We start from the raw sequence: 55835 nt of genomic DNA, 5'->3' as shown, positions 1-55835 counted from the left end.
CGGGCGAGGCGATGCTCGCGCCGAGCATCACGCGCCGGCTCCTGGACAAGTACGCGGGGCACCTGCCGTCGGGTGAGGAGCGCCTCCCGGACACGCTGGGGACGCTGACCGAGCGCGAGGTGGAGGTGCTGAAGCTGGTGGCGCGGGGCCTGTCGAACGCGGAGATCGCCGCGGACCTGTTCGTGAGCGAGACGACGGTCAAGACGCACGTGGGGCACGTGCTGACGAAGCTGGGGCTGCGTGACCGGGTCCAGGCTGCGGTGTACGCGTACGAGAGCGGTCTGGTGCGGCCCGGGGCCCAGTAGCCGCGTCCGCCGCCGGTCCTGGCCGGCCCGGGAACGGGCACGGGGCCGCACGCGCGAGGGAAGGTCGCGCGTGCGGCCCCGTGGTGTGTCCGGGGGCGGTCCGGAGGATCAGCCCTTGCTGATCTCCCAGAAGCGGAAGACCGTGGAGGCGTCCAGGGACCACTGCAGGCCGTTCACGTTCTGGCGGGTGACGGCGTACTGCTTGCCCTGCCAGAGCGGGAGGAGCGGGAGCTCGTCGGCGACGATGTCCTGCAGCCGGTTGTAGTCGGTGTTGGCCGCGGTGCGGTCGGACTTCGCGGAGGTCGACGGGATGATCGTCCCGGTGATCTCCTTGTTGTCGTAGTTGTTGTTCAGGACGTTGCCCGGGCCGAAGAACGGCTGGGTGAAGTTGTCGGCGTCCGGGTAGTCGGGGACCCAGCCCTTGACGTAGATGCCGTACTTGCCCGCCTGGATGTCCTTCTCGTACTGCTCGTACTCGACGGACTTGACGTCGGCCTCGAAGAGGCCGCTGTCGTTGAGCTGCTTGGCGATGACCTCGAACTGCTGGTCGGTGGAGGGGCCGTAGCGGGACGGGGTCGAGTACAGGGTGACCTTCACCTTGCCGTTGATGTTCGCGGCCTTGAGGACGGCCTTGGCCTTCTCGGGCTGCGGGGTGCCGCCGTAGCGGTCGAAGAACGGCGTGGTGTGGCCGGCGATGCCGGTCGGCACGATGGAGTAGAGCGCGGTGGCGGTGCCGGCGTACACGTCCTTGACGAGGGCCTCGCGGTCCACGAGGTAGGCGATGGCCTTGCGCACGGGGAGCTTGCCGACGACGGGGTCGTTGACGTTGAAGACCATGTGCTCGACCTCGGCGCCCGTGCCTTGGACGACGTCGACCTTGTTGTCGCCGGTCTTGGAGGAGGCGAGGGCGGCGATGTCCTTGGCGGCGAGGCCGCGGAAGGCGAAGTCGACGTCTCCGCTTTCCAGGGTGGTCTTGAGGCCGGCCTGGTCGCCGTTGAAGAACTTCAGGGTGACGCCGGTGTTCTTGGGCTTGGCCTTGCCCGAGTAGGACTCGTTGACCGAGAAGGTGGCGCTCTTCTCGCTGAAGGAGTCGAGCTTGTAGACGCCGGAGCCGACGGCCTTGTTGTCGGTGCGGAGCTTGTCGGCCGGGTACTCGCGGTGGTCGACGATGGAGCCCGCACCCGAGGCGATCTTGCTCGGGAAGGTGGCGTCGGAGTTCTTCAGGCGGAAGACGACGGTCCGCTCGTCGGGGGCGTCGATGCCCGCGATCGAGGAGAGCATGACGGCGGGGCCGTTCTCGTCGTTGATCTTCAGGGTGCGCTCGAAGGAGTGCTTGACGTCCTTCGAGGTGAGTTCGTGGCCGTTGCTGAACTTCAGGTCGGGCTTCAGCGTGCACTTGAAGAGCTTGCTGTCGCCGCCCTCGAAGGCGCAGCTCTGCGCGGCGTCGGGCTCGGGGGTGGTGCCGCCCTTGGGGAAGCTCAGCAGCGACTGGAAGACGTTGTTGAAGAGCAGCCAGGAGCCCGGGTCGTAGCCGGACGCCGGGTCGGTGGACTTCACCTTGTCGGATATGCCCATGACCACGCCCTTGCCGCTGCCGGCATTGGAGCCATCGGTCGAACCGCAACCGCTGAGCAGCGCGGCGGCGGTGGCCGCGCCGAGCGGGGCCGCCAGCCACTGGTTACGTCGATTCACGCGAACGTCCTTCACAGTCGAACTGTTTCGTTGCTCCGGCCCGCGACACCCGCTGCCGGTCTTTGCCTTGCTCAGCCGCTTACGCCGCGGCCGAGCTCCCACAACTGGAGGTCGGAGATGGCGTTGACCGACCACTCCACTCCGGTGATCCCGTCGCGTGCGGCGACGTACTGCTTGCCCTGCCACAGGGGCAGGACGGGTACGTCCTCGGCGACGATGTCCTGTATCTCCGTGATCGCGGGGACGGCGACGTTACGGTCGACCGCGCGCCGGGATTCGGGGAGGAGCCTGGTGCGCACCGCGTTGTTGGCGTACGGCGTGCCCAGGAAGTTGTCCTGCTCCAGGAACGGGGCGAGGAAGTTGTCGGCGTCCGGGTAGTCGGGGAACCAGCCGAGCCCGTAGGCGGCGTGGTCGCCCTTCTTCTGCGCGGGGCGGAAGTCGCCCCATTCGCTGCCCTGGACGGTGATGTCGAAGAGCTGGGTGGAGTTGAGCTGGGCCTTGAGGGCCTCGAACTCCGCCGCCGTGCCGTCGCCGTAGTGGTCGCTGGTGTAGTGCAGCGTCAGCTTGACCGGGGTCTTGATCCCGGCCTCCTTCAGGAGCGCGGCGGCCTTGGGCGTGTTGCCGTCGCCGTACTTGTTGTAGAAGGAGTTGACGTGACCGGTCACGGAGGTGGGGACCAGCGAGTAGAGCGGCTGGGCGGACTTGCCGTAGACCTTGGAGATCAGCGCGCTGCGGTCGACGGCGGCGGCGAGCGCCTGGCGCACGGCCTTGTCCTTGACGACGGGTGCGTCGGTGTTGAAGCCGAGGTAGCGGATCTCCAGGCCGGGCATCGGGACCAGCTTGACGCCCTTGGGCGGGTTGGCGCTGAGCTCGGTGATCTGGGCGGGCGACAGGGTGCGGGAGACCATGTGGATCTTCCCGTCGGTGAGGGCCTTGCCCATGGCGGTGGAGTCGGCGTAGGTGCGCAGCTCGACCTTGTCGTTCTGCAGCTTGATGTCGCCCTTGTAGTGGGGGTTCTTGCTGAAGACGGCGCGGACGAGGCGGTTCTCCTTGACCTCGGCCTTCATGGTGTACGGCCCGGAGCCGTCCACTTCGAAGCCCTCGCGGAGCTTCTTGGCGTCGTAGCTCTTCTCGCTGACGATGCCGGCGGCGGGGGTGGAGAGCTTGAAGGGGAAGGTCGCGTCCGGGGTCTTCAGGTGGAAGACGACGGTGTCCTCGCCCTTGATCTCGACGTTGTCGAGGGTGGAGAGCAGCGAGGAGGGGCCGTTCTCGTCCTTGATGGCGAGGACCCGGTCGATGGAGAACTTGACGTCCTTGGCGGTGAGCGGGTCGCCGCTGGCGAACTTGAGCCCGGGGCGCAGGGTGCAGCGGTAGCTCTCGTTGCCGGAGTCGGTGAAGCGGCAGGCGGAGGCCGCCTCGGGGACGGGCTGGCCGCCGCCCCGCGGGGTGTGCATCAGCGTCTGGACGGTCTGGCGCAGGATGTTCCAGGCGCCGGCGTCGTAGGCGTACGCGGGGTCGAAGGGGGCGGGAGCGAAGTCTGCGGCCTCGAACCGGTCGGTGGTCCCGACGACGATCGCCGCGGATCCTGCGCCTCCCCCGCTCGCGGTGCCGCATGCGGCCAGCGCGGGGGTGAGCAGTCCGGCCGCGGCCGTCAGCACCATGGTCTTGCGGTTCATGCTGGAAGTACTCCCTGTAACCGGCACTTGCTCAAAGCGGTGTGAAGGGCACTTCGCGGCGGTCGCCCGTTCGGGGCGGAACGATCGGGCCGGTGTTGTGACGATCGGTCCACGCGGTTCCGGAACAGGGGTGTGTGTCCGGGACGCGGCTGGGTGCGGCGCAGTGCCCGGATCGACACTAGTGCTCCGGGGAGGGGTGGCCGGAACGCACCGGACTTGGGGCGTAATCGCACCGTGATCGGAGCGAACTGCCTGTTCACAGGCAGGGCTCCGCAGATTCGGGCAGGGGCTGATCAATGCGGACACATGGGAAGCCGGACGGGCCCCCGGACAGGGCCGTCGGGGGTGTGGCGCGTGACCAAGGTCACCCTGCGCAACGGCCCCGAAGGGGATGGAATTTCAGCCTCCGGGGCCTGCGACGGAAGATCCTTCCGTCGCAGCGCACCCTGACCGGGTTCCGTTCGGCACGGAGCGTATCCGAGGCAATCCGGTGCGTGGCAATGCATACCGATGTAGGTCAGTGCATGCCGATGTGTCCGCTTGCGCTGCGTGCACGCCGGCCGGGAGCGCGCCGGGCGGTGGGGCAGGCCGGATCGTCACTCTCGGTAGGCGTTCTCAGTTCATCGGGGCGATGAGGGAGCGCAGGAACGCGAGGTCCACGTCCTCCAGGGACCGGACGACCGTGCGCCCCGGAGCCGGTTCGATGACACCGACGGAGGGGATCGCCACGACCCGGCAGCCGGCGGCCTCGGCGGCCGCCACACCGGTGCGGGTGTCCTCGATGACGGCGCACCGCGAGGGGTGGGCGCCCAGCGACCGCGCGGCGAACAGGTACGGGTCGGGGTGCGGCTTGGTGCGGGGCACCTCGTCGCCGGCGACCGTCATCGTGAAGCGGTCGCGGCCGAGGGTGAGCAGGACCTGGTCGATGACCCGGCGGTGGGAGGCGGAGACGAGGGCGGTGGGCACGTTGTGCCGGGCCAGCTCGGTCAGCAGCCGCTCTGCGCCGGGCATCAGGGGGACCCGGTCGGCGATGCGCGCCTCGAAGCGCTCGTTGAGCAGGACGCTCAGCTCGGCGATGCCGATGGCGGCGCCGGTGGCCTGGATCAGGAAGCCCGCGCTGCGGCTCATCGGGCCGCCGACGACGATGTCGCGCCAGGCGTCCTCCAGCCGGTGCCCGAGCTCCTGGAAGATCTCCGCCTCGATCTCCCACCAGAAGCCCTCGGTGTCCACCAGGGTGCCGTCCATGTCGAGCAGCACCGCCTGCAGGGCCGAACCGTCGGCCGTACGGGCGACCGGGGCGGGAACGGTGCTCGTCATGCGCATGCCTCTCCGAAGGGACGAGAAGGCCGGTCACCTCTTCCTCGGGGCACACCACCCCTCGGAACAGGCGACCGGCCTGTATGGGACCGACAAGTGTACGTCGGCGGAGCTCAGCGTGCGTTGAAATACTTCGCTTCGGGGTGGTGGATCACGATCGCGTCCGTCGACTGCTCCGGGTGGAGCTGGAACTCCTCCGAGAGGTGGACGCCGATCCGCTCCGGCTGGAGGAGGTCGGCGATCTTCGCGCGGTCCTCCAGGTCGGGGCAGGCACCGTAGCCGAGGGAGAAGCGGGCACCCCGGTACTTGAGGTCGAACATGTCCTCGACCTTCGCCGGGTCCTCGCCGCCGAATCCGAGCTCGGCGCGGACCCGGGCGTGCCAGTACTCGGCCATGGCCTCGGCGAGCTGGACGGACAGGCCGTGCAGCTCCAGGTACTCGCGGTAGGAGTCGGACTCGAACAGCCGGGCCGTGGCCTCGCCGATCTTCGAGCCGACGGTGACCACCTGGAGGCCGACGACGTCGGTCTCGCCGGAGTCCTCCGGGCGGAAGAAGTCCGCGAGGCACAGGCGGCGGCCGCGGCGCTGGCGCGGGAAGGTGAAGCGGGTCCGCTCGTTGCCGGCGTCGTCGAGGATGATCAGGTCCTCGCCCTTGGAGACGCAGGGGAAGTAGCCGTAGACCACGGCCGCCTCCAGCAGGTTCTCGGTGTGCAGCTTCTCCAGCAGGCCGCGCAGGCGCGGCCGGCCCTCGTTCTCGACGAGCTCCTCGTAGGTGGCCCCGCCGGCGCGGGCCTGCTTCAGGCCCCACTGGCCCTTGAAGAGGGCGCCCTCGTCCAGCCAGGAGGCGTAGTCCTTGAGCGGGATGCCCTTGACCACCCGGGTGCCCCAGAACGGCGGGGTGGGCACCGGGTTGTCGACGGCCACGTCGGAGCGGCCGCCGGCCTCCTCCGGCTCCTCCACCTGGAGGGCGGGGGTGGCCCGCTTGGCGACGCGGCGCTGCTTGAGCTCGGGCAGGGCGGCCCCCGGCACGCCGCGCTTGACGGCGATGAGGGCGTCCATGAGGCGCAGGCCCTCGAAGGCGTCGCGGGCGTAGCGGACCTCGCCCTCGTAGATCTCGTGGAGGTCCTGCTCGACGTAGGCGCGGGTGAGGGCGGCGCCGCCGAGGATCACCGGGTAGTCGGCGGCCAGCTTGCGCTGGTTCAGCTCCTCCAGGTTCTCCTTCATGATCACGGTCGACTTCACGAGCAGGCCGGACATGCCGATGACGTCGGCCTTGTGCTCCTGGGCGGCCTCGAGGATCGCGGAGACGGGCTGCTTGATGCCGATGTTGACGACGTTGTAGCCGTTGTTGGTCAGGATGATGTCGACGAGGTTCTTGCCGATGTCGTGGACGTCGCCGCGGACGGTGGCCAGCACGATGGTGCCCTTGCCCTCGTCGTCCGTCTTCTCCATGTGGGGTTCGAGGTAGGCCACGGCCGACTTCATGACCTCGGCGGACTGCAGGACGAAGGGGAGCTGCATCTGGCCGGAGCCGAAGAGCTCGCCGACGACCTTCATGCCCTCCAGGAGGGTGTCGTTGACGATGTCGAGGGCGGGACGGGTCCGGAGGGCCTCGTCGAGGTCTGCCTCCAGGCCGTTCTTCTCGCCGTCGATGATGCGGCGCTGCAGGCGCTCCTCCAGGGGCAGCGCGAGGAGCTCCTCGGCGCGGCCGGCCTTCAGGGACTTGGTGTTGACGCCCTCGAAGAGGGCCATCAGCTTCTGCAGCGGGTCGTAGTCCTCGGTGCGCCGGTCGTAGATCAGGTCGAGGGCGGTGGAGACCTGCTCCTCGTCGAACCGGGCGATCGGCAGGATCTTGGAGGCGTGGACGATGGCCGAGTCGAGGCCGGCCTTGACGCACTCGTCGAGGAAGACGGAGTTCAGCAGGACGCGGGCGGCCGGGTTGAGTCCGAAGGAGATGTTCGACAGGCCCAGGGTGGTCTGGACGTCGGGGTGGCGGCGCTTGAGCTCGCGGATGGACTCGATCGTGGCGATGCCGTCGCCGCGGGACTCCTCCTGGCCGGTGCAGATGGTGAAGGTCAGGGTGTCGATGAGGATGTCCGACTCGCGGATGCCCCAGTTGGCCGTGAGGTCCTCGATGAGGCGTTCGGCGATGGCGACCTTGTGCTCGACGGTGCGGGCCTGGCCCTCCTCGTCGATGGTCAGCGCGATGAGCGCGGCGCCGTGCTCCTGGGCCAGCCGGGTGACCTTGGCGAAGCGGGACTCGGGGCCGTCGCCGTCCTCGTAGTTCACCGAGTTGATGACCGCGCGGCCGCCGAGCTTCTCCAGGCCCGCCTTGATGACGGGGACCTCGGTGGAGTCCAGGACGATCGGCAGGGTGGAGGCGGTGGCGAAGCGGCCGGCGAGCTCCTCCATGTCGGCGACGCCGTCGCGGCCGACGTAGTCCACGCAGAGGTCGAGCATGTGCGCGCCCTCGCGGATCTGGTCGCGGGCCATCTCGACGCAGTCGTCCCAGCGGCCCTCCAGCATGGCCTCGCGGAACTTCTTGGAGCCGTTGGCGTTGGTGCGCTCGCCGATCGCCATGTACGAGGTGTCCTGGCGGAAGGGCACGGTCTGGTAGAGCGAGGCGGCGCCGGGCTCGGGCCGGGGGTCCCGCTGGACGACGGCCGTGCCGCGGACCCGCTCGACGACCTGGCGCAGGTGCTCGGGCGTGGTGCCGCAGCATCCGCCGACCAGGGAGAGGCCGTACTCGCGGACGAAGGTCTCCTGGGCGTCGGCGAGCTCGGCGGCGGTCAGCGGGTAGTGCGCGCCCTCCTTGGTCAGGACGGGCAGGCCGGCGTTGGGCATGCAGGAGAGTGGGACGCGGGCGTTGCGCGCGAGGTAGCGCAGGTGCTCGCTCATCTCGGCGGGGCCGGTGGCGCAGTTCAGGCCGATCATGTCGATGCCGAGGGGCTCCAGCGCGGTCAGGGCCGCGCCGATCTCGGAGCCGAGGAGCATGGTGCCGGTGGTCTCGACGGTGACCGAGCAGATCAGCGGGACGTTGACGCCGAGGGCCTCCATGGCGCGGCGGGCGCCGATGATGGAGGACTTGGTCTGCAGGAGGTCCTGGGTGGTCTCGACGAGCAGCGCGTCGGCGCCGCCGGCGAGCAGGCCCTCGGCGTTGGTCTGGTAGGCGTCGCGGATCTGCGCGTAGGTGATGTGGCCGAGGGTGGGCAGCTTGGTGCCGGGGCCCATGGAGCCGAGGACCCAGCGCTGCTGTCCGGTGGAGGAGGTGAACTCGTCGGCGACCTGGCGGGCGATGCGCGCGCCGGCCTCCGACAGCTCGAAGTTCCGTTCGGCGATGTCGTACTCGGCGAGGGCCGCGTAGTTCGTACCGAAGGTGTTGGTCTCGACGCAGTCCACGCCCACAGAGAAGTACGCCTCGTGAACGGAGCGCACGATGTCGGGGCGGGTGATGTTGAGGACCTCGTTGCAGCCTTCGAGCTGCTGGAAGTCCTCCATGGTGGGGTCCTGCGCCTGGAGCATCGTTCCCATGGCTCCGTCGGCGACGACCACGCGGGTCGCGAGCGCCTCCCGGAGGGCATCGGCCCGGGTCTGGGTGTCGGCGGGCGGGTTCGGCAACGAGGCCATGGAGTGCTCCCTGGGATGCGACGGCTGTCGGCTTTGCACCCCCGCTGTGTCAGGGGTGCACGCGGCCAGGGTAACCGCGGGGCACCGGCCCCGGTGTGGGTGTCCCACGTGGCGGACTGCATTCTGTGGCGGGAAGTTGTCAGGGGTGTCCCGTGGGCCGTGCGTCGAACAGATCGTCCGACGGTGCGCGAGGTCGGCATCGACCGATACTGTTCAGCATTGTCGAACCGCGTCAAGATGTCAGTAGTAACGAAGGTCAGCAGGAGGCTGCGCGATGGCACGGAACATCCAGTCGCTCGAACGAGCCGCTGCGATGCTGCGACTCCTGGCGGGCGGCGAGCGCCGGCTGGGGCTCTCCGACGTGGCCTCGTCACTGGGCCTGGCCAAGGGCACGGCCCACGGCATCCTGCGCACCCTGCAGGCCGAGGGCTTCGTCGAGCAGGACCCGGCCTCCGGGCGCTACCAGCTGGGCGCGGAGCTGCTGCGCCTGGGCAACAGCTACCTCGACGTGCACGAGCTGCGGGCCCGCGCCCTGGTGTGGACCGACGACCTGGCCCGGGCGAGCGGCGAGAGCGTGTACGTGGGCGTCCTGCACCAGAGCGGGGTGCTGATCATGCACCACGTGTTCCGGCCCGACGACAGCCGCCAAGTGCTGGAAGTCGGGGCCATGCAGCCGCTGCACTCGACGGCGCTGGGCAAGGTGCTGTCGGCGTACGACCCGGTCGCGCACACCCAGGCGCTGGAGGTCGAGCGCGACGCGTTCACCCCCCGTACGGTCACGGACGCCGTCGGCTTCGAAGAGGTCCTGGGTCTGACCCGGGCGCGCGGCTGGGCCGCGGACGTCGAGGAGACGTGGGAGGGCGTCGCCTCGGTGGCGGCGCCGATCCACGACCGGCGCCGGATGCCGGTGGGCGCCGTGGCGGTCGCGGGTGCCGTGGAGCGGGTCTGCGGAGAGTCCGGGGAGCCCCGTGCGGCCCTCGTGGCCTCGGTGCGCGACTGTGCGCGCGCGGTTTCACGCGACCTCGGCGCAGGCCGGTTCTGACCTCCCTTTAACAGGCTTCGGCCATCACCTGGCACCCTTCTGCCCATTTTTCGCCATATCTCGACCTTGAGATGGCCGGATTTGGCTGATCACACCTACGGGTAACGATCCGACACATTGGCCTGGCCGACCCTTGACGCATTCTTCACCTGGGCGGAAAACTGCCGTTCACCGGTCGACATTGTCGAACACCTACCGGCAATACGCGCTAGGATGCGACAAGGCCAAGGACCGGTGCAGCACTCACCGAGTGCGCGGAACCACCGGAGGGACCCGGTTTCCGCCCACCCCTGGACGTACGTAAGGAGTCGCGGGTGTCCAGCTCCGACATCTTCATCGGCGAGACCATCGGTACCGCCCTGCTCACTCTGCTCGGCGGTGGCGTCTGCGCCGCAGTGACGCTCAAGAGCTCCAAGGCCCGCAATGCGGGCTGGCTCGCGATCACCTTCGGCTGGGGCTTCGCCGTTCTGATCGCGGCCTACGTCTCCGCGCCGCTCTCCGGTGCGCACCTCAACCCGGCGGTCACCGTCGGCCTCGCCGTCAAGACCGGCGAGTGGGGCGACACCCCCGTCTACTTCGCGGGCCAGCTCCTGGGTGCGATGCTCGGCGCGGTCATCATGTGGGTCACCTACTACGGCCAGTTCCGCGCCCACCTGGCGGACCCGGAGCACATCCGCGACGCCAAGCTCGGTCCGGAGGACCCGCACCCGCACGACGTGGCCGGCCCCGTGCTCGGCATCTTCTCCACGGGTCCCGAGATCCGTAACGTCGTGCAGAACCTCGCGACCGAGATCATCGGCACCGCCGTCCTGATCCTGGCGATCCTGACCCAGGGCCTCCAGGACGGCGGCAAGGGCCTCGGTGTCATAGGTGTCCTGATCACGTCCTTCGTGGTCGTCGGCATCGGCCTCTCGCTCGGTGGTCCCACCGGTTACGCCATCAACCCGGTCCGCGACCTCGGTCCGCGCATCGTCCACGCCCTGCTGCCGCTTCCCAACAAGGGCGGCTCCGACTGGGGATACTCCTGGATCCCGGTGGTCGGCCCGCTCGTCGGTGCCGTGCTCGCCGGCGGTCTTTACAACATCGCGTTCGCCTGATCAGCATCTGCAGCGCTCGTAAGATCCGCACCGCACTCCTGATTCCGCCTACTCACCAGACCTGCCAGGAGCAGCCATCATGACCAGCAGCACCGGCCCCTTCATCGCCGCGATCGACCAGGGCACCACCTCCTCCCGCTGCATCGTCTTCGACCGCGACGGCCGCATCGTCGCCGTCGACCAGAAGGAGCACGAGCAGATCTTCCCGAAGCCGGGCTGGGTCGAGCACGACGCCACCGAGATCTGGACCAACGTCCAGGAGGTCGTCGCCGGCGCCATCGCCAAGGCCGAGATCACCGCCGCCGACGTCAAGGCGATCGGCATCACCAACCAGCGCGAGACCACCCTGCTGTGGGACCGCCACACCGGCGAGCCGGTCCACAACGCGCTGGTCTGGCAGGACACCCGCACCGACGCCCTGTGCAGGGAGCTCGGCCGCAACGTCGGGCAGGACCGCTTCCGCCGCGAGACCGGCCTGCCGCTGGCGAGCTACTTCGCCGGCCCGAAGGTCCGCTGGCTGCTCGACAACGTCGAGGGCCTGCGCGAGCGCGCCGAGGCCGGCGACATCCTCTTCGGCACCATGGACTCGTGGGTCATCTGGAACCTCACGGGCGGCGCCCAGGGCGGTGCGCACGTCACCGACGTCACCAACGCCTCGCGCACCATGCTGATGAACCTGCACACCCTGGCCTGGGACGAGAAGATCGCGGAGTCGATGGGCGTCCCGCTCAACGTGCTCCCCGAGATCAAGTCCTCCGCCGAGGTCTACGGCCACGTCAAGGAGGGCGTCCTCGCCGGTGTCCCGGTCGCCTCGGCGCTCGGTGACCAGCAGGCCGCGCTCTTCGGCCAGACCTGTTTCGCCGAGGGCGAGGCCAAGTCCACGTACGGCACCGGAACGTTCATGCTGATGAACACCGGCGACAAGATCATCAACTCCTACAGCGGCCTGCTGACCACGGTCGGCTACCAGATCGGCGACCAGAAGCCGGTCTACGCCCTGGAGGGCTCCATCGCCGTCACCGGCTCGCTCGTCCAGTGGATGCGCGACCAGATGGGGCTGATCAAGTCCGCGGCCGAGATCGAAACCCTGGCCCTCTCCGTCGAGGACAACGGCGGCGCCTACTTCGTGCCGGCCTTCTCCGGCCTGTTCGCCCCGTACTGGCGCTCCGACGCCCGCGGTGTGATCGCCGGCCTCACCCGGTACGTCACCAAGGCGCACATCGCCCGTGCCGTCCTGGAGGCCACCGCCTGGCAGACCCGCGAGATCACCGACGCCATGACCAAGGACTCGGGCGTCGAGCTCGCCGCCCTCAAGGTCGACGGCGGCATGACCTCCAACAACCTGCTGATGCAGACGCTCTCGGACTTCCTGGACGCCCCCGTGGTCCGTCCCATGGTCGCCGAGACCACCTGCCTCGGCGCCGCCTACGCCGCCGGCCTGGCCGTCGGCTTCTGGCCCGACACCGACGCCCTGCGCGCCAACTGGCGCCGCGCGGCGGAGTGGACCCCGCGGATGCCCGCCGAGCAGCGGGAGCGCGAGTACAAGAGCTGGCTCAAGGCCGTCGAGCGGTCCATGGGCTGGGTCGACGACGAAGACGCCAGCTGACCGCACCAGCTGAGTCAATCGACGAGGAGCTGAAAGAGATATGAGCACCCTGCAGAGCGTCCCCGCCCTGGGTACGCACCCGACCGCCGGCGCGAACGCGAGCCGTGCCGAGACCCGCGAGCAGCTGGCGAAGGCCACGTACGACCTGCTGGTCATCGGTGGTGGAATCCTGGGCACCTCGGTGGCCTGGCACGCCGCGCAGTCGGGCCTGCGGGTTGCCATGGTGGACGCCGGCGACTTCGCCGGCGCCACCTCCTCGGCCTCCTCCAAGCTCGTCCACGGCGGCCTGCGCTACCTGCAGACCGGCGCGGTCAAGCTGGTCGCGGAGAACCACCACGAGCGGCGGGTGCTGGCCAAGGACGTGGCCCCGCACCTGGTCAACCCGCTCACCTTCTACCTGCCGGTCTACAAGGGCGGTCCGGTGGGTGCGGCCAAGCTGGGCGCGGGCGTCTTCGCCTACTCCGCCCTCTCGGCCTTCGGCGACGGCATGGGCAAGGTCATATCCCCCGCCCGTGCCGTCGCCGACAACCCCGGTCTGAAGACCGACAACCTCAAGGCCGTCGCGGTCTACTACGACCACCAGATGAACGACTCCCGCGTCGCCGTCATGACGGTCCGCGCGGCCGTCGAGTCGGGCGCCGTCGTGCTCAACCACGCCGAGGTCACCGGCCTGCGCAAGACCGGCGGCCGGGTCACCGGCGCCGAGCTCAAGGACCGCCTGGACGGCACCGAGTTCGGGATCGACGCCCGCGTCGTGCTCAACGCCACCGGCCCGTGGGTGGACCACCTGCGGCGCATGGAGGACAAGCACTCCCCGCCGTCGATCCGCCTCTCCAAGGGCGCGCACATCGTCATGAAGCGCAAGTCGCCGTGGAAGGCCGCCATGGCCACCCCGATCGACAAGTACCGCATCACCTTCGCCCTCCCGTGGGAGGACCAGCTGCTGCTCGGCACCACCGACGAGGTGTACGAGGGCGACCCGGCGGACGTGCGCGCCACCGAGTCCGACATCCAGCAGATCCTGGACGAGGCGGCCTTCTCGGTGAAGGACGCCGACCTCGACCGCTCGCTGATGACGTACGCCTTCGCCGGCCTGCGCGTGCTGCCCGGCGGCCCCGGCGGCGTGGAGAAGGCCAAGCGCGAGACCGTCGTCTCCGAGGGCGCGGGCGGCATGCTGTCCGTCGCCGGCGGCAAGTGGACGACGTACCGCCACATCGGCCGCGTCGTCATGGACAAGCTCGCCAAGCTCCCGGGCAGCCCGCTGACCGAGGACATGGAGCCGGTGAAGTCCCTCGTACGCCGGATCGCGCTGCCGGGTGTCGCCAACCCGAACGCGGTCGCGCACCGGCTGCTGGTCGACCGTGAGCCCGGCACCCGGATGGACCCGCTGACCGCGCGCCACCTGGCCTCGCACTACGGCTCCCTGGCCTTCGACATCGCCCGCCTGGCGAACGAGGACCCGGCGCTGGCCGAGCGCATCCACCCGGACGGTCCGGAGATCTGGGCCCAGGTCGCCTACGCCCGTGACCACGAGTGGGCCGAGACGGTCGACGACGTGCTGCGCCGCCGCACGACGGTGACGATCCGCGGTCTGGACGACGAGTCCGTCAAGGCCCGGGTCGAGGAGATGCTGGCCCGCAAGGCATAGCTCTCACGCAGGTGGGGAAGAGGGGCGGTTCCGAGGGGAACCGCCCCTCTGTCGTGGGCTGTGGCCGGTGTCCCTCCAAGGCTTAGGCTGACCCACGTACGCAAGGAACTTCGGAAGGAGACCTGGGTGATCGAGCTTGAGGGCGTGCCCGAGCTGATCGACCCGGTCATGGTGGCCGCGTTCGAGGGCTGGAACGACGCGGGTGACGCGGCCTCCGGTGCGGTCGCACACCTGGACCGGGAGTGGAAGGGCGAGGTCTTCGCGGCTCTGGACGCCGAGGACTACTACGACTTCCAGGTCAACCGGCCGACGGTGTGGCTGGACAACGGGGTACGGAAGATCACGTGGCCGACGACACGGCTGTCGGTGGTCCGGATCGGCGGGGCCAAACCGCGCGACCTGGTGCTGGTGCGCGGAATCGAACCGTCCATGCGGTGGCGGTCGTTCTGCAACGAGATCCTGGGCTTCGCGCACGAGCTCGGCGTGGAGATGGTCGTCATCCTAGGGGCGCTCCTCGGGGACACGCCGCACACCCGGCCGGTGCCGGTGAGCGGGGTCACCTCGGACGCGGACCTGGCGCGGACGATGGACCTGGAGGAGACCAAGTACGAGGGCCCGACGGGCATCGTGGGCATCCTCCAGGAGGCCTGTACGCATGCGGGGGTGCCGGCGGTGTCGCTGTGGGCGGCGGTGCCGCACTACGTGTCGCAGCCGCCGAACCCGAAGGCGACGCTGGCCCTGCTGAACCGGCTGGAGGACCTGATCGACATCAGGATCCCGCTGGGCGAGCTTCCGGAGGACGCCCGGGCCTGGCAGCTGGGCGTGGACCAACTGGCCGCCGAGGACAGCGAGGTGGCGGAGTACGTCCAGACGCTGGAGGAGGCCCGGGACACCGCGGACCTGCCGGAGGCCTCGGGCGACGCGATCGCGCGCGAGTTCGAACGCTACCTCCGCCGGCGCGATCCGGCGGCGGGCCCCGCGGCCGATCCGGGCGACGGCTCGTACCTGCGGGACACGTCGAGCGGTCTGACACGTCCGCCGAAGCGGAAGCCCGACCCCTCGGGGGACGAGCCGCCGGAGGCCCCGCCCGAGGAGGAGGGCCCCCCGAAGGCGTGAACCGCGCGGCGCCGCGGCGGGGCCCGCGGCTGCGCCCGGACAGGTGGTGCTCGCGCGCAGAACGCCGGCGGGGCTGATCATTCAGCCCCGCCGGCGTTCGATGCGCGGGGTCCGGGGGCGGCGCCCCCGGAACACGGCCCGCGGGCGGCTACAGCGCCACGCCGAGCAGGGCGTCGACCGTGCGGGAGATCAGGCCCGGGGCCGACTCGTCGTCGCCGTCGGTGGCGTTCTGGAGGTCCACCCAGCGGTCCACGGCGGCCAGTGCCGCGGGGGCGTCCAGGTCGTTCGCCAAGGCCTCGCGGACCTCTTCGAGGACCGCGTCCGCCGGGATGCCGTCCGGCCGGGACACCGCCGCGCGCCACCGGTCCAGCCGGGCCACGGCCTCGTCGAGAACGGCGTCCGTCCACTCCCAGTCCGCCCGGTAGTGGTGCGAGAGCAGCGCCAGGCGGATCGCCGCCGGATCCACCCCGGCACGGCGCAGCGCCGACACGAAGACGAGGTTGCCCTTCGACTTCGACATCTTCTCGCCGTGCAGGGCGACCATGCCGGCGTGGACGTACGCCTTGGCCATCGGGAACTCGCCCGTCAGTGCCTGCGCGTGCGACGCGCCCATCTCGTGGTGCGGGAAGGCGAGGTCGGAGCCACCGCCCTGGATGTCGAAGCCCATGCCCAGGTGGTCCAGGGCGATCGCGACGCACTCGATGTGCCAGCCGGGCCGGCCGCGGCCCAGCGAGCCGCCGTCCCAGCTCGGCTCGCCCGGACGCGCCGCCATCCACAGCATCGGGTCCAGGGGGTTCTTCTTCCCCGGCCGGTCGGGGTCGCCGCCCCGCTCCGCCGAGAGCAGCCGCATCGCCTCGGCGTCGAGGTGGGAGACGCCGCCGAAGTGCGGGTCGGCCTCGACCGAGAAGTAGATGTCGCCCTCGAGTTCGTACGCGGCGCCCGCGTCCCGCAGCCGCTCGACCAGCGGCACGATGCCGGGTATGGCCTCGACGGCTCCGATGTAGTGCTGCGGCGGCAGCATCCGCAGGGCCGTCATGTCCTCGCGGAAGAGCGCGGTCTCGCGCTCGGCCAGCTCGGTCCAGTCGTGGCCGTCGCGCAGCGCCCGCTCCAGGAGCGGATCGTCCACGTCCGTGACGTTCTGGACGTAGTGGACCTGCCGCTTGGTGTCGAGCCACACGCGCTGCACGAGGTCGAACGCGTTGTAGGTCGCCGCGTGACCGATGTGGGTCGCGTCGTACGGGGTGATGCCGCAGACGTAGATGCGGGCGACGGGACCGGGGGCGAGGGTGATCGTCCCCTGGGTCGCGGTGTCGTGGATCTGGAGGTCGCGGCCCTTGCCGGGCAGGGCGGGGACCTCAGAAGCGGGCCAGGCATGCATGTGTCGAGCCTAACCGGACGGATGTTCCGGAAACGAACTGGACCTGCACTGTTGTCTTGATCGGCGCTCTTGCGGTCTGGCCGGTTCTGTGCGTACCGCCGATGGCCGGTTCAGACCGGTGGCCACGGGATCGACGGCCACTGCCCCGACGGCTGCGGGTGCTTTCCGGTGCGCAGCATGTGCGCCACCCGCTCCCGTACGGCGGCCAGCTCGGCCGCCGTGATCAGTTCGGCCAGCCGGGTGGCGAGGGGGGCTCCCTCGGCCAGTTCCCCGGCCAGCGCCGTGAGCGCCCCGCGGGCCTCGTCCGTCAGCGGCTCCCCCGCCCAGCCCCACAGCAGGGTGCGCAGCTTGTCCTCGGTGTGGAAGGTCACTCCGTGGTCGATGCCGTAGATCCGTCCGTCGGGCGCGGGCAGCAGGTGGCCGCCCTTGCGGTCGCCGTTGTTGATCACGGCGTCGAGGACGGAGAGCCGGCGCAGCCTCGGGTCGTCGGCGTGGACCAGCAGGGCGGTGCGGCCCTCGCCGACCTCCGCGAAGGCCACCGGCTTCCAGCCCTCACCGGCCTCCTCGCCCTCGACCAGTGCGAGGAGCCCGTCCTCCGGGGAGTCGTCCTGCGGCTGCCGGGACTCGATCCACTGCTGGACCATGCCCTCGCCGTAGGGCCCGTCGCGCAGCACGGTGGCGGGCACCAGGCCCCATCCGGTGGCCTCGGAGACCAGGTAGGCGGCGACCTCGCGCTGGGCGAGGCTGCCGTCGGGGAAGTCCCACAGCGGCCGCTCCCCCTTGACCGGCTTGTAGACGCAGTCGGCGCTCGTCCCGTCGTACGTGACGGTGCACAGCAGGACCGCGTTGGACGCCTCGCGGATCCGGCCGACGACGGTCAGCTCGCCCTTGGCGAGCAGTTCCTCCATGCGTCCCTGCGGGGGCCCCTGCGCGTGTCCCCGCGTGTGTCCCCGCATGTCCCCCTGGCCCGTCACGCCTGGCGCCGGTAGCCGTTCTGGCGCGGGCACACGTGGCCCTCCGGGTCCAGCGGCAGACTGCACAGCGGACACGGCGGGCGGCCGGCGTTGACCACGTCCAGGGCGCGCTTGGCGAAGGCGCGGGCCTGGGCGCCGGTGAGGCGGACCCGCAGCATCGGCGGGCCGTTCTCCTCGTCCTGGAGCAGCCGCTCCTCCGCCTCGGCGAGGTCCTCGTCGGACTCGGCGTCGAGCTCCACCAGGGCCTGGGCCTCGACGATCATCCGCTGTTCCTCGCCGTCCCAGGCCAGGGCCATGGTGCCGACGCGGAACTCCTCCTCGACGGGGACGTCCAGCGGGGCGGTGTCGGCGGCCTCCGTGGGTGCCATGGCCGGGACCGGGGCGTTTCCGCCGGTGCGCCGCACGACCTCGTCCAGCAGCTCGTCCATCCGCTCGGCCAGTGCGGCGACCTGGGTCTTCTCCAGGGAGACGCTGGTGACGCGGGGGCCGGAGGAGGCCTGCAGGAAGAACGTACGGCGTCCCGGCAAGCCGACCGTGCCGGCCACGAAGCGGTCCGGCGGGTCGTAGAGGAACACCTGACGGGGCACGTCCAGTCTCCAAGTCTCGGTGGCGGGGGCGGATCTGCGCCCTTGTGTGGGCCCGTCCACCCTACTGCGCCGTGCGATCACACCGCGCCCGCGCCGCCCCCCACGACGGCGTTCCCGGCGTCCTCGGAATCCTTGTCGGAGGCGACGGGCTCCGGTGCGGCCGGTCGCTTCACGAGGGAGCCGAAGTCCCCGGTGTCGCCCAGCCGGAACACGAACGGGCGGGTCGGCGTGTAGCGGATCGCCGTCACTGAGCAGGGGTCGACGTGGATGCGCTGGAAGAGGTCCAGGTGCATGCCCAGGGCGTCCGCGACAAGCGACTTGATGATGTCGCCGTGCGAGCACATCAGGAAGACGGCGTCGCTGCCGTCGCTCTCCTCGATCCGCGCGTTCCAGTCCCGTACCGCGTCCACGGCGCGCGCCTGCATGGCCCGCATGGACTCGCCGCCGGGGAAGGCGGCCGCCGACGGGTGCTGTTGCACGATCTTCATCAGCGGTTCTTCGGAGAGTTCGGAGAGTTTGCGTCCGGACCAGTCGCCGTAGTGGCATTCGCCGATCCGCTCGTCCGTGTGGAGTTCCAGCTCGGGCCGCGCGGCCAGCAGGGGTGCCAGGGTCTCGCGGCAGCGCTGGAGCGGGCTGGTGACGGCGGCGGCGAGCGGCACGCCGGCCAGCCGTCCGGGGAGCGCGGCGGCCTGCTCGGCGCCGCGCTCGTCGAGGCCCACGCCGGGGGTCCACCCGGCGAGCAGCCCTGCGGTGTTGGCGGTGGACCGCCCGTGTCGTACGAGGATCAGCGTGGCCATGAGGGCCAGCGTAGGCGGTGCCGGACGGGTGCGGGCCCGTCGGCGGAGGGGGAGAATGTTCGGCGTGATTGTCGACTGCGCGCTCTACCGGGACGGACGTCGCGCCGAGGGTCCGAAGGACTTCTCGGACGCCCTGGACGAGGCCCGGGCGAGCGGTGACGCCTTCCTCTGGATCGGCACGTACGAGCCGACCGAGGCGGAGTTCGATCACGTCCGCCGGGAGTTCGGCCTGCATCCGCTGGCGGTGGAGGACGCGCTCAACGCCCACCAGCGCCCCAAGCTGGAGGTGTACGACGACTCGCTGTTCGTCGTGCTGAAGCCGGTGCTCTACGACGAGGCCACGGACACGGTGTCCGCGGGCGAACTGATGCTGTTCATCGGCGACTCCTTCGTCGTCACGGTCCGGCACGGCGAAGGGGCCCCGCTGACCGCCGTGCGCCACCGGCTGGAGCAGGAGCCGGACGTACTGCGGCACGGCCCGACGGCGGTGCTGTACGCGGTGTCCGACGCGGTGGTGGACCACTACATCGAGGTGGCGGCCGAACTGCAGTCGGACCTGGAGGAGCTGGAGGCGGAGGTCTTCGCCCCGAACGCCTCGGACACCAAGAACACCGCCGCCCGGATCTACGGCTTCAAGCGGCAGGTGCTGGAGTTCCGCAGGGCGACGAACCCGCTGCTGGCGCCGATGGAACGGCTCGCCTTCGGCGAGGTGCCGTTCGTCCATGAGCACGCCCGGCCCTTCTTCCGCGACGTCGCCGACCACCTGACCAGGGCGAGCGAGTACATCGAGGGCCTGGACCGTCTGCTGTCGGACGCGCTGGCCGCGCATCTCGCGCAGACGGGCCTGCGGCAGAACGACGACGTGCGGAAGATCTCGGCCTGGGCTGCGATCGCGGCCGTCCCCACGATGGTCGCGGGGATCTACGGGATGAACTTCGACCACATGCCGGAACTGCACCGGTGGTGGGGCTATCCGGGGGTGCTGGTGCTGATGGCGGGCGTCTGTCTGGGCCTGCACCGCCTCTTCAAGCGCCGGGGCTGGCTCTAGGGGTGTTCTGGCTCCAGGGGTCCTGGCTCCAGGGGTGTCCCGGCTCCAGGTGTCCTGGCCCGCCCCGGGCGGTCAGGCGTATTCGGGCGTGGTGAGGGGTGCGCCGCCCAGGGCGTTGCGCCGTTCGGGCATCCGCAGGTCGACCATCCGGTGCCAGCCGCTGAAGCGCTCGTACGCGTACATCCCGCGGATGCCGGCGGCCAGCAGGGCCGCCTTCGGCGCGGGCCAGTGCAGCAGCCGGCCCATGTGGTCCATGACGGCGAGGCTCACGTCGCGGTAGACGGCGATCTCGGCGAGCGCGCTCTCGCGCAGCACCCGCTGGATGGTCCTGCCGTGCCCGGCGCGGGCCAGCCTCAGCAGTTCCTCGTGGCAGTAGGCGAGGTGGTTGTCCTCGTCGTTGCTGATCATGTGGATGGCCTTGCCCACCAGGGGGTGGTCGCCGAAGTACTTGACCAGCATGTCCATCTGGTCGGCGGCGCGCTGTTCGGTGACCCGGCTGTGCGCGAGGTAGACGACGATGTCCTCCTCGCTGAGCGCCTCCTGCCGGCGCAGCTTGTCGTGGGCCAGTCCGATGCCGCGGCGTTCGAGCAGCATCGTGTAGTCGGTCTCGGGCGGTACGGGGACGGCCTGCAGGCCGCGTTTGCGCAGCAGGGCGTGGAAGATCCGGCCGTGCTTGTCCTCGTCGGCGCCGTGCCGGGTGATCTTGGGCGCGAGGTCGCGCATCGCGTCCGGGACCAGGGCCGCGATGCGGGCGTTCTCCCAGCCGCCCTGGGCTTCCCCGCTGGCGGCGATGGAGCAGAACAGCTGGAAGGAGTCGTCGTTGTCGACGATCTCCTGGAACAGGCTGCGGGCAGAGAGCATGCAACGAGTCAAACGCCGCTCCGCGCGGCGGGCAACCGCGAGGTGGCACCACTCGTCCGAATGAACGAACCCCCGGGCCGGGCGCCGTGCGTAACCCCGCGGGCGTCCGGGGCGTTGTTCGCTGTGTCGGCCGTGGCGGGGAAGACCCCCCGAGCCCCCACCACGGCCGCAGAGCCTTCCCGCGGCAGCCGGCTCAGGCGAGGCCCGCGAGCTCCATGGCCTCGGTGCCGGCGCGCAGCGCGGCGATCCGCTCGTCCAGGGTGAAGCCGGCCGGGGCCAGCGTGAGGGTGGTGACGCCGGCCTCCGCGTAGGCCCGCATCCCGTCGGCGATCCGCGCGACCGGGCCGAGCAGCGTCGTCGAGTCGATCAGCGAATGCGGGACGGCCTCGGCCGCACCGGCCTTGTCACCGGCCAGGTACTTGTCCTGGATCTCGGCGGCTTCCTTCTCGTAGCCCATGCGCTGGGCCAGCTGGTTGTAGAAGTTCTGCTTCCGGCTGCCCATGCCGCCCACGTAGAGGGCGGTGTACGGGCGGAACATGTCGGCGAGGGCGGTCACGTCGTCGCCGAGGGCCAGCGGCACGGTCGGGCAGACGTCGAAGCCGTCCATCGTGAGACCGGCCTTCTCCCGGCCCGCCCGGATGTGGGTGAGCGCGGTGGCCTCCAGGTGCTCGGCGGCCGGGAAGATCAGCAGGGCGCCGTCGGCGATCTCGCCGGTCTGCTCCAGGTTCCTGGGCCCGATGGCGGCGATGTAGAGCGGGATGTGCTCGCGCTCGGGGTGCACGGTCAGCTTGATCGGCTTGCCCGGGCCGCCCGGCAGCGGCAGGGTCCAGTGCTCGCCCTCGTAGCTCAGCCGCTCGCGGGACATGGCCTTGCGGACGATCTCCACGTACTCGCGGGTGCGGGCGAGCGGCTTGTCGAACGTGACGCCGTACCAGCCCTCGGAGACCTGCGGGCCCGAGACGCCGAGGCCGAGGCGGAAGCGGCCCTTGGTGAGGGAGTCCAGGGTGGCCGCCGTCATGGCGGTCATGGCGGGCTGGCGGGCCGGGATCTGCATGATCGCGGAGCCGACGTCGATGCGCTCGGTCTGGGCGGCGACCCAGGAGAGCACGGTCGGCGCGTCGGATCCGTACGCCTCGGCGGCCCAGCAGACGTCGTATCCCAGGCGGTCGGCCTCCTGGGCGACGGCGAGGTTGTCGGAGTCCATGCCCGCGCCCCAGTAACCGAGATTGATGCCGAGCCGCATGTGTCGTCCCCTTACCGGTGTACCGATCAGTAACGTTGGTGTGCGGGGACTGTAGCGCGCCCGGGCGCTCCACGTCAGCGCCCCAGTAGTCTCAGCGCTCATGGAGCAGAGGCATCTCGGCCGCACCGGACTGCGCGTCTCCCGGATCGGCCTCGGCACCCTCACCTGGGGCCGCGACACCGGCGAGGAAGCCGCCGCCGAACAGGTGAAGACGTTCTGGGAGGCGGGCGGCACCCTCGTCGACACCGCCGACGTGTACGGCGGCGGGGAGGCGGAGTACCTCCTGGGGCGGCTGGTGGGCGGCCTCGTGCCGCGCCGGGACCTGGTCATCGCGACCAAGGCGGGCAGCGTCCGGGACCCGGACCGGCGCTTCGACGGCTCGCGCGGCCATCTCCTCGCGGCCCTCGACGACTCGCTGGACCGGCTCGGCACCGACTACGTCGACCTCTGGCAGGTGCACGCCTTCGATCCGGTGACCCCGGTGGAGGAGACCCTGCAGGCCCTCGACCTGGCGGTGAGCAGCGGCCGGGCCCGGTACGCCGGAGTGGCCGGCTTCTGCGGCTGGCAGCTGGCGAAAGCGGCGACCTGGCAGCTCGCGGCTCCCGGGGTACGGAGCCGGATCGCCTCGACGCAGATGGAGTACTCCCTGCTGCAGCGCGGCGTCGAGCGGGAGGTGCTGCCGGCCGCGCTGGACCTGGGGGTCGGCCTGCTGCCCTCGTCCCCGCTGGGGCGCGGAGTGCTGACGGGCAAGTACCGGGAGGGCACTCCGGCGGATTCCCGAGGCGCCTCGCCGGCCCTGTCCGCGCTGGTGGAGCCGTACCTGGACGACGCGGCGGCCGGGATCGTGGACGCGGTGGTGACGGCGGCGCAGGGCCTGGCCGTGACCCCGCTCCAGGTGGCGCTGGCGTGGGTCCGGGACCGGCCGGGGGTGGTCGCGCCGATCGTCGGCGCGCGGACGTCGGCGCAGCTCGCGGCGGCGTTGTCGGTGGAGGCGCTTAGTCTTCCCGAGGAGATCTGCCGGGCGCTGGACGACGTCTCGGCGCCGGAGCACCGCTATCCCGATCAGGACTGGAGCACGCTGTGAGCACGGACCGTCAGGCCGAAGCCGAAACCGCTGACGCGGAAGACCCGGCGGGGTCGCAGGCCGACCCGGACGGACCCGAAACCGATCCCGCCGGCGCGGAAGGCCTGGAGGGGGCGCAACCCGCTTCGGGCGAACCCGAGGCCGATGCCGCCGACGAGGCAGACCTGGAGGGGTCGCAGGCCGACCCGGACGGACCCGAAACCGATCCCGCCGGCGCGGAAGGCCTGGAGGGGGCGCAGCCCGCTTCGGGCGAACCCGAGGCCGATGCCGCCGACGAGGCAGACCTGGAGGGGGCGCAGCCCTCTTCGGGCGAGCCCGAGGCCGATGCCGCCGACGCGGAAGGCCTGGACGGGGCGCAGGGCGGGCCGGAGGCCGAGGGCGCAGCAGACGGGGGTGCCGAGCCCGCCGCAGGCGGCGGGCTCAGTGAGGCTCAGGCCGAGCTGGCCGCGCAGAAGGTCGAGCGGGAGCGGATCGCCCGCCGCAAGGCCGAACGGGAGCATCCCGTCGACGCCGGCGCCAAGCTCAGCGGGAAGGCCGCCGACCTGCTGGCCGCCGTACGGGCCGTGGAGAGCGGCGCGAAGCCCTCCGCCGTGTACTTCGACGACGCCCCGGCCGCGCCCCGCAAGGCGGCCCCCGCTCCCCCGGCACCCCGCCCGGCCGCTCCGGCGCCGAAGGCGGCCCCCGTACCCTCCGCCGACGCCGTCGACGGCGTACGGGCCGTCCTGGCCCGCGGTGGTGCTCCCGAGTCGCTGGCCGGTCCCGTGGCCGCGGCTCTGGGCGACGGCGCCGCCGAGGAGCTCGCGGAGAACCCGTGGCGGCTGCTGGCCGTACCCGCCGTACGGCCGACGCAGGCGGACGGCTTCGCCCGCGCGTTGCTGGGCGCCGGGGCCGGTCCCGGGGACGAGCGCCGTACGGCCGTCCTGGTGGGCTGGCTGCTGGACCAGGCCGGCCTGAAGGGCCACACCGCGCTGGAGGCCCCGGTCCTGGAGAAGGCCCTGGCCCAGTACGGCGTGCCCGATCCGGCCGAGGCGCTGCAACAGGCCATCGCGGAGGCGTCGGTACTGGTCTTCCACGAGCCCCTGGGCCCGCCGGTGGAGGAGGGCGAGGAGCAGCCGGTACGGATCCTCGTGGGCCTGGAGGGCGCCGCGATGGCCGAGGAGAGCCTGGCCGACGGCCTGGCCCGGCTGTCCGGCACCTTCGACGGGCCGGCGGACTGGGAGCAGGCCGCCTCGGCCGCGCCGGACCGGTCCTCGGGCGAGCTGATCCGCGCGGTCGCGGGCCACGGTCTGGTCACCCACACCGGTGGTGAGGCCGCCCGGGCCGAACCGCTCGCTCTGGCCGCGGCGGCCCGTGAGCTGGGCCTGCGCGTCTGCGTGGCCGCGCACGCGCCCGGCGCCGGCCCGGACGCGGTGACGGTGGCGGGCCTGCTCTCCGGCCTCGAGGGGCCCGGACGGGACGAGGACGGGCAGTTCGCGCTGGACCTGCTGGTCGTGCTGGACGCGCCGCAGCTGGACGTGGAGAGCGCGGCCGCGCTGGTCGAGGGCGTCCCGGACGGCGCCCGGCTGGTCCTGTCCGGCGACCCGGGAGTGCTCGGTTCCGCGGGGGCGGGGCGGGTCTTCGCCGATGTGCTGGCGGCGCGTACCTGCCCGCAGCTGGTCTCCCGTACCCCGGACCCGGGTCCCCTCGGCGAGCTGGTCGCGGGCGTGGGGATCGGGGAGCTGAACCAGGTCGACGCCCCCGGCAAGGAGGTCGTCATCGTCCCGGTGCAGGACGCGGGCGAGGCCGTGCACCGCGCCGTGCAGCTGGTGGCCGAGTCGGTGCCGCGGGCCTTCGGGGTCCCGGCGGACGGCGTTCAGGTGATCACCCCCGGGCACGGCGGCCCCGCGGGGACGCGGGCGTTGAACGCCGCGCTCAAGGAGCGGCTCAATCCCGGTCCCGGCCGGTTCGGCGGCTTCGACCCCGGCGACCGGGTGGTCCACGTGCCGTCCCCGGGGCGGGCCGTACCGGCCCGTGTGGTGTCGGCGGACGCGCAGGGGCTGCACCTGGAGCAGGCGGGCGCGCGGATCGTCGTACCGAAGGAACTCGTCGAGTCCCAGGTGCGGCACGGCTGGGCAGTGACGGCGCATCAGGCGGTGGGCTCGCGCTGGCCGGCGGTGGTCGTGGTCCTGCCGGGTGACGCGGCGCAGGCCCTGTCCCGGGACTGGGTCTACACGGCGTTCGGGCGGGCCGCTCGGCACCTGTCGGTGGTGCACGGCGTCGACCAGGCGCTGCCGCGCGCGGTCGCCGAGGTGCTGCCGAAGCCGCGGACGACGCGGCTGACGGGTCTGCTGAAGGCCCTCGCGGCGGCGGGCGGGCAGCCGGAGCAGTAGGCGGCCGTGGCCTCCCGCCCCGAGGGGCGGGAGGCCACGGATGCCGGGCCGCGCCGGTGCGCGGTCACGGTGTCAGGCGGGGGTCAGTCCCGGCCGGGCGGTCCGGCCCCCGTCCCGGTCCTCGTCCTGCGCCTGTTCCTCGGTGTCGTCGAACTCGTCCGTCTCCTCGTCGAAGACGGAACTGACGTCGAAGCGGTGCAGCACGTCCTGCGGGTCGATGTGCCCGAAGGGCGAGCCCAGCCACTCCCCCGGTTCCGCCATCTCCTCCGAGGCGGAGATCCAGAGCGTGGAGTCGCCCTCCTCCAGCCCGAAGTCCTTGGAGCGGGCGGCGATCTCGTCGGGTTCGTACTCCCCGAAGAGCACGCCGAGGGCGTCCGCGGTGCCGCCGTCGTGGGCGAAGTCGGCGTCCAGGTCGTGCGCGGCGACCCGCTCGGCCTGCGCGATCAGCCGCGCCGGTTCGACGACGGCGTAGTCGCGCCGGATGAGCACGCTGAAGGCTGCGGGTTCGGCGGGGCCGGTGTACGGGACGCCGTCCTCGGGCGTCGGGATCTCGAAGGGCGTGACCTCGTCGTAGCGGTCGTAGAGGAGTTCGTCGTACTCCTCGGCGGCGGCGGCGAGTTCGTTGAAGGCGGCGTAGACGTCCGGATCCTCGTCCCCGATCCTGCGCTCGACCGCGGCGAGGTGGCGGTCGATCGCGTCCTTGACCGCCTCGGCGGCGGCGCGGACCTCGGCAACAGTGGGCAGAGCGGCATCAGACATAGAGCAGACGCTATCCGTAGCAGGGCTGTGCCCGCACAATAGATGCGATGCCGGAATACGAATTTGTCGACGTGTACGTGCCCCGCGGGGTTCCTCGCAAGGAGGCCACCCGCCTGCTGACCGACCATGCCGAGTACGGGAACTGGGAGATCGACCGGCTGAGCCTGCACCGGGACGGCAGCCGCCGCGTGCGGCTGCGCCGCCGGATCATCCGTCAGGTCCGCGCCACCTGGTGAACGCGGGCCCCGGGGGCGGGGCCCGCGTGGTGAGCGTCCGTCAGGCGGCGTTCCTGGAGCGCCGGTAGAGCACGGTGCCGGCGAGCAGCAGGCCACCCGCGATGGGGAGGCCGGCGGTCAGGACGTCGCCGGACCCGGTCGCGGCGAGACCGGGGTTCACCCCGATGCCGGTGCCGGTGCCGGTTCCCGTACCGGGAGTACCCGTACCCGGGTTGGCCGGGGTGCCGGGGTTACCCGGGGTGCCAGGCGTACCGGGGTTGCCCGGGGTGCCGGGGTTACCCGGATTCCCAGGGTTGCCGGGGTTGCCCGGGGTGCCGGGGTTCCCCGGGTTGCCGGGGTTGCCGGGGTTCCCCGGATTCCCGGGGTTACCCGGGTTGCCAGGGTTGCCCGGGTTCCCGGGGTTACCCGGGGTGCCAGGATTCCCCGGATTTCCGGGGTTCCCGGGGTTCCCGGGGTTCCCGGGGTTGCCGGGGTTCCCGGGGTTGCCCGGGTGGTCGTCGCACGGTTCATCGTCGCCCGGGTTACCCGGGTTACCCGGGTTCCCGGGGTGGCCGGGATTCCCGGGGTGACCCGGGTTGCTCGGGTGACCGGGGTGGCCCGGCTTGCCGTGGCCCGAGCCGTTGGCGCAGTGGTTCCCGAAGGCCGGGTTGAGGCCCCCCACCACCGTCACCGTGTTCCCGCAGGCGTTCACGGGCGCGTCCACGGGCGCCTGCACGGTGTTCCCGGACAGCAGGCCCGGGGAGTTCTTCGCATGCCCCGAAGCGCCGGAATCCGCGTGTGCGTGGCCCCCGGCCAGCGCGAGGACACCCCCCGCGGCAGCCATGGTGATCAGGGTCTTCCTGGTGACCTGTGCCGGTCGTCGCATCTGTACTCGTCCCCTGGTGTGTACGTGTCGGGCGGGCGCTCGGAGGCCCGGCCGTCCAGGCTCCCCCGCCTGGTACTCCGAAAAGTGGTTCCGGGCCGTAAAAGCCCGGTGGCCCCGGAGCGCTGGATTGCGCTCCGGGGCCGAAGACTTCAGACGCGTCAGGCGTTGACGCAGGTGTTGCCGAAGGCCGGGTTCAGCAGGCCGATGACGGACACGGTGTTGCCGCAGACGTTCACCGGGATGTGGACCGGGACCTGGACGACGTTGCCGGACAGGACACCCGGGGAGCCGATGGCCGCACCCTGGGCACCCGCGTCGGCGACGGCCAGACCCGCACCCGCGAGAACCAGACCACCGGTGGCAGCCGCAGCGGCGACAACCTTCTTGAGCATTGTTCCTCCTAGTAGGCAAAGTGCGGTCCCAGCCGCGGACCGCACCACCTGTAACGAGGAGGGATCACCAGGGCTACGAGCGTATGAGTGCATTCACTCTTCTCAGTGGAATGCGCACACCTTCTCGAATCTCAGGCGTTGTCGATGAACCGGTCGAGCACGCGCACCCCGAACTTCAGCCCTTCCACCGGCACCCGCTCGTCCACGCCGTGGAACATCCCCGCGAAGTCCAGCTCCGGCGGCAGCTGCAGCGGCGCGAAGCCGAAGCAGCGGATGCCGAGGTCGTCGAAGGACTTCGCGTCCGTACCGCCCGAGAGCATGTACGGGACCGCCCGCGCGATCGGGTCCTCCGCCTTCAGGGCGCCCTGCATCGCCTCGACCAGCCGGCCGTCGAAGTCCGTCTCCAGCGCCTTGTCGCCGTGCACGTCCTCCCGCTTCACGCGGGGGCCGAGGATGCGGTCGAGGTCGGCGAAGAACTCGTCCTCGTAACCCGGCAGGAAACGACCGTCGACGTGGGCCGTCGCCTGGCCCGGGATGACGTTGACCTTGTAGCCGGCGCCGAGCATCGTCGGGGCCGCCGAGTTCCGCAGGGTCGCGCCGACCATCTTGGCGATGCCGCCGAGCTTGGCGAGCGTGGCGTCCATGTTGTCCGGGTCCAGGGGGGTGCCGAGCGCGTCCGACAGCTCGTCCAGGAAGGACCGTACGGTCTTGGTCACGCGCACCGGCCACTGGTGGCGGCCGAGCCGGCCCACGGCCTCGCACAGCTCCGTGATGGCGTTGTCGTTGTTGGTCATGGAGCCGTGGCCCGCGGTGCCCTCCACCGTGAGCCGCATCCAGTGCATGCCCTTCTGGGCGGTCTCCACGAGGTAGAGCCGGAGGTTCTCGTTCACGGTGAAGGAGAACCCGCCGACCTCGCCGATCGCCTCCGTGACGCCCTCGAACAGCCCCGGGTGCTTGTCGACGAGGTGGCGGGCCCCGTAGATGCCGCCCGCCTCCTCGTCGGCGAGGAAGGCCAGCACGATGTCCCGCGGGGGCTTGCGGCCGCTGCGCATCCGGTCGCGGACGACGGCCAGCGTCATCGCGTCCATGTCTTTCATGTCGACGGCGCCGCGGCCCCACACGCAGCCGTCGGCGATCTCGCCCGCGAACGGGTCGTACGTCCAGTCCGCCGCATTGGCCGGAACCACGTCGGTGTGCCCGTGGATCAGCAGCGCGGGCCGCGAGGGGTCCTCCCCCTCGATCCGCGCCACCGTCGAGGCGCGGCCCTTGTGCGATTCGAAGATCTGCGGCTCCAGCCCGACCTCGGCGAGCTTCTCGGCGACCCACTCCGCCGCCTTGCGCTCCCCGGGGCCCGAGTGGTCTCCGTAGTTGCTGGTGTCGATCCGGATGAGGTCCCGGCAGAGGTCGACGACCTCGTCCTCGCCGGAGACGGTCTTGCCCGCGCTCGCCTGGCTCACGCTGCTTCCTCCCACTGATCCACTCAGTACCGGCACACACCCGGTCCGGGTGGCGGAATGGCAGACGCGCTAGCTTGAGGTGCTAGTGCCCTTTATCGGGCGTGGGGGTTCAAGTCCCCCCTCGGACACCAACAGGAGGACCCCGCTTCGGCGGGGTCCTCCTTCGCACACACCCGGTCCGGGTGGCGGAATGGCAGACGCGCTAGCTTGAGGTGCTAGTGCCCTTTATCGGGCGTGGGGGTTCAAGTCCCCCCTCGGACACCACGGCGAGAGGCCGGTCAGGAGAAATCCCGACCGGCCTCTCGTGCGTTCGGCCGCGTTGCCGCACGTACCCCCACCCACACTCAGGGTGAGGGTTGGGCGGGCCGGGGCGACTCGTCCCGGGCGCCCGGGGCGTCCGCGCTTCGTGATCGCGGAACCGTGGGGGGCCGACCGTCGAGGAGCGCCGTACCCAGCTCAGCGGCCAGCAGCCTGTGTGTCCCGTGCCAGGTGGGAGCGGGTGCCGCGAACCGGCGCAGGGCCGCCCGGTCGACGGCGTGCAGGACGCTGTACACCAGGAAGCCCAGCACGAGCACGGTGGCGATGAGTCCGTAGATCGGCACGTAAGCCGGGTCGAACATGGAGCGCCCTTCATCGACTTCCCTTGCGTTGATGCCGAAGAAGGCGAAGAGCAGACCCAGTGTCGCCGTGATGGTCGTGATGAATGTGACGGCTACGACGGTCCGCACCCGCCGTCGGTCCGCGGCGCGGAGTTCCGTCGATTCGACCGACGTGAGTTCGGCTGCCGTGGCGTTGCCGAGGCGCTGGAGCGTCTGGCTGACGGCTTCCGCGCGCGCGATGAGCCCCATGGCCTCGTAGAGGGCCGAGTGATAGGCGGTGGGGCGCAGAGAAGGGATGAGGGTGGCGAGGTCGGCGGGTATTTCGACGCTGTAGCCGAGTTCCAGTTCCAGGTGCCCCTGGGCCGTGGTGATCCTCTCCAGGAGGGTCCGCCGATCGAGCGGAGAGGCATCCCCGTCGGGGCGTGCGCGGAATCGGCGTGCGTACGATTCCGCCAGCACGCGGATCTCGCGGAGACGGGCGGCAGAGGCGACGGCCTGGACGGCCGAGAGGAATGCGGCGTTCTCCACGTAGTCCTGGTGGCCGGTCAGCAGACTCACGTAGGGGCCCAGGACTCCCGAGGTGGTCGGGCGCCGGTTGAGCTCGTCGGGCGCGCACAGCGGGTCCAGTCCCGGCCGGACGGGGAGGTCGGCCCGGTAGATGATCCGTTGCGCGGTGTCGGACGTCGGGACGTCGCTCGCCGAGGGGGACGCCTGGAAGACGAGCTGATGCCTTTCGGGCAGAAGTCCCGAGGGGACCGTTCCGATCCGGGCGGCCGCCAGCTGCTCGACGTCCTCACCCCCGAAGGTGACCTCGGCGTAGTACAGGTCCTCGAGGAGCGGAATGCACCCCAGGAGCGGCGCGGCGACGTCGAGGGTCAGGGCCAGCACGATCTGGCCGGACGGCGCCGCGAACTGCCAGAGGGTGGCTGCCGCCGGCGGACCCTGCCCGGCGGCCCGCCACCGGCGCGCGTCGAAGAGGGCCGGGTCCAGGCGCCCGCTCTGCAGGACGCGCGGCAGCTGGTCGGCATGACGGTCGTAGGCCGCGGCGAGACGCCCCAGGTTCAGCAGCGCGGACGGGCGCAGGGACGCGACCTCACCGTCGCCCCCGTCACCCATGTCGGGGGCGTAGGTCCAGGAGGTGGCGTACACCGTGGTCAGCCTGGTGCCGAGGCGCGAGACGTACGGGTCGAACGGCGCCATGACCTCCGGGGAAGCCGCCGGTTCCGGTCCGCGCTCAGAGGGCGTGCCAGCGGGCGACATGGTCCCCCTCTCGCAACGAGGTCATCCGGATGGCGAACTCCTCCGCGGCCGCGGCCGAGTGGGGGACGTTCTGCATGAGCCAGGTCGTCATGCCGAGTTCGCGCACCGTGCGCAGCAGCCGGTACTCGTCCCGTCGGGTGACGTCCGCCCCGTACAGGGCGCAGAACTCGTCGTACTCGGAAGGCGCCAGGCCGAACCGGTCCACGGCTGTCGCAGTGGGGAGCAGGTCCCAGCTGCGCGGGCCGAGCGCCACGGCCTCGTAGTCGATCAGCAGCACCCGGCCACCGTCGCGCAGGAGGTTGCCCCTGTGCGCATCGCCGTGGACGAGTCCGACGTCGGGATCGGAGGCGACCAGGTCACGGAAGGCGGCGTCGTTCGCGTCGCAGGCCGCTGTGAGGAAAGCGAGGTCCTTCTCGGACACCGTCGTATCCGATCCGCCGGCGCCTGGCGCTCCGGCGGTACGGAGCCGCTCGCGCATGACCGGAAAGGGGTCAAGGGCCGGAAGTGGGAAGTCGGGGGCGGGCAGCGCGTGCAGATCGCGCAGGAGCGCGGCGAGATCCGCCAGCCCGGGTTCGGGATCCGTGGGTGCCACGTACTCCCAAAAGGTGACCAACCGGCCGTCCGCCGGTAACGGCTGGGGGATTTCGTCGCGGGGCGGCAGGCCGGGGAAGCCCTGTTCGAGCAGCCATCGGGCGGTGGCGAGCTCCTTCTGGACCTTGTCCCGCGCGGTGTCGGAACGAGCGACCCGGTAGACGAGGCCCTGCGCGGGGCTGGCGAAGAGGGCGTTCTCCCCCAGCCGGAGCAAGCGCAGATCGTGGGGGTGTGGGGCGCCGGCGTCGCGGACGGCCTCCAGTACGGCGCGCGCGGCCGCTGATTCGGTGAACGGGCTTTTACCTGCGGGAAGTTGAGATCGGCTCATAGCCGCATCAGCTTCACGAGCCCGCGAAGGGGTGTCAAGGGCGCCACTCCCCCGCCGAGCGGAGCCGGGGCGGATGCACTGGACCCCGCGCCGATACGGTGCGGGGTCCAGGGGACTGCGGGGGTGCCGGGGTCAGTCTCGGGTGGCGGCCAGTTCGGCCACTCGGCCGCGGACCAGGAACCAGCCGCCCACCAGCGCGGCGGCGATGACGGGGACGAGCATGACCGTGGTGCGGCCGACGCCGCCGTCGCTCCACATGAGGACCAGGACCGTGGCGAGGAAGACCAGGGTCACGATCTGGGTGTAGGGGGCCCAGGGCAGGCGGTAGGACGGGCGGGAGACCAGGCCCTTCTTCGAGCGGTGCCAGAAGAACAGCGAGCAGAGCATGACCATGCCCCAGGTGCCGAGGATGCCGATGGAGGCGAGGTTGAGGACGATCTCGAAGGCCTCGCCGGGCATCCAGTAGTTCAGGCCGACGCCGGCGACGCCGAACGCGGCGGTGAACAGGACGCCGCCGTAGGGGACCTTGCCCTTGTTCATGACGCCGGTGAACTTCGGGGCGGAGCCGGACAGGGCCATCGAGCGCAGGATGCGGCCGGTGGAGTACAGGCCGGAGTTCAGCGAGGAGAGGGCGGCGGTCAGGACGACCAGGTTCATGATGCCCGCGGTGCCGGGGATGCCCAGCTTGTCGAAGACGGTCACGAACGGGGACTGGTCGGCGGAGTAGGCGGTGTACGGGAGCAGCAGGGCCAGCAGGACGACCGAGCCGACGTAGAAGACGCCGACGCGCCACATGATGGAGTTGATCGCCTTCGGCATGATCTTCTCCGGGTTCTCGGTCTCGCCCGCGGCGACGCCGCACAGCTCGACGGAGGCGTACGCGAAGACGACGCCCTGGACGACCAGGAGCATCGGGAGGACGCCGGAGGGGAACAGGCCGCCGTTGTCGGTGATGGTGGCGAGGCCCGGGGTGTGGCCGTCGATCGGGTGGCTGGTGGCGACCAGGTAGATGGCGACCAGCATGAAGATCACCAGGGCGCTGACCTTGACGATGGAGAACCAGAACTCCATCTCGCCGAAGTACTTCACCGAGATCAGGTTGGCGGTGAGGACGATGGCGAGGGCGATGAACGCGAGGACCCACTGGGGTACGTCGGTGAACGCGGACCAGTAGTGGGCGAACACGGCGGCGGCCGTGATGTCGGCCACGGTGGTGGTGGACCAGTTCAGGAAGTACAGCCAGCCGGCGGTGTACGCGCCCTTCTCGCCCATGAACTCGCGGGCGTAGGAGACGAAGGCGCCGGAGGAGGGCCGGTAGAGGACGAGCTCGCCGAGGGCCCGGACCACGAAGAAGGCGAAGACGCCGCACACGGCGTAGGCGATCGCGAGGGAGGGGCCGGCGCCGGCGAGGCGGCCGCCCGCGCCGAGGAACAGGCCGGTGCCTATCGCTCCGCCGATCGCGATCATGTTGATGTGGCGGGACTTGAGGTCCTTGCTGTAACCCTCGTCACCGGCGTCGACATGGCGGGAGGACGCCGGGGCGGGTGCCTCGGTCAAGGTGCGGTCACTCATCTACGACTTCGCCTTCGTGGGTGGGACAGGCAGCCCGGACGGCCTCGCAGGGGAGCTGGGTGATGTCCCCTGTGACGCGTTCCGGGTGTTTTGATCGCCATAGGAGACCACGAGGCTCTGCCAGCCGCCAAAATCGCCCCCTGCACGCCGAAGCCCCCGACGACCTTGGAAACGGGCGTCGGGGGCTTCGTAGAGCCTCGAAAGCGAGGTCAGTCGGCGGGTGTGACATCGGCCGCCTGATCGAGGCGGAAGGCCTCGTTGCCGAGTCCGATGCGGGCGTGGACCTCGGGGCGGCTGCGGCGCAGGAGCACCCCGTACAGCAGCCCGCCGACGACGGCGGCGCCGATGATGCCGGGCAGGACCCAGCTGAGGGCGGAGCCCTTACCGGCTCCGACGAGGACGCCGAAGTCCTTGACGGTGTAGCCGGCGATGGCGAGCAGGGCGAGGCCCGCGGCGCCGGCCGCGACGAGCCGCCAGACCTGGGCCCCGGCGGTGCCGCGCCGGACGAAGAAGGCGATCACGGCGAAGGAGGCGGCGGCCATGAGGAGTGTCACACCGAGGGCGCCGACGCTGCCCATCCAGGTGAACAGGTGCAGGACGGGGGCGGTGGGGTCGCCGGCCGGGAGGTCGTCGGTGACCGCGAAGGCGAGGACGACGAGGGTCGCGATGCCGGTCTGGAGCAGCGAGCCGGTGGCGGGGGCGCCGGTGCCGGCGTTGGTGCGGCCGAAGGCGGCCGGGAGCAGGCCCTCGCGGCCCATGGCGAAGGCGTAGCGGGCGACGACGTTGTGGAAGCTGAGCATGGCGGCGAACATGCCGGTCACGAACAGGACGTGCAGGACGTCGGTGAAGGCGGTGCCGAGGCGGGCCTCGGTCAGCTGGAAGAGCAGGCCGGGACCGGCCTCTCCGGCCGTCTTGACGACCTCGCCGGGACCGGTGGCGACGGTGAGGGCCCACGCGCTGAAGGCGAAGAAGAGGGCGACGAAGCCGACCGCGAGGAACATCACGCGGGAGACGACGATGTGCGGCCTGCTGGTCTCCTCGGCGTACACCGGGGACTGCTCGAAGCCGACGAAGGCGGCGATGCAGAAGCACAGGGCGGTGCCGAGGCCGGCTCCGCCGAGGGTCTCGGGGTTGAAGGCGTGGAGCGAGAGGCCTTCGGGGCCGGGCTCGGTGAGGGCCGCGGCGTCGAAGACGACGACCAGGGCGCACTCGATCAGGAGGAGGACGCCGAGGACCTTGGCGTTGAGGTCGATCTTGAGCCAGCCGAGCGCGCCGGTGACGGCGACGGCGAGCAGGGCGGGGATCCACCAGGCGAGCTCGATGTCCAGGTAGGTGGCGAAGAGGCCGGAGATCTCGAAGCCGAGGATGCCGTAGACGCCGACCTGCATGGCGCTGTACGCGACGAGGGCGACGAGTGAGGCGGCGGCGCCCGCGGTGGGGCCGAGGCCGCGGGCGATGTAGGCGTAGAAGGCGCCGGCGTTGTGGACGTGGCGGCTCATCTCGGCGTAGCCGACGCTGAACAGCGCGAGGACGAGGCCCAGGATGACGAAGAGCAGGGGCTGTCCGACGACGCCCATCAGGCCGAAGGTCGTGGGCATGACACCCGCGACCACCATGAGGGGTGCGCTCGCGGCGAGTACGGAGAGCAGCAGGCCCGCGGTGCCGAGGCGGTCGGCGCGCAGTGCGCGGTCCTGGCCCTTGTAGGTGCGTATCTCGGCCGGCTCCTGGAGCGTGGTGGATCTGCCCGTCGGCATGGCGGCGTCCTTTCGGGGGCGCGGTTCTTTCGGGGGCGGATGGGGGTGAGAGGGGTTGTGCGGGGGGTCAGGCGGTCCCGAGTGCGACGTTGCGCGCTGCGAGGAAGGCCTTCTGCGGGTCCCGGTCGGGATAGGACCAGGGGGCGCGGGTGGCGTGGCTGCCGATGCGGTGGAAGAGCGCGGCGGCCTCGGCGGGGCGGCCCTCGCAGAGTTTGGCGTGGGCGAGGAAGTTGAGGTCGACCCGGTTGCGGGGGTGGTCGTCGCGCTCCCACTCCAGCCACCAGTCGAAGGCGGAGCGCAGGACCTGGCGGGCGCGGCGGCCCTCCCAGTGCACGGCGGCCGCCTCGGGGGTGTGGCCCTGCGTGGCGGCGAGCACCCGGTAGCGCTCGGCGTGCGCGACGACGGGGAGCACCGCCAGCGGTGAGTCGGCCGGGGACTCCTCGGCGGCCCAGGCCGCGAAGTCGTAGACCTCGTGGAGCGGGCCCTGGCCGGGGCTGAGGGTACGTTCGGCCAGCCTGGCCACCATGAGGTGGTGGGCGTGGTGGTGCTCGCGGTGGCGGGCCCGGACCTGGTCGAAGTGGCGGCTGAACTCCTCCTCGGTACCGAAGGCGCGGGAGAGCAGGAGCAGTCCGAGCCAGGGCGTGGGGTCGTCGGGGAGCAGGGCGGCGGCCCGGCGGCAGGCCTCCTCGGCCGCGGCCGGGGTGCCCTTGTGGCGCAGGGCGCCGAAGACGGCGGCGCAGGCGAGGAGGGTGGCGGCGTCGGCGCTGTCCGGTTCGGCGAGCAGCCACTCGCGGGCCCAGGCGGTGGCCGCCGGGGTCTGGGCGAGGACGACGACGCGGTGGCCCCGGCGGTCCCAGTCGTCGCCGGTGCCGACGAGGAGGGAACGGACCCTGGCCCAGCGTCCCTGGGTGAACTGGGTGCGTACGTCGATGAGTTCGGCGTCGCAGAGGGCCGGGTCGAAGAGCTGGGCGTCCCGCTTGCGGGCGCGGCCGAGGGGCGGCGGAGGCGGGGACATCCGCGGGTTTCCCTCCAGGACGCGGGCGGACGGGGGATCGGGGTCGGTGGCGGCCGTGGCGCGCGCAGGGCGCACGCGCGCGGCCGGTGGGGCGGGCGGTCGGGCCGGGTTCCGGGGATCGTGCCGGTGGAGTTCGTGAGGAGCTCGGCGGAAGCCCCTGTGGAACTCCGGAGGAACTCCGGTGGAAGTGCGGTGGAACGCGAGGGGTCGCCGGGGACACGGGCGGAATTCGGTCGGAACTCCGGTACGCACTCCGGTGATCACGCACAGCAAAGCGGTACGCGCAGCTCCGAGTCAAGGTCCAGTCCACTGCGTGGCGGGTTTCAACTGCTCTGAGGGCCGTGCCAGTTGGCCCGCGATATCCGTTCCGCGCCGTCGCGGGCCGCGCCCTGGGGTGGCCGTATGACCGAATATGACGATCTTCCCCCGTACCTCCTGGGGTTCCCCGGCCCGTTGCGCGACCAGTTGGTCGCGGCCGTGCTGAGCGGGGCGAAGACCAGCACCACCGGCCTGCTCGCCGAGTACGAGGCGGAGCGGGAACCGCTGCCGGAGCCCGGCTCCCGGTCCCTGCTGGTCGACTCCGACGAGCGCGGGGTGGCGGTGGTGGAGGTGACGGCCGTGGAGGTGCTGCGGCTCGCCGATGTCACGCTGGAGCACGCGCTCGACGAGGGGGAGGGGTACGCGTCGGTGGCCGAATGGCGTACGGCACATGAGGAGTTCTGGCACAGCGGGCCGGTGCGGACGGTGATCGGCGACCCGGGGTTCACGGTCGACGACGACACCCTCGTCATCGCGGAACGGTTCCGGATCACCGAGCGCCTGGCCTGACGCGGCGGCCCGCCCTGCCGGGCAGGGCAGGGCCAGGGGCAGGGGCAGGGGCGGGCCGGGCAGGGGCAGGCCGGGCAGGGCCGGGAAAGGCACGGCCGTGCGGCCGGCTGCACGCCGCGGCCCGCGCGTGCCCGGCGACCACAGGGCCGCGCGTCGGGGCCCGCCCGACGGCGGGCGCGCCGGAGCCGGTCCCCGGCCGACCGGCGCCGGGCACCCCCGGGCCGGGCACCCCGGGGCCTGGCACCCCGGGGCCGGGCACCCCCGGGCCGGGCACCCCCGGGCCGGGCACCCCGGGCCGCGGACGCCGCATTCCGCCCGGCCCGCGCGTACCTCGTACCTCGTACCGCGCGCCGGGCTCAGGTCACCGCCTGGGCTGCGGCTCGGCCGGCCGCGCGGCCCGAGAAGATGCAGCCGCCGAGGAAGGTGCCCTCCAGGGCGCGGTAGCCGTGGACCCCGCCGCCGCCGAACCCGGCCGCCTCGCCCGCGGCGTAGACGCCCGGCAGCGGTTCGCCCGTCCCCGTCAGGACCCGGGAGGAGAGGTCGGTCTCCAGCCCGCCCAGCGACTTGCGGGTCAGGATGGAGAGCCGTACCGCGATCAGCGGGCCGGCCCCGGGGTCGAGGATCCGGTGCGGGGCGGCGGTGCGGATCAGCTTGTCGCCGAGGTACCGGCGGGCTCCGTGGATGGCCGTCACCTGGAGGTCCTTGGTGAAGGGGTTGGCGATCTCCCGGTCGCGGGCCACGATCTCGCGCCGGACGGCGGCCTCGTCGAGGAGGTCCTCCTTGGTCACCGCGTTCATGCCGCGCACCAGGGCGGACAGGTCGCGCTCGACGACGAAGTCCGCGCCGTTGTCCATGAAGGCCCTGACCGGGCCGGGTACGGCCTGGCGCGCCCGGTTGATGACGTCGCGCACCGAACGGCCGGTGAGGTCCGGGTTCTGCTCGGAGCCCGAGAGGGCGAACTCCTTGCCGATGATGCGCTGGTTGAGCACGAACCAGGTGTGGTCGTGGCCCGTCCTCATGATGTGGTCGAGCGTGCCGAGGGTGTCGAAGCCGGGGAAGAGCGGTACGGGCAGCCGCTTGCCGGTGGCGTCCAGCCAGAGCGGGGACGGGCCGGGGAGGATGCGGATCCCGTGCTTGGCCCAGATCGGGTCCCAGTTCTGGATGCCCTCGGTGTAGTGCCACATCCGGTCCTTGTTGATGTGGCTGGCGCCCGCGGCCTCCGCGATGCCCAGCATCAGGCCGTCGACGTGCGCGGGGACTCCGGAGAGCATCCGCTCGGGCGGGGTGCCGAGCCGGGCGGGCCACTGGGCGCGTACCAGGTCGTGGTTGCCGCCGATGCCTCCGCTGGTCACGATCACGGCTTGGGCCCGCAGGGAGAACGACCCGGTGACCTCGCGGCTGCTGGCGGTGCCCCGTACGGCGTCGGACGGCTCCAGGATCTCGCCGGTGACGGTGTCCACGGCGCCGGCGGTGGTGGCCAGCCCGGTGACCCGGTGCCGGAACGCCAGCCGGACCAGGCCGCGGGCAACGCCGTCCCGGACCCGCCGCTCGAACGGCTCCACCAGTCCGGGGCCGGTGCCCCAGGTGATGTGGAAGCGGGGGACGGAGTTGCCGTGGCCGTTCGCGTCGTAGCCGCCGCGCTCGGCCCAGCCGACGACGGGGAAGAAGCGGACGCCGCGGGCGCGCAGCCAGGGGCGCTTCTCCCCGGCCGCGAAGTCGACGTAGGCCTCGGCCCAGCGGCGCGGCCAGGCGTCCTCCTCGCGGTCGAACCCGGCGGTGCCCAGCCAGTCCTGGAGGGCGAGGTCCCGGCTGTCCTTGATCCGCATCCGGCGCTGCTCGGGCGAGTCCACGAGGAACAGCCCGCCGAAGGACCAGTGCGCCTGGCCTCCGACGGATCGTTCCGGCTCCTGGTCGAGCAGGATGACCTTGCGGCCCGCGTCGACGAGCTCGGCGGTGGCCACGAGGCCCGCGAGCCCGGCTCCGATCACGATCACGTCTGCGTCGTACGTCATGCGGATACCCGTCCTCCGTCGCTGGTGGGGCAGATCCTTGGCTACGGAGCGGTAACCAGTCAACAGCGGTGCTTGGATGGAACCTGTGAGTGCCGCTGATGAAGTACTGGACGTGGTGGACCGGGACGACCGGGTCACCGGGCGGGCCCCGCGGGGCGAGGTGTACGCCCGCGGGCTGATCCACCGCTGTGTGTTCGTGCTGGCCAGGGACGCGGAGGACCGGATCTTCGTACACCGGCGGACCGCTTCGAAGCTCGTCTTCCCCTCGCACTACGACATGTTCGTGGGTGGGGTGGTGGGCGCCGGCGAGAGCTACGAGCGGGCCGCACTGCGGGAGGCCGAGGAGGAACTGGGCGTACGGGGGCTCCCCCGGCCGCAACCGCTGTTCAAGTTCCTCTACGAGGGTCCGGGCGGGGCCTGGTGGTCCTACGTGCACGAGGTGCGGTGCGAGCTGCCGGTGGCCCCGCAGGTCTCCGAGGTGGACTGGCACGCGTTCCTCACGCGGGAGGAGCTGGACCGGCGGATCGGGGGCGCGGAGTGGCCCTGGGTGCCGGACGGGCTGGAGGCCTACCGGCGGCTGCGCGCGCGTCCGGACTCCCGCCAGTAGATTGATCGGGTGATCGACTTCGTCAAGGACGTACGCCTGTGGTTCGCGCCGTCGCGGCTGAAGGACGAGGGCGACACCCCCGACTACCGCTTCTCGCTGGCGAACGAGCGCACGTTCCTCGCCTGGATCCGGACCGCACTGGCCCTGGTCGGCGGGGGTTTCGCGGTCGACCAGTTCCTGCCCGACCTGCGGTGGGGGGTGCGGGTGGGCATGGCCTTCGCGCTGCTCGCGGTCGGCGCTGCCTGCGCGCTGCGCGCGGTGAACCACTGGGTGCGCTGCGAGCGGGCGATGCGGCGGCACGAGGACCTGCCGCTGTCGCGGTTCCCGGTGGTGCTGAGCCTGGGCGTGGGACTGGTCGCGGTGGCGATGGTGGTGGTCGTGCTGCTGGGCTGGACGTCGGGGCGGTGAGCGTTCCGGGGACGGCGCGCGATGCCGGGCTGCAGCCCGAGCGGACGCGGCTCGCGTGGCGGCGTACGACGCTCGCGTCCTCGGTGGTGGCGGTGCTGGCGCTGCGGCAGGCGCTGCGCGGGTCCGGCTCGTCGACGGAGGTGGCCGGGGCGGCGGTGACCGGGCTGATCTGGCTGGTGTTCCTGTGGGTGGCGCACCGCAGGATCCGGGCGCTGGCGGCCGTCCGGCCGCGGGTGCTGGCGCCCCGCTCGGCCCTGGCGGTGGTCGTGTGCACGGTGGCGCTGGCGGTGTTCGCGGTGGCGGTCATCCTCTGAGCCGCCTGCCGGATTGTCCCACTTCCCCTCGACGACCGTGACATAACGGGCGATAGCCGACTATTCGCACTAGTCTCGGCGCCATGACGACCCTCCACCACGAACACCCCACGCACGAGCACACCCACGGCGCGGACTGCGGCCACCAGGCGGTACCGCACGGCGACCACGTCGACTACGCGCACGACGGCCATCTGCACCGGGAGCACTCGGGGCACTGGGACGAGTGCGAACCGACCGGCCACACCGCCCACGAGGGGCACGCCCACGCGCACGGCGCGGACTGCGGGCACGACACGGTCCGGCACGGCGACCACGTCGACTACCTGCACGACGGACACCGGCACGCCGCGCACGACGGGCACTACGACGACCACTGACCGTCGCTCCCACCCCTGACTGGCGCCGCACCCCCCTGACCGGCGCCCCCACCCCTGGCCGGCTCCCCGGGTCCCTCTCCCCGGCCGACGGGCGGGTACCGCCGCGGGCGACACCCGCTCGCCCCCGCGCGGCGACGGCTGACAGGATGGCCGACCGCCTGTCAAAGCGACCCGGGGAGAGCGCAGATGCCCGTCGATGACCCGTACCTCGTCCAGCCCGCGCCGGGGGTGCACGCCTACGTGCAGCCCGACGGCGGCTGGTGCCTCAACAACGCCGGCTTCGTGAGCGACGGCGGCCGCACCCTGCTCGTCGACACCGCCGCCACCGAGCGGCGGGCCCTGGCGCTGCGCGACGCGGTCGTGGCGGCCGGGGTGCCGCTCCCGCGGACCGTGGTGAACACCCACCACCACGGCGACCACACCTACGGCAACTCGGTCTTCACTCCGGAGGCGCTGGTCCTCGGGCACGACAACGCACGGGCCGAGCAGCTCGCCGCCGGCCACCAGCTGGAGATGATCTGGCCCGCGACGGACTTCGGGGCGATAAAGATCACCGCACCCGACCTCACCTACAGCGACCGGGCGACGGTGCACGTGGGCGGCACCGAGGTGCAGGTCGTCCACCCGGGCGTCGCGCACACCACCGGGGACTCGGTCGTGTGGCTGCCCCGGCAGCGGGTGGTCTTCACCGGCGACCTGGTCTTCGCCGGGGGCACGCCGTTCCTGGCCATGGGCTCGCTCGCCGGCTCCCTGCGGGCGCTGGAGCTGCTGCGGTCGCTGGACGCGGAGACCGTCGTACCGGGCCACGGACCGCTGACCGACCCGTCGGCCTACGACTCCACCGAGCGCTACCTGCGGTACGTGGCCGAGCTGGCGCGGGAGGGACGGGCCGGGGGGCTGACCCCGCTGGAGGTCGCCCGGCGGGCCGACCTCGGCGAGTTCGCCGCGTGGCGGGAGAGCGAGCGGCTGGTGGCGAACGTGCACCGGGCCTACGCGGAGCTGGCCGGGGAGCCGGAGGGCGCACCGCTGGACATACTGGCGGTCCTGCGGGACATGACCGTGATGAACGGCGGTACGCCGATCCTCTGCCACGCGTGAGACCGGCGGGCCGGAAGTGTCTTTTCGGCCCACCCTCTGGACGACATACCGACTGGTCGGCATCATGGCATGCGGAGGTGCGCCGACGCACCTCCGCCCTTCCTCCTCGTCCACTCCACGCACGGAGGTGCGCGCATGACCTCAGCCCCGGCAGACCCCCGAGGCCTGGATCTGGAGCGGCTGCGCGGTCATCTCGACCGGGTCCGGCCGGGACTCGTGGCCGGTGCGCTGCGCGGCCGGCTGATCGAGGGCGGCCGGTCGAACCTCACGTACGAGATCACCGACGGGACCGCCCGCTGGGTGGTGCGCAGGCCTCCGCTGGGCCACGTACTGGCCACCGCCCATGACATGCGCCGCGAGCACCGGGTCATCGCGGCGCTGCACGGGACGGCCGTGCCGGTGCCGGAGCCGGTGCTGCTGTGCGAGGACGAGGAGGTGCTCGGGGCACCGTTCTACGTCATGGAGTACGTGGACGGGGTGCCGTACCGTACGGCCGGCGAGCTGGCGGCGATCGGCCCGGACCGCACCCGGCGGGCCGTGCTCGGCCTGGTGGACACGCTGGTCGAGCTGCACGCGGTGGATCCGGAGGCGGTGGGCCTGGGTGACTTCGGCCGTCCGGAGGGCTTCCTCGACCGGCAGCTGCGCCGCTGGGGCAAGCAGCTCGCGGCCTCCCGGGGGCGCGAGCTCGCCGGGATCGACGAGCTGCACGGCACCCTGGGCCGCCGGCTGCCCCGCTCCCCCGCCCCCACCGTGGTGCACGGCGACTACCGGCTCGACAACGTGCTGATCGGCGGGTCCCCGTCCGGCACCGACGAGATCCGGGCGGTGCTGGACTGGGAGATGTCCACGCTCGGGGATCCGTTGACGGACCTGGGGCTGCTGGTGATGTACAGCTCCGACCTGGGCCTGACCGCGTCCCCGGTGAGTACGACGAGCGGGGCTCCGGGGCATCCGGCGCCCGCCGAACTGGTCGAGCGGTACGCGGCCCGGTCGGGGCGGGACACCGGGGCCATCGCCTGGTACACGGCCTTCGCCTGGTTCAAACTCGCGGTGATCCTCGAGGGCATCCACTACCGCTACACGCTCGGGCAGACCGTCGGCGCGGGCTTCGACCGGATCGGCGAGCTGGTCCCGGTCTTCATCGAGCACGGACTGACCACCCTCCAGGAACTGCAGGAAGGCTGAGGCACGCAGCATGGACTTCGCATTCGACGCCCGGACCGAGGAACTCCGCGAGCGGCTGCTCGCGTTCATGGAGGAGTACGTCTACCCGGCGGAGCCCGTCGCCGCCGAGCAGCGCGCACGGCTGGCCTCGCCCTGGGACACCCCGGCCGTCTTCGGTGAACTGAAGGCCGAGGCGCGCCGCCAGGGCCTGTGGAACCTCTTCTTCGTGGACCAGCACGGCCTGCCGGGCGGGGAGTACGGCGCGGGGCTGACCAACCTCCAGTACGCGCCGCTGGCGGAGATCACCGGCCGCAGCCCGCACCTGGCCCCCACGGCGACCAACTGCGCGGCCCCGGACACCGGGAACATGGAGCTGCTGGCCCAGTTCGGGAGCGAGGAGCAGAAGAAGCAGTGGCTGGAGCCGCTGCTGGAGGGCGAGATCCGCTCCGCGTTCGCGATGACGGAGCCCGAGGTGGCTTCCTCGGACGCGACGAACGTCGAGACCCGGATCGAGCGGGTGGGTGACGAGTACGTGGTCACGGGCCGCAAGTGGTTCATCTCCGGTGCCATGAACCCGGACTGCAAGGTCTTCATCGTGATGGGCAAGACCGACCCGGAGGGCGCCGATCCGCGCCGCCAGCAGTCGATGGTCCTGGTCCCGCGGGACACGCCGGGTGTCGAGGTGCGCCGGGCCATGACGGTGTACGGGTACGAGGACCACGACCACGGCGGCCACGCCGAGGTGGTGTTCGACGGGGTACGGGTCCCGGCGGCGAACCTGATCGGCGAGGAGGGCGGGGGCTTCGCCATCGCCCAGGCGCGGCTCGGTCCGGGCCGCATCCACCACTGCATGCGGCTGATCGGCATGGCGGAGCGGGCCATCGAGCTGATGTGCCGACGGGCGGTGGAGCGTACGGCCTTCGGCAAGCCGCTGGCCGCGCAGGGCGTCGTACAGAACTGGATCGCCGACGCCCGGGTGACGGTGGAGCAGTTGCGGCTGCTGGTGCTCAAGACGGCCTGGCTGATGGACACGGTCGGGAACCGGGGCGCGCACACCGAGATCCAGGCCATCAAGATCGCGACGCCGCGGGCGGTGGTGCGGATCCTGGACGACGCGGTGCAGTTGCACGGCGCGGGCGGGGTGAGCCAGGACTTCCCGCTGGCCGAACTGTGGGCGGCGGCGCGCACCCTGCGCCTGGCCGACGGCCCGGACGAGGTCCACCAGCGCTCCCTGGCCCGGCGGGAACTGCGGCAGTACATGTAGCCGGGGGCCGGTCCTCGGTCCCGCTCAGGAAGTGGGGGTGGGGCGGGCCGCCGCCGTGATGACCTCGTCCAGGACCTCGCGGGAGCGGAGCAGATCGCCGATCATCCGGTCGATCCGCTCCCGCTCCGCGGACAGTTCGGCCACCAGCGCCGGGGTGGCGCGCACGGACGGGCCGCCGTCCTCGTCCCGCATGCACGGCAGGATCTGCCCGATCTTGGCGCTGTTCAGGCCGGCCGCGTAGAGCTCCTGGATGCGGATGACCCGGTCGACGGCCCGCTCGGGGAAGTCCCGGTGGCCGCCGGGCGTACGGTCGGCGGCCAGCAGGCCCTGTGCCTCGTAGTAGCGCAGCGAACGCTCGGCCACGCCGGTGCGCGCCGCCAGTTCCCCGATCCGCACGGTCGCCCCCCAGGAGTTGAATCTGACACCAGTGTCAGGTTCTACGGTACCCGGCATGACGCAGACGACACTCTTCGACCCCGCCCGGCTCGGCGGCCTGGAACTCCCCAGCCGCCTGGTGATGGCCCCGCTCACCCGCAACCGTGCCGACGCGGACGGCGTCCCCGGCGCACTCATGGCCACCTACTACGCCCAGCGCGCCTCGGCCGGTCTGATCATCGCCGAGGCCGCCACGCCGAACGCCGTCGGACAGACCTACCCCCACATCCCCGGCATCCACACCCCGGCGCAGATCGCCGGCTGGCGGCGGGTCACCGACGCGGTGCACGCGGCCGGCGGCCGGATGTTCCTCCAGCTCCAGCACGGCGGCCGGGTCGGCCACCCCGACACGAGCGGGCACGTCCCGCTCGCCCCGTCGTCCGTACGGTTCCCCGAGCCGCTGCACACCCCCGGCGGGCTGCGCGACGCGGTGGCGCCCCGGGAGATGACGGACGCGGAGATCCGGTCCACCATCGCCGACTTCGCGAACGCCGCGCGGAACGCCGTCGAAGCCGGGTTCGCCGGTGTGGAGGTGCACTCGGCCAACGGCCACCTGCTCCACCAGTTCCTCGCGCGGAACACCAACCGCCGCACCGACGGGTGGGGCGGCTTCGTCGAGGGCCGCATCCGCTTCACCGTGGAGGTGGTGCGGGCGGTGATCGAGGCAGTCGGCGCGGAGCGGACCGGCGTCCGCATCTCGCCCGGACTGGATGTCAACGCCATCGAGGAGGGCGACACCGGGGCGATCTACCCGGCGCTCATCGAGGCACTGGCGCAGCTCGGGCCGGTCTACCTGCACCAGGTGTACGCGGACCCGGACCTGCCCCTGTTCGGCGAGATCCGCAGGGCCTGGCCCGGCACGCTGATCGCCAACCCGGCGCTCTCCCGCGAGGAGGTGGCGGCCGACGGCGGCGCACGGCGCGGCGAGCGGCTGCTGGCCGCGGGCGCCGACCTGATCGCGCTGGGCCGGGGCTTCCTCGCCAACCCCGACCTCGTGGAGCGGCTGCGCACGGGTGCGCCGCTCAACGCGGTCCGGCCGGAGTTCCTGATGTACGTCCAGGGGCCGGAGGGCTACACCGACTACCCCTCGCTGGAGGCCGCGGGGGTCAGGGCCGCAGCGCCCGCAGCAGCAGGTCCGCGAGGTGGTCGGCGACCTGCTGCGGCGTGAGCGGGCCGTCCGCCCGGTACCAGGTGGACAGGTGGTGGACGGACCCGAAGTGGTAGTCCACCACCAGGTCGGCGGGGGTGGCGGTGGAGAACACGCCGGCCCGCTGGCCCTCCTCGATCAGGGCCCGGAAGCGCTCGTGGTAGCGCCGGCGCTCCGCTCGTACCTGCTTGAACTTCTCCGGGCTGAGCTGGTGCATCGACCGGAAGAAGATCATGGCGTCGTCGAGGTTCTCGATGGTGGTGACGACCACGTCGGCGGCTGCGGCCCGCAGCCGCTCCTCGACGGGGGCGTCGGACTCGGCCACCGCGTCCAGGCGCTGCTGCTGCAGGCGCAGCATCCGCGCGTACACCTCGTGCAGCAGGTCGTCCTTGGACCCGAAGTAGTGGTAGAGCGCGCCCTTGGTGACTCCGGCCGCCTCGACGATCTCCTGGACGGACGTGCGGTCGTAGCCGCGCTCGGCGAACAGCCGGGTGGCGACGGCCAGCAGCCGCTGCGGTACCGGGGCTTCGTGCGTCCCTGCGGGTTCCGTGGTCCTGGCCGCCATGGTGCTGACCTTCCCTTTCTCGTTCGTGCCTGGTCGGTGCGACCAGCTGTACGACCGTCCGACTGTTTTCAGCCGCGGTCGCGCAGTTCCCGTCGCAGGATCTTGCCACTGGTCGTCTTCGGAAGGACAGGCAGGATCTCGACCTGACGGGGGTATTTGTACGCGGCGATGCGCTCGGCGCAGTGGGCGGCGAGCTCCTCCGGCCCGGCCGAGGAGCCGGGGCGCAGGCTCACGTACGCCTTCACGCTCTCCCCGCGGTACGGATCGGGGACGCCGACCACCGCCGCCTCGCGGACGGCGGGGTGGGTGTAGAGCACGTCCTCGACCTCGCGCGGCCAGACCTTGAAGCCGGACGCGTTGATCATGTCCTTCTTGCGGTCGACGACGTAGAGCCAGCCGTCCGCGTCCATGAAGCCGACGTCCCCGGTGCGCAGTTCGCCGTCCGGGAAGGCCTCGGCGGTCTCGGCGGGCAGGCCCCAGTAGCCGGGTACGACCTGGGGGCCGCGGACGGCGATCTCGCCGGTCCGGCCGAAGGGGAGCTCGGACCCGTGCTCGTCGAGGATGCGGACGACCGTGTCGGTACCGGGCAGGCCCACGGAAAGGGTGCCGGAGGCCGGGTCGACGGGGGCTTCGAGGTGCACGGGCACGCTGGCGCACGGGGCGGTGCACTCGGTGAGGCCGTAGCCGTTGCGGAGGTAGAAGCCGAAGGCCGTGCGCAGTCGTTCGACGAGCGCGGGAGGGAGCGGGGCGCCGCCGGAGGAGAGCACCTGGAAGGAGGCGAAGTGGTCCGGGGTGGCGGCGGGGTGGGCGGCCAGGGCCATGAAGGCGGTGGCCGGGCCGACGGCGTAGGCGGGGCGGTGTTCCAGGAAGGCGTCGAGGACGGCGCCGGCGTCGAAGCGGTGGGCGAGGACGAGGGTGCCGGCGTTGACGAAGCAGGCCGTGAGCTCGCAGACCATGCCGGTGATGTGGAAGAGGGGCGCGAGGGCGAAGTAGCCGGCGCCCTCGGCGATGGGGTGGGAGGTCACCTGGCGTACGGCGTTGTAGGTGAGGGCGCCGTGCGGGTTCATCGCGCCCTTGGGGGTGCCGCTGGTGCCGGAGGTGTAGCTGATGAGGGCGGTGTCGGCGGCGGTGAGTCCGGGGCCGTCCGGGGCGGGCCGCCGGGCACGGGCCACGGTGAGGAGGTCGGCGGTGTGCGGGCCCGGGGGCCCAGCGGCGGCGTCCGCGGGACCGGTCGGCTGATGCGGTATGGAGGGGCCCGCCGGGTCGGGCGCCGGGCCGAAGACGCGCGGGTCGTTGCGGGTCTGGACGTCCCGGTCCGATGCGGTCAGCACGGTCCGTACGGCAGTGCCCCGCACGGATTCGCGCAGGTACGCCGTCCAGGCGCGGCCGTCGCACACGAGCGCGGCGGCCCCGGAGTCGTGCAGGGCATGGCCGACCTCGCCGGACTTGTACATGGGGTTGAGGGGGACGACGACCGCCCCGGCCTTCCAGGCGCCGAGGACGGCGAGCACGAAGTGCGGGGTGTTCTGGAGCATGACCGCGACCCGGTCGCCGTGGCGGACGCCGCGCGCCGCGAGGTGTCCGGCGACGGAGTCGGAGTACGCGTCGGCCTCGGCATAGCCGATCCGGCCGTCGAAGTAGGCGAGCGCGGTGCGTTCGGGGGCACGGGCGACGGCCGCGCGGAAGGCGTGCAGAACGGTCGGCGGCGGCGCAACGGGCGCCAGCTGGGCCGGGGAGAGCAGTCCGCGCCACGGCCGGGCGGCGTAGGGGGAGCCGTCGGCGGAGGCGGCAGCGGAGCCGTCGGCGGAGGCGGGAGCGGAGCCGTCGGCCGAGGCCGCAGCGGAGCCGGAACCGTCGGCCGAGGCCGCAGCGGAGCCGGAGGCGTCCGCCGAGGCCGCAGCGGAGCCCGAGCCCGGGCCGTCGGCGGAGGTCACCTGGTCTCCCATGCCTGCTGGAGGTGGTTCATACCGCTCAGCCAGCGGTCCGGCTCGGTGGCGCGGACCGCGTAGTAGTCGGCGACCTCGGGGTGCGGGAGGATCAAGAAGCGGCCCTTCTCCATGCCGTCGAACAGCGCGTCCGCGACCGCTTCCGGCTCGATCGCGGACGGCGCGAGGACGAGTTCGCCCGCCGAGCCCGCGGCGGTCAGCATGTCGGTGCGCACTCCCTGCGGGCAGATGGCGTGGACCTGGACACCGCGGTGCCGGTAGGTCAGCGAGAGCCATTCCGCGAAGGCGAGCGCACCGTGCTTGGTGACACTGTACGGGGCGGCCCCGATCATGCTGAGCAGTCCCGCGGCGGAGACGGTGGAGACGAAGCGGCCCGTCCCCCGCTCCAGCCAGTCCGGCAGCAGCAGCCGGGCGGCCCGGACGTGGGCCATGACGTTGACGCTCCAGGCCGCTTCCCAGACGGCCTCGTCGGCGTCGGCGTCGCCGCCCGAGGCGAGTCCGGCGTTGGCGCAGTAGACGTCGACGGTCCCGCCGAGGGCCTCGCGGGCCTCGGCCACGATCTGCGAGGCGTCGCCCGGCAGCGGGATCGCCCGGTCGCCGATGGCGCCCGCGACCTCGGCGGCCCTGGCCGGGTCGAGGTCGTTGACGACCACCGTGGCGCCCTCCGCCGCGAAGCGGTGGGCGAGCGCGGCGCCGATGCCGCCGCCCGCGCCGGTGACGACGACTCGCTGGTCCTGGTACGCGCTCACGGGATCACACCTCTCGTACGGGCCGGGACGGCCGGGGCGGCCGGGTTCCGGATCCCGGCAGACTAACCAGTCGGTATGTCGGGGCGGAAGGGGCACGGCCCTTAGCGTGTCGGGATGACGCTGTCGCGACGCGGGGTGCTGGGTCTGGCGGGGGCCGTGGGATCGGCGGGCGCGATGGGCGCCCTGGGCGCGGCCGCTCCGGCCGGGACGGGCCGGACGGTCGGGGCTGCAGAGGCGGTCGGGACCGCAGGAGCCGCCGGGGCCCCGGGAAGCGCCGGAGCCGCCGGGACTTCCGCGCTGCGGGCGGCCGGCCGGGTGCGCACCGGCTTCGAGCGGCTCGCAGCGGACGGGTACGCCGTCCTGGCCGGACAGAAGGTCGGGGTGGTCACCAACCCCACCGGGATCACCCCCGACGCCCGGCACCTGGTCGACGTGCTGCACGCGGACGAACGCGTCGACCTCGTCGCGGTGTTCGGGCCCGAGCACGGCTTCCGCGGGACGGCGCAGGCCGGGGATTCCGAGGGCGCCTCGCGGGACCCGGCGACCGGTCTGCCCGTGTACGACACGTACGACAAGAGCGGGCAGCGGCTCGCCGACGTGTTCACGGCGGCCGGGATCGACACCGTCGTCTTCGACATCCAGGACGTCGGGGCGCGCTTCTACACGTACATCTGGACCCTCTACGACTGCATGCGCGCGGCCGCCCTCGCCGGCAAGGCGGTGGTCGTCCTGGACCGGCCCAATCCGGTGGGCGGCCGGCGGGCGGCGGGCCCGGTGCTGGAACGGCCGTACGCCAGCTTCGTGGGCCGGGAGCCGATCGCGCTCGCGCACGGGATGACCGCGGCCGAGCTGGCGCGGCTGTTCAACGGCGAGTTCCTGGGCGCCGCCCCCGTCAGGCTGACCACGGTGGCGATGTCCGGGTGGCGGCGCGGGGCGTTCTTCGGGGAGACCGGACTGCCCTGGGTGCCGCCGAGCCCGAACATGCCGACCCCGGACACGGCCCTCGCGTACGCCGGCACCTGCCTGTTCGAGGGGACGAACCTCTCCGAGGGGCGCGGCACGACCACGCCCTTCGAGGTGCTCGGGGCGGAGGGGATCGACCGGCGGTGGGCGGAGGCGGCGAACGCGCTGGGGCTGCCCGGGGTGTGGTTCCGGGAGGCCTACTTCACTCCGACCTTCTCCAAGCACGTGGGGAAGGTCTGCGGCGGGGTCCGGCTGATCGTGCACGACCGGGAGGCCTTCGACCCGGTACGTGCGGGCGTCGGGCTGCTGGTGACCGCGCGCCGGGTGTGGAGCGGCTTCGGCTGGCGCCCGGACCACTGGATCGACCGGCTGACCGGCTCGGACCGGGTACGGAAGCTGATCGACGCGGGCGCCGGGGTGGAGGAGGTCGCGGGCGACTGGGCGGCGGGGCTGGCCCGCTTCGAGGCGGTGCGCGCGCGGTACCTGCTCTACCCCTGAGCCGACCGCGCCGGGGGGCTGGCCGGGCGGGCGCCGCAGCAGGATGCTGACTGCACCGGAGGCACGGCGTGAAGGGGGGCGTCATGGCGGACGTCGGTGGCGGACTTGGGTCCGGGACAGGGGCCGGAGCCCGGACCGGGATCGGGACCGGGACCCGGACCGGGATCGGGACCGGAATCGGGGTGGGGCCGTACGCGGAGCTGACCTTCGACTCCGAAGGGGACGTGGACCGCGCCTCGCAGGGAGCGGTGGCCCGGATGGAGGCGACGGACGTGCTCGTCTTCGCGCACGGCTGGAACAGCGACCGGTCCACGTCGACCCGGCTCTACGACCGGTTCTTCGCGCCTTTCCCCGCGTTGGTGGGGCCGGGGGTGCGGTTGGGGTACGTGGGTGTCGTGTGGCCGTCGATGCGGTTCTCCGACGAGCCGATACCCGACTTCGAGGTGGCCGGCGCCCTCGCGGAACCGGGCCACGGCTGCGCGCTCGACCCCCTCACCCGGCAGGCGCTCGGGGAGTTCTGGCCGGGGCGGGGGGCGGAGCTGGACCGGCTGGCGGAACTGCTGGCGGAGCGGCCGGAGTCGGCGGCCGCCTTCATCGAGTTCGGCGCGCTCGTGCGGGAGCTGGCCGGGGTGGACGTCGTGCACGCGGTGGTCGCGCCGGCGGTCCCCGCGATCTTCGCCGACGACGTGCTCGAAGTCTGCCGGGCCCTCACGCTGGCCCTGGCCAGGGCCCGTGCCGGGGCGGATGCGGAAGCCGGGGCCGGCACCGGGGCAGAGGCGGGGGCCGCCCCCGAGGAGCCGGGGCTCACGGCCGGCGGCGGCCTGCGCGGCCTGTGGGGCGGCGCCAAGGAACTGCTGCGCCAGGCGGCGTACTACAAGATGAAGAAGCGGGCGGGTGTGGTCGGCGAGCGGGGGCTCGGCCCGGTACTGGCGGAGCTGGCGGCAGGCCGTCCGGCCCTGCGCTTCCACCTGATCGGGCACAGCTTCGGGGCACGGGTGGTGTCCTTCTCGCTGCGCGCGGTGCCGGACGGGGCCCGGTACGTGAGGTCGGTGACCCTGCTCCAGGGCGCCTTCTCCCACTACGCCTTCGCCGACCGGCTGCCGCACGACAAGGGCCGCGGCGGGGCCCTGCGCGGCCTGCACCGGAAGGTCGACGGACCGGTGGTGGCCTGCCATTCCCCGCACGACTCGGCCCTCAGGGTCTTCTACCCGTTGGCGTCCCGGATGGCGGGTGATTCGGCCGGTCTGCTCGGATTCGACCAGCGGTGGGGCGCGATCGGGCACGACGGGGTCCAGGCGGTGCAGGGGGCGCCCCGACTGAGCCTCGACACGGCCCTGCGCGAGGGGGTGCCCCCGGCCGGTTGCGTCAGCGTGGACGCGGGCTCCGTGGTGCGGCGCGGCGGCGCCCCCTCGGGGGCGCACAGCGACATCTGCCACGAGGAACTGGCCCGGGTGGTGGTGTCCGCGGGACGCATGGGGCGCTGACTTCCGGCCATGTGCCACCCGCACGCCTCGTCCGCCCCCGCATGCGCCCGCTCCCGACCGGGCATGTTGGGCACATCGGCGGAGGTGATGGCGTGATGGCGGGATTCCGGAGTCTGGCCTACCAGGTGCGCGACGCGCGCAATGACCGGGCCCTGCGGCGCCACTCGCTGCGCCGCTGCCTGGAGCGGTTCGCGCCCTACGGGCACCGGGCCACCTGGTGGCACCTGTGCGACCGGCACGGGATCGCCCCCGAGGACCGGGGGGCCGACCCGCTGCGGCTGGTCGCCGCGCTGGAGGAGCTGGAGGACGCGCGGAGGGTCTGGCTGGAGTACGAGCGGCAGTTCGCGGAACGGCGTCGGCGGGAGAAGCACCACGGGCTGCGGCGGCCGGAGTGGGCGTGGGGCGGGAGCGGGGACGCCGTGGTGCGCTGCGCGGACCCGGGGGTACGGCCGGAGGGGGCGCTGGGCGAGGTGCTGCGGCGGCTGGTCCGGGCGCTGGAGTCGGAGCCGGGGACGGCGTGCCCGGTGTGCGGGGACACCGAGCTGCGGTGGCCGGAGGTGGCTCCGGTGGGCCCCTGGGAGGGGGCACCGGCCTGGGACGGACCGGTGTGCGCGGGCTGCGGGATCGTGGTGCCGAGACCGGCCCTGGCGGACTTCCCCGCGGCGGGCGCGGCGTGAGAACGGCGGCCCGCCCGGCCGTGTCGCTCAACGGTTCGCGCGGTGCCTCCGACGGGCCCGCCGTGCCGATGTCGCCGCAGGACCTGGCCGAGTCGGCGGTACGGGCGGTCGCCGCCGGGGCCGGCGAGGTGCTGGTGCACCCGCGGACGCCGTGCGGGCGGGAGAGCCTTTCGCCGCGGGTGGTCGGGCCGGTGCTGGAGGTACTGCGGGCCGCGGGGGTGGGGGTGCCGCTGACGGTCCCGGCGAGCATCGGGGCCGAGCCGGAGCCGGCGGAGCGCCAGGCGCGGGTCCGGGCGTGGACGGTACTGCCGGACCGCGCGGTGGTGCACTTCGCGGAGCCGGGGGCGGCCGCACTGGCTCTGGCCCTGCTGGAGCGGGGGGTCGCGGTGGACGCGGTGGTGCCGCCGGCCGGCCCGGCCGGCCCTGAGCCGCTGGAGCGGCTCCGGTCCTGGCTGACGCGGATCCCGAGCGGCAGCGCCGGCCGCGTCCGCGTGGCCGCGGAGATCACCGGAGGCGTGCCGGACACCCTCTTCACGGGGCCCGAGCCGACCACCGCGCCCGGCCGGCCGGGCGGGGCGGCGGGCGGGGCCGCGGCGGCGGGCGGGGCGGGGCTGCCGGTCGGGTGGTGCGGGCCGGCGCCGGGAGGGGTGCTGCTGTTCGGACGGGACGGGGCCTCCTGGCCGGCGCTGCGGCTGGCCGCCCGGTGCGGCGCGGCCGCACGCACCGGCGTAGGAGACGTGCTGCACCTGCCGGACGGGCGGCCGGCGCGGTCCAACGCCGAACTGGTCGCGGCGGCCCGGGAACTGCTGCCGCGGGAAGCGTGAACCGGCCGGCTACCGCACCCCCTAGAGCCGCGAGCCGGTGAGGCGTTCGCCGAAGACGTCGTCCGGGTTGGACAGGGCGCAGGTCTCCATGGAGAGGCAGCCGCAGCCGATGCAGTCCGTCAGGTGGTCGCGCAGACGGGCGAGCCTGCCGATGCGCTCGTCGAGTTCGGTGCGCCAGGCCTCGGAGAGGCGGGCCCAGTCCTCACGGTTGGGGGTGCGCTCCTCCGGGAGCTGGGCCAGTGCCTCACGAATGCTGGCGAGCGGGATGCCCACCCGCTGGGCCGCGCGGACGAAGGCCACCCGGCGCAGGGCGTCACGGGTGTAGCGGCGCTGGTTGCCGCTCGTACGGCGGCTGCTGATCAGGCCCTTGGACTCGTAGAAGTGGAGCGCTGAGACGGCCGCGCCGCTGCGTGCGGACAGCTGGCCGACGGTGAGTTCGTGGATTTTCTCGGGAATCTGCGGCACCCGGCCGAGGGTAGTCGGAGGTCCGTTGACATACACATACGGTCCCAGCATGCTGAGCAAGCGCTTATTCGTCCGTCAGTGCTCCGCGAGAGACAGGAACAGGCATGGCCGAGCCGAGGGTCTTCACGTCCGCCGAGGAACTGCACGCCGGGATCGGCGAACCGCTCGGTCCCAGCGGGTGGCTGGAGGTGGACCAGAAGCGGATCGACCTCTTCGCGGACGCGACCGGCGACCACCAGTGGATCCACGTGGACCCGGAGCGCGCCGCGACCGGACCCTTCGGCTCCACCATCGCGCACGGCTATCTGACGCTGTCGCTGCTGCCCAGTCTGGTGCCGCAGGTCATGCGGGTCGAGGGCATGCGGATGGGCCTCAACTACGGTACGAACAAGGTCCGTTTCCCGGCGACGGTGCCGGTCGGCTCGCGGCTGCGCGCCACCGCCGTGATCACGGAGGTGGCGGAGGCGGGTGGTGGCGTACAGGTCACGGCGACCGTCACCGTGGAACGCGAGGGCGGCGAGAAGCCGGTGTGCGTGGCGGAGTCGGTGTCCCGCTACTACTTCTGAGGGCGCGGCCGCGCGCCCACCATGCGGAGCACGAGGTCGGCGTAGAGCGCGCCGACCTCGTCGGGCGTGCGCTGTCCGGCCGTGCTGAACCAGCGGGCCACGTCGATGCACAGCGACAGCACGGCGAGGGTGGTGCCCGGCACGTCGGGGACGTCGAACTCCCCCGCCGCGACCCCGTCGGCGAGGATGCGGCGCACGGCGGCGTCGCTCCGCCGGCGCAGTGCCACGATCTCGGTGCGGTGCTCCGGGGCGAGGGCGTCGAGCTCGTACTGGACCACGCGCGCGGTGGTGTGGTGCGCGGCGTGCCACCGTACGAAGGACCGCACGGCGGCGTCGAGGCGCTCGGCGGCGCAGCCCGGGCCGTCGGCGGCGATCGTGAGGATCTCCAGCGCCTTGTCGTGCCCGATCCGGCTGATCCGGTGGAGCAGTTCTTCCTTGGTCTTGTAGTGGATGTAGAGCGCGGCCGGGCTCATGCCGGCGCGGCCCGCGATGTCGCGGGTGGTGGTGGCGTGGTAGCCGCGCTCGGCGAAGGCGTCGACGGCGGCGACGAGCAGCCGCCGTGCGGCGTCCGGGGTGACCTCGGACCACGGCCGGTAGCCGTCGGCCGTGTCCTCCGCGCTGTCCATCGCTCACTCACCTCTTCACCGTTCGGGAGTGAACACCCTACACGGGGGGGTGAGCAAGCGCTTAGCGTTCTCGGCCGGGCCCGACCGGCCGCGCGGACTACTTCGGCGCGAACGGGTCGTACTCGGCCATGAGCTTCTCCATTCTGGCCTGATCCACCCGGCTGACGATCTGCGTGACCTCCTGCCGGTCGCGGATCACCTTGGCGAGGGTGAAGGCCGAGGTGGTGAGGTAGAGGACCGCGATGCCGAGGAAGGCACGGACCCAGCCGTCCGCCTCCAGTCGGTAGATCCCCACGGCCACGGCGATGAGGGCGATGGCGAAGGAGGCGACGGCCTGTCCGTAGTACGCCCCCGTGCTCTGCTGCTTGACCGGTGTCTCGTTCATGCGTCGAGCATCGGGGCGCCGCGCGGCGGTGCACATCCGCACGCGTACTCACACCGGCGACTCCGGTACTCACCTGCGCGGGCGACGGGCGGGGGCCGGGGGCTGTCTCTTATACACATCTGACGCTGCCGACGAA

51 protein-coding genes and 2 tRNA genes (1 of these 53 running past the window's edge) are annotated in these 55835 nt (G+C 72.2%); 26 read left to right on the top strand and 27 right to left on the bottom strand.

The window, feature by feature from the left end; all coding sequences use genetic code 11:
* Nucleotides 1–305, top strand: the 3' end of a protein-coding gene (locus tag IH80_RS0126215; protein ID WP_030963767.1) for a response regulator. Its footprint begins 367 nt before the window's first position; only the last 305 of its 672 coding nucleotides appear in the window; its start codon lies beyond the left edge, outside the window; its stop codon occupies nt 303–305.
* A gap of 108 nt (nt 306–413) precedes the next feature.
* Here IH80_RS0126215 and IH80_RS0126210 read toward each other — a convergent pair whose 3' ends face one another.
* The 4 genes from IH80_RS0126210 to metH all read right to left on the bottom strand — a co-directional run bounded on the left by IH80_RS0126210 (nt 414) and on the right by metH (nt 8616).
* Complete coding sequence (locus IH80_RS0126210) at nt 414–1997, bottom strand: ABC transporter substrate-binding protein (RefSeq protein WP_030963765.1); 1584 nt, start codon at nt 1995–1997, stop codon at nt 414–416.
* A 71-nt stretch (nt 1998–2068) separates the two neighbouring features.
* Nucleotides 2069–3673: an ABC transporter substrate-binding protein gene (locus tag IH80_RS0126205; RefSeq protein ID WP_030963763.1), complete on the bottom strand. Its 1605-nt coding sequence runs from the start codon at nt 3671–3673 to the stop codon at nt 2069–2071.
* Between the two features lie 615 nt (nt 3674–4288).
* Nucleotides 4289–4990 carry an HAD family hydrolase gene (locus tag IH80_RS0126200; RefSeq protein ID WP_030963762.1) on the bottom strand — a complete coding sequence of 234 codons (702 nt, stop codon included), beginning with the start codon at nt 4988–4990 and terminating at the stop codon, nt 4289–4291.
* A 113-nt stretch (nt 4991–5103) separates the two neighbouring features.
* Complete coding sequence (metH, locus tag IH80_RS0126195) at nt 5104–8616, bottom strand: methionine synthase (RefSeq protein WP_030963761.1); 3513 nt, start codon at nt 8614–8616, stop codon at nt 5104–5106.
* Between the two features lie 274 nt (nt 8617–8890).
* Between metH and IH80_RS0126190 the strand changes: the two genes are divergently transcribed.
* From IH80_RS0126190 to IH80_RS0126170, 5 genes are all read left to right on the top strand, one after another.
* Nucleotides 8891–9658: an IclR family transcriptional regulator gene (locus IH80_RS0126190; RefSeq protein ID WP_030963760.1), complete on the top strand. Its 768-nt coding sequence runs from the start codon at nt 8891–8893 to the stop codon at nt 9656–9658.
* Nucleotides 9659–9972: 314 nt separating this feature from the next.
* Nucleotides 9973–10755 (top strand): MIP/aquaporin family protein, encoded by a 783-nt coding sequence (locus IH80_RS0126185; RefSeq protein WP_030963758.1) that lies wholly within the window; start codon nt 9973–9975, stop codon nt 10753–10755.
* A gap of 79 nt (nt 10756–10834) precedes the next feature.
* Nucleotides 10835–12361 (top strand): glycerol kinase GlpK, encoded by a 1527-nt coding sequence (glpK, locus tag IH80_RS0126180; RefSeq protein WP_030963756.1) that lies wholly within the window; start codon nt 10835–10837, stop codon nt 12359–12361.
* Nucleotides 12362–12401: 40 nt separating this feature from the next.
* A complete protein-coding gene (locus tag IH80_RS0126175; RefSeq protein ID WP_030963755.1) occupies nt 12402–14009 on the top strand; it encodes a glycerol-3-phosphate dehydrogenase/oxidase in 1608 nt (535 codons plus the stop codon).
* A gap of 126 nt (nt 14010–14135) precedes the next feature.
* Nucleotides 14136–15125, top strand: a complete 990-nt coding sequence (locus IH80_RS0126170; protein WP_030963754.1) for a PAC2 family protein — start codon at nt 14136–14138, stop codon at nt 15123–15125.
* 148 nt (nt 15126–15273) lie between these two features.
* On the opposite strand, the gene mshC is transcribed toward IH80_RS0126170, so the two are convergent.
* The 4 genes from mshC to IH80_RS0126150 form a co-directional block, all read right to left on the bottom strand.
* Nucleotides 15274–16503 carry a cysteine--1-D-myo-inosityl 2-amino-2-deoxy-alpha-D-glucopyranoside ligase gene (gene mshC, locus IH80_RS0126165; RefSeq protein ID WP_030963752.1) on the bottom strand — a complete coding sequence of 410 codons (1230 nt, stop codon included), beginning with the start codon at nt 16501–16503 and terminating at the stop codon, nt 15274–15276.
* A 110-nt stretch (nt 16504–16613) separates the two neighbouring features.
* Nucleotides 16614–17459, bottom strand: coding sequence for an SCO1664 family protein (locus IH80_RS0126160; protein WP_386392504.1), 846 nt, complete (start codon nt 17457–17459; stop codon nt 16614–16616).
* Nucleotides 17460–17473: 14 nt separating this feature from the next.
* Nucleotides 17474–18064: a DUF3090 domain-containing protein gene (locus IH80_RS0126155; protein ID WP_030963750.1), complete on the bottom strand. Its 591-nt coding sequence runs from the start codon at nt 18062–18064 to the stop codon at nt 17474–17476.
* A 77-nt stretch (nt 18065–18141) separates the two neighbouring features.
* Nucleotides 18142–18861, bottom strand: a complete 720-nt coding sequence (locus IH80_RS0126150) for a histidine phosphatase family protein (RefSeq protein ID WP_030963749.1) — start codon at nt 18859–18861, stop codon at nt 18142–18144.
* 55 nt (nt 18862–18916) lie between these two features.
* Between IH80_RS0126150 and corA the strand changes: the two genes are divergently transcribed.
* Nucleotides 18917–19909, top strand: coding sequence for a magnesium/cobalt transporter CorA (corA, locus tag IH80_RS0126145; protein ID WP_030963748.1), 993 nt, complete (start codon nt 18917–18919; stop codon nt 19907–19909).
* 72 nt (nt 19910–19981) lie between these two features.
* Here the strand turns inward: corA and IH80_RS0126140 are convergent, their stop codons facing one another.
* Together IH80_RS0126140 and IH80_RS0126135 are read right to left on the bottom strand one after the other, a co-directional pair.
* Nucleotides 19982–20770: a hypothetical protein gene (locus tag IH80_RS0126140; RefSeq protein ID WP_030963746.1), complete on the bottom strand. Its 789-nt coding sequence runs from the start codon at nt 20768–20770 to the stop codon at nt 19982–19984.
* Nucleotides 20771–20963: 193 nt separating this feature from the next.
* Nucleotides 20964–22013: an LLM class F420-dependent oxidoreductase gene (locus IH80_RS0126135; protein WP_030963745.1), complete on the bottom strand. Its 1050-nt coding sequence runs from the start codon at nt 22011–22013 to the stop codon at nt 20964–20966.
* Nucleotides 22014–22113: 100 nt separating this feature from the next.
* Here IH80_RS0126135 and IH80_RS0126130 point away from each other — a divergent pair, with 100 nt between their 5' ends.
* A complete protein-coding gene (locus tag IH80_RS0126130; RefSeq protein ID WP_030963744.1) occupies nt 22114–23097 on the top strand; it encodes an aldo/keto reductase in 984 nt (327 codons plus the stop codon).
* On the top strand, nt 23094–25466 hold the full coding sequence (locus IH80_RS0126125) for an ATP-binding domain-containing protein (RefSeq protein ID WP_051809938.1): 2373 nt from the start codon (nt 23094–23096) through the stop codon (nt 25464–25466). Before IH80_RS0126130 ends, IH80_RS0126125 begins: the two co-directional genes overlap by 4 nt.
* A gap of 72 nt (nt 25467–25538) precedes the next feature.
* On the opposite strand, the gene IH80_RS0126120 is transcribed toward IH80_RS0126125, so the two are convergent.
* Nucleotides 25539–26225 carry a hypothetical protein gene (locus IH80_RS0126120; protein ID WP_037881142.1) on the bottom strand — a complete coding sequence of 229 codons (687 nt, stop codon included), beginning with the start codon at nt 26223–26225 and terminating at the stop codon, nt 25539–25541.
* A gap of 47 nt (nt 26226–26272) precedes the next feature.
* Between IH80_RS0126120 and IH80_RS0126115 the strand changes: the two genes are divergently transcribed.
* A complete protein-coding gene (locus IH80_RS0126115) occupies nt 26273–26461 on the top strand; it encodes a DUF5703 family protein (RefSeq protein WP_030037337.1) in 189 nt (62 codons plus the stop codon).
* A gap of 40 nt (nt 26462–26501) precedes the next feature.
* On the opposite strand, the gene IH80_RS47210 is transcribed toward IH80_RS0126115, so the two are convergent.
* The 3 genes from IH80_RS47210 to IH80_RS0126100 form a co-directional block, all read right to left on the bottom strand.
* Nucleotides 26502–27326, bottom strand: a complete 825-nt coding sequence (locus IH80_RS47210) for a chaplin (RefSeq protein ID WP_051809936.1) — start codon at nt 27324–27326, stop codon at nt 26502–26504.
* Between the two features lie 158 nt (nt 27327–27484).
* Complete coding sequence (chpH, locus tag IH80_RS0126105; RefSeq protein WP_030963738.1) at nt 27485–27718, bottom strand: chaplin ChpH; 234 nt, start codon at nt 27716–27718, stop codon at nt 27485–27487.
* A 131-nt stretch (nt 27719–27849) separates the two neighbouring features.
* Entirely contained in the window at nt 27850–29175 is a 1326-nt protein-coding gene (locus IH80_RS0126100; RefSeq protein WP_030963735.1) for a M20/M25/M40 family metallo-hydrolase, read from the bottom strand.
* 43 nt (nt 29176–29218) lie between these two features.
* Here IH80_RS0126100 and IH80_RS0126095 point away from each other — a divergent pair.
* A tRNA-Leu gene (locus IH80_RS0126095) sits at nt 29219–29306 on the top strand.
* A 45-nt stretch (nt 29307–29351) separates the two neighbouring features.
* A tRNA-Leu gene (locus IH80_RS0126090) sits at nt 29352–29439 on the top strand.
* Between the two features lie 80 nt (nt 29440–29519).
* Here the strand turns inward: IH80_RS0126090 and IH80_RS0126085 are convergent.
* The 5 genes from IH80_RS0126085 to IH80_RS0126065 all read right to left on the bottom strand — a co-directional run bounded on the left by IH80_RS0126085 (nt 29520) and on the right by IH80_RS0126065 (nt 36294).
* Nucleotides 29520–30974: a hypothetical protein gene (locus IH80_RS0126085; protein ID WP_234432389.1), complete on the bottom strand. Its 1455-nt coding sequence runs from the start codon at nt 30972–30974 to the stop codon at nt 29520–29522.
* Nucleotides 30975–31008: 34 nt separating this feature from the next.
* A complete protein-coding gene (locus tag IH80_RS0126080; RefSeq protein ID WP_030963733.1) occupies nt 31009–31953 on the bottom strand; it encodes a phosphotransferase enzyme family protein in 945 nt (314 codons plus the stop codon).
* 132 nt (nt 31954–32085) lie between these two features.
* Nucleotides 32086–33525: an amino acid permease gene (locus IH80_RS0126075; protein WP_030963732.1), complete on the bottom strand. Its 1440-nt coding sequence runs from the start codon at nt 33523–33525 to the stop codon at nt 32086–32088.
* 209 nt (nt 33526–33734) lie between these two features.
* Nucleotides 33735–35279: an APC family permease gene (locus IH80_RS0126070; RefSeq protein ID WP_030963731.1), complete on the bottom strand. Its 1545-nt coding sequence runs from the start codon at nt 35277–35279 to the stop codon at nt 33735–33737.
* Between the two features lie 67 nt (nt 35280–35346).
* Nucleotides 35347–36294, bottom strand: a complete 948-nt coding sequence (locus IH80_RS0126065; RefSeq protein ID WP_030963729.1) for a hypothetical protein — start codon at nt 36292–36294, stop codon at nt 35347–35349.
* 402 nt (nt 36295–36696) lie between these two features.
* Between IH80_RS0126065 and IH80_RS0126060 the strand changes: the two genes are divergently transcribed.
* Nucleotides 36697–37122: an ASCH domain-containing protein gene (locus tag IH80_RS0126060; RefSeq protein WP_030963727.1), complete on the top strand. Its 426-nt coding sequence runs from the start codon at nt 36697–36699 to the stop codon at nt 37120–37122.
* A 356-nt stretch (nt 37123–37478) separates the two neighbouring features.
* Here the strand turns inward: IH80_RS0126060 and IH80_RS0126055 are convergent, their stop codons facing one another.
* The gene (locus IH80_RS0126055; RefSeq protein WP_030963726.1) at nt 37479–39134 is read right to left on the bottom strand and encodes an FAD-binding dehydrogenase; all 1656 of its coding nucleotides are present in this window, start codon (nt 39132–39134) and stop codon (nt 37479–37481) included.
* A gap of 76 nt (nt 39135–39210) precedes the next feature.
* Between IH80_RS0126055 and IH80_RS0126050 the strand changes: the two genes are divergently transcribed.
* The 7 genes from IH80_RS0126050 to IH80_RS0126020 all read left to right on the top strand — a co-directional run bounded on the left by IH80_RS0126050 (nt 39211) and on the right by IH80_RS0126020 (nt 44369).
* Nucleotides 39211–39741: an NUDIX hydrolase gene (locus tag IH80_RS0126050; RefSeq protein WP_030963725.1), complete on the top strand. Its 531-nt coding sequence runs from the start codon at nt 39211–39213 to the stop codon at nt 39739–39741.
* A gap of 9 nt (nt 39742–39750) precedes the next feature.
* Nucleotides 39751–40149, top strand: coding sequence for a YidH family protein (locus tag IH80_RS0126045; protein WP_030963723.1), 399 nt, complete (start codon nt 39751–39753; stop codon nt 40147–40149).
* The gene (locus tag IH80_RS0126040) at nt 40146–40463 is read left to right on the top strand and encodes a DUF202 domain-containing protein (protein WP_030963722.1); all 318 of its coding nucleotides are present in this window, start codon (nt 40146–40148) and stop codon (nt 40461–40463) included. The genes IH80_RS0126045 and IH80_RS0126040 overlap by 4 nt, the downstream gene beginning before the upstream one ends.
* A gap of 83 nt (nt 40464–40546) precedes the next feature.
* Nucleotides 40547–40843: a hypothetical protein gene (locus tag IH80_RS0126035; RefSeq protein WP_030963721.1), complete on the top strand. Its 297-nt coding sequence runs from the start codon at nt 40547–40549 to the stop codon at nt 40841–40843.
* Nucleotides 40844–41029: 186 nt separating this feature from the next.
* Nucleotides 41030–41941 carry an MBL fold metallo-hydrolase gene (locus tag IH80_RS0126030; protein WP_030963720.1) on the top strand — a complete coding sequence of 304 codons (912 nt, stop codon included), beginning with the start codon at nt 41030–41032 and terminating at the stop codon, nt 41939–41941.
* 135 nt (nt 41942–42076) lie between these two features.
* Nucleotides 42077–43126 (top strand): phosphotransferase family protein, encoded by a 1050-nt coding sequence (locus IH80_RS0126025; protein WP_030963718.1) that lies wholly within the window; start codon nt 42077–42079, stop codon nt 43124–43126.
* A 10-nt stretch (nt 43127–43136) separates the two neighbouring features.
* Nucleotides 43137–44369: an acyl-CoA dehydrogenase family protein gene (locus IH80_RS0126020; RefSeq protein ID WP_030963717.1), complete on the top strand. Its 1233-nt coding sequence runs from the start codon at nt 43137–43139 to the stop codon at nt 44367–44369.
* A gap of 24 nt (nt 44370–44393) precedes the next feature.
* On the opposite strand, the gene IH80_RS0126015 is transcribed toward IH80_RS0126020, so the two are convergent.
* Nucleotides 44394–44765 (bottom strand): MerR family transcriptional regulator, encoded by a 372-nt coding sequence (locus IH80_RS0126015; RefSeq protein WP_030963715.1) that lies wholly within the window; start codon nt 44763–44765, stop codon nt 44394–44396.
* Between the two features lie 55 nt (nt 44766–44820).
* Here IH80_RS0126015 and IH80_RS0126010 point away from each other — a divergent pair, with 55 nt between their 5' ends.
* The gene (locus IH80_RS0126010; RefSeq protein ID WP_030963713.1) at nt 44821–45972 is read left to right on the top strand and encodes an alkene reductase; all 1152 of its coding nucleotides are present in this window, start codon (nt 44821–44823) and stop codon (nt 45970–45972) included.
* Here the strand turns inward: IH80_RS0126010 and IH80_RS0126005 are convergent.
* The 3 genes from IH80_RS0126005 to IH80_RS0125995 all read right to left on the bottom strand — a co-directional run bounded on the left by IH80_RS0126005 (nt 45911) and on the right by IH80_RS0125995 (nt 49211).
* Nucleotides 45911–46516, bottom strand: coding sequence for a TetR/AcrR family transcriptional regulator (locus tag IH80_RS0126005; protein WP_030963712.1), 606 nt, complete (start codon nt 46514–46516; stop codon nt 45911–45913). The genes IH80_RS0126010 and IH80_RS0126005 overlap by 62 nt on opposite strands.
* Nucleotides 46517–46584: 68 nt before the next feature.
* Nucleotides 46585–48462: an AMP-binding protein gene (locus IH80_RS0126000; protein ID WP_078906751.1), complete on the bottom strand. Its 1878-nt coding sequence runs from the start codon at nt 48460–48462 to the stop codon at nt 46585–46587.
* Nucleotides 48447–49211, bottom strand: coding sequence for an SDR family oxidoreductase (locus IH80_RS0125995; RefSeq protein WP_030963710.1), 765 nt, complete (start codon nt 49209–49211; stop codon nt 48447–48449). The genes IH80_RS0126000 and IH80_RS0125995 overlap by 16 nt, the downstream gene beginning before the upstream one ends.
* A gap of 114 nt (nt 49212–49325) precedes the next feature.
* On the opposite strand from IH80_RS0125995, the gene IH80_RS0125990 reads away from it, so the two are divergent.
* The 4 genes from IH80_RS0125990 to IH80_RS0125975 all read left to right on the top strand — a co-directional run bounded on the left by IH80_RS0125990 (nt 49326) and on the right by IH80_RS0125975 (nt 53657).
* Entirely contained in the window at nt 49326–50672 is a 1347-nt protein-coding gene (locus IH80_RS0125990; protein ID WP_030963708.1) for an exo-beta-N-acetylmuramidase NamZ domain-containing protein, read from the top strand.
* A 182-nt stretch (nt 50673–50854) separates the two neighbouring features.
* A complete protein-coding gene (locus IH80_RS0125985) occupies nt 50855–52156 on the top strand; it encodes a hypothetical protein (RefSeq protein ID WP_037881136.1) in 1302 nt (433 codons plus the stop codon).
* 95 nt (nt 52157–52251) lie between these two features.
* Nucleotides 52252–52833 carry a hypothetical protein gene (locus IH80_RS0125980; protein WP_030963705.1) on the top strand — a complete coding sequence of 194 codons (582 nt, stop codon included), beginning with the start codon at nt 52252–52254 and terminating at the stop codon, nt 52831–52833.
* Nucleotides 52830–53657 carry a 3-keto-5-aminohexanoate cleavage protein gene (locus IH80_RS0125975; protein ID WP_030963704.1) on the top strand — a complete coding sequence of 276 codons (828 nt, stop codon included), beginning with the start codon at nt 52830–52832 and terminating at the stop codon, nt 53655–53657. Before IH80_RS0125980 ends, IH80_RS0125975 begins: the two co-directional genes overlap by 4 nt.
* Nucleotides 53658–53678: 21 nt before the next feature.
* Here the strand turns inward: IH80_RS0125975 and soxR are convergent, their stop codons facing one another.
* Nucleotides 53679–54122 carry a redox-sensitive transcriptional activator SoxR gene (soxR, locus tag IH80_RS0125970; RefSeq protein ID WP_030963703.1) on the bottom strand — a complete coding sequence of 148 codons (444 nt, stop codon included), beginning with the start codon at nt 54120–54122 and terminating at the stop codon, nt 53679–53681.
* A gap of 104 nt (nt 54123–54226) precedes the next feature.
* Between soxR and IH80_RS0125965 the strand changes: the two genes are divergently transcribed.
* The gene (locus IH80_RS0125965) at nt 54227–54688 is read left to right on the top strand and encodes a MaoC family dehydratase (protein ID WP_030901938.1); all 462 of its coding nucleotides are present in this window, start codon (nt 54227–54229) and stop codon (nt 54686–54688) included.
* Here IH80_RS0125965 and IH80_RS0125960 read toward each other — a convergent pair.
* Together IH80_RS0125960 and IH80_RS0125955 are read right to left on the bottom strand one after the other, a co-directional pair.
* Nucleotides 54679–55314, bottom strand: coding sequence for a TetR/AcrR family transcriptional regulator (locus IH80_RS0125960; protein ID WP_030963701.1), 636 nt, complete (start codon nt 55312–55314; stop codon nt 54679–54681). The two genes, IH80_RS0125965 and IH80_RS0125960, sit on opposite strands and share 10 nt — an antisense overlap.
* 97 nt (nt 55315–55411) lie before the next feature.
* On the bottom strand, nt 55412–55699 hold the full coding sequence (locus tag IH80_RS0125955) for a YiaA/YiaB family inner membrane protein (RefSeq protein ID WP_030963700.1): 288 nt from the start codon (nt 55697–55699) through the stop codon (nt 55412–55414).
* Between the last annotated feature and the right edge of the window lie 136 nt (nt 55700–55835).

Origin of the sequence: Streptomyces sp. NRRL S-378 (assembly GCF_000720645.1) — a bacterium.
Classification (GTDB): domain Bacteria; phylum Actinomycetota; class Actinomycetes; order Streptomycetales; family Streptomycetaceae; genus Streptomyces.
Note: the sequence above shows the minus strand (reverse complement) of the source record. Positions and strands in the feature narration are given on the sequence as shown.

Coding starts and splice junctions, on each gene's coding strand:
- IH80_RS0126205 (WP_030963763.1), bottom strand. CDS start 3,673: ATGAACCGCAAGACCATGGTGCTGACGGCCGCGGCCGGACTGCTCACC.
- IH80_RS0126200 (WP_030963762.1), bottom strand. CDS start 4,990: ATGACGAGCACCGTTCCCGCCCCGGTCGCCCGTACGGCCGACGGTTCG.
- metH (WP_030963761.1), bottom strand. CDS start 8,616: ATGGCCTCGTTGCCGAACCCGCCCGCCGACACCCAGACCCGGGCCGAT.
- IH80_RS0126190 (WP_030963760.1), top strand. CDS start 8,891: ATGGCACGGAACATCCAGTCGCTCGAACGAGCCGCTGCGATGCTGCGA.
- glpK (WP_030963756.1), top strand. CDS start 10,835: ATGACCAGCAGCACCGGCCCCTTCATCGCCGCGATCGACCAGGGCACC.
- IH80_RS0126175 (WP_030963755.1), top strand. CDS start 12,402: ATGAGCACCCTGCAGAGCGTCCCCGCCCTGGGTACGCACCCGACCGCC.
- mshC (WP_030963752.1), bottom strand. CDS start 16,503: ATGCATGCCTGGCCCGCTTCTGAGGTCCCCGCCCTGCCCGGCAAGGGC.
- IH80_RS0126160 (WP_386392504.1), bottom strand. CDS start 17,459: ATGCGGGGACACACGCGGGGACACGCGCAGGGGCCCCCGCAGGGACGC.
- IH80_RS0126150 (WP_030963749.1), bottom strand. CDS start 18,861: ATGGCCACGCTGATCCTCGTACGACACGGGCGGTCCACCGCCAACACC.
- corA (WP_030963748.1), top strand. CDS start 18,917: ATGTTCGGCGTGATTGTCGACTGCGCGCTCTACCGGGACGGACGTCGC.
- IH80_RS0126140 (WP_030963746.1), bottom strand. CDS start 20,770: ATGCTCTCTGCCCGCAGCCTGTTCCAGGAGATCGTCGACAACGACGAC.
- IH80_RS0126135 (WP_030963745.1), bottom strand. CDS start 22,013: ATGCGGCTCGGCATCAATCTCGGTTACTGGGGCGCGGGCATGGACTCC.
- IH80_RS0126130 (WP_030963744.1), top strand. CDS start 22,114: ATGGAGCAGAGGCATCTCGGCCGCACCGGACTGCGCGTCTCCCGGATC.
- IH80_RS0126120 (WP_037881142.1), bottom strand. CDS start 26,225: ATGTCTGATGCCGCTCTGCCCACTGTTGCCGAGGTCCGCGCCGCCGCC.
- IH80_RS0126115 (WP_030037337.1), top strand. CDS start 26,273: ATGCCGGAATACGAATTTGTCGACGTGTACGTGCCCCGCGGGGTTCCT.
- IH80_RS47210 (WP_051809936.1), bottom strand. CDS start 27,326: ATGCGACGACCGGCACAGGTCACCAGGAAGACCCTGATCACCATGGCT.
- chpH (WP_030963738.1), bottom strand. CDS start 27,718: ATGCTCAAGAAGGTTGTCGCCGCTGCGGCTGCCACCGGTGGTCTGGTT.
- IH80_RS0126085 (WP_234432389.1), bottom strand. CDS start 30,974: ATGGCGCCGTTCGACCCGTACGTCTCGCGCCTCGGCACCAGGCTGACC.
- IH80_RS0126080 (WP_030963733.1), bottom strand. CDS start 31,953: ATGAGCCGATCTCAACTTCCCGCAGGTAAAAGCCCGTTCACCGAATCA.
- IH80_RS0126075 (WP_030963732.1), bottom strand. CDS start 33,525: ATGAGTGACCGCACCTTGACCGAGGCACCCGCCCCGGCGTCCTCCCGC.
- IH80_RS0126070 (WP_030963731.1), bottom strand. CDS start 35,279: ATGCCGACGGGCAGATCCACCACGCTCCAGGAGCCGGCCGAGATACGC.
- IH80_RS0126065 (WP_030963729.1), bottom strand. CDS start 36,294: ATGTCCCCGCCTCCGCCGCCCCTCGGCCGCGCCCGCAAGCGGGACGCC.
- IH80_RS0126060 (WP_030963727.1), top strand. CDS start 36,697: ATGACCGAATATGACGATCTTCCCCCGTACCTCCTGGGGTTCCCCGGC.
- IH80_RS0126055 (WP_030963726.1), bottom strand. CDS start 39,134: ATGACGTACGACGCAGACGTGATCGTGATCGGAGCCGGGCTCGCGGGC.
- IH80_RS0126050 (WP_030963725.1), top strand. CDS start 39,211: ATGGAACCTGTGAGTGCCGCTGATGAAGTACTGGACGTGGTGGACCGG.
- IH80_RS0126035 (WP_030963721.1), top strand. CDS start 40,547: ATGACGACCCTCCACCACGAACACCCCACGCACGAGCACACCCACGGC.
- IH80_RS0126030 (WP_030963720.1), top strand. CDS start 41,030: ATGCCCGTCGATGACCCGTACCTCGTCCAGCCCGCGCCGGGGGTGCAC.
- IH80_RS0126025 (WP_030963718.1), top strand. CDS start 42,077: ATGACCTCAGCCCCGGCAGACCCCCGAGGCCTGGATCTGGAGCGGCTG.
- IH80_RS0126020 (WP_030963717.1), top strand. CDS start 43,137: ATGGACTTCGCATTCGACGCCCGGACCGAGGAACTCCGCGAGCGGCTG.
- IH80_RS0126010 (WP_030963713.1), top strand. CDS start 44,821: ATGACGCAGACGACACTCTTCGACCCCGCCCGGCTCGGCGGCCTGGAA.
- IH80_RS0126005 (WP_030963712.1), bottom strand. CDS start 46,516: ATGGCGGCCAGGACCACGGAACCCGCAGGGACGCACGAAGCCCCGGTA.
- IH80_RS0126000 (WP_078906751.1), bottom strand. CDS start 48,462: ATGGGAGACCAGGTGACCTCCGCCGACGGCCCGGGCTCGGGCTCCGCT.
- IH80_RS0125990 (WP_030963708.1), top strand. CDS start 49,326: ATGACGCTGTCGCGACGCGGGGTGCTGGGTCTGGCGGGGGCCGTGGGA.
- IH80_RS0125980 (WP_030963705.1), top strand. CDS start 52,252: ATGGCGGGATTCCGGAGTCTGGCCTACCAGGTGCGCGACGCGCGCAAT.
- IH80_RS0125965 (WP_030901938.1), top strand. CDS start 54,227: ATGGCCGAGCCGAGGGTCTTCACGTCCGCCGAGGAACTGCACGCCGGG.
- IH80_RS0125960 (WP_030963701.1), bottom strand. CDS start 55,314: ATGGACAGCGCGGAGGACACGGCCGACGGCTACCGGCCGTGGTCCGAG.
- IH80_RS0125955 (WP_030963700.1), bottom strand. CDS start 55,699: ATGAACGAGACACCGGTCAAGCAGCAGAGCACGGGGGCGTACTACGGA.